This is a genomic window from Salinimonas profundi (assembly GCF_014750655.1).
GTDB classification, from domain to species: Bacteria; Pseudomonadota; Gammaproteobacteria; order Enterobacterales; family Alteromonadaceae; genus Alteromonas; species Alteromonas profundi_A.
Window position 1 is genome coordinate 173,015 of sequence record NZ_JABBXD010000006.1, and the last position, 57,671, is coordinate 230,685.

Genomic DNA, 57,671 nt, shown 5'->3' on the forward strand with positions numbered 1-57,671 from the left:
TTCTGCGAATCTCCCGAACTGGTTCGTGTCGGTGAAGGTTCGTTTTTCAACCATAACTGTGCATTGCTGGGTTATCAGAACATTGTCATTGGTAAAGGGGCCTTTATCGGCCCCAATGTCATTATCAGTAGCGGCCCGGTGGCAGGCTATACGTCATCGCCTGGCCCCGTTGTGATTGAGGACAGCGCGTGGATTGGCGCTAATTCGCTGCTGCTCCCCCACACCCATGTCGGCAATGCTGCAATTATCGGCGCTAACAGCGTCGTTAACCAGCATGTTGCCGCTGCCAGTCGCTTTTACAACGCACCGGTTTTCAGGCCAGACGATTCAAGCCATTCCTGAGGCATCAGTGATATCAGGGCCTGCGCCCCAAATACAGAAGGATGGTTGCTATCAAAATAAAGGGCTTTGCCCCCTTTCACCGCATAGCAGTTTGCCTCATCGCACCAGGTATCTGCCGGACGAATCATTTTTACATTGTCCGGATACGCTGTGCTTTTAAGATGTTCGAGGATCACGGCGTTTCGCTTTTCGTAGTACGCTCTCGTTGTCCCGATAATTTGCTCGGTATTGTCTTTAAACAGATAGCCTGAGGCCACCAGCAGCGGTACGGTACGAGCAATCTCCGGGACCGGATAGACAATAATCACCTGAGACTTCTGGCTGGCCAGTTCACGGATGGCTGCATCGAATGAACGCAGAATTCGCGCGGTGCGCTCAGGGTCGTCATCTTGCGGCACGGCCGGATAATCGGGCACATGATCGCCAAACAATGCCCAGGAATAGCGGTGATTGATAAGCACACTATCGATTCTCTTATCACTGATAATGTCTGCTACCGCCTCTTTGTACCAGCGGGTGCACCGGCTGGTGCCATTTTCCTGTAACAGCGACGGGGCACATCCTGAAAAGGTGTAGTGCTTTATGCCCTGATCCTGCCGTGCCAGCCTGTCTGCAAGTGCGTAAGCGAGTTCTACACTGTGACTGTCACCGAATACCGCCCATGTCACATTGTTATTTTCGTATTCACAGGCATTATCCGGATCGTCATAGTCATCGATATGGCACTTTTCACGATAAGGGCTCGGACTCATCGATGAGAGCAACGATTGCATCTGTGGCGTGAAACGCTCCGTCAGACCCTGGTTTGTCATTATAGTAAGCCCCGTAACCAGAGCCAGCGCGCCGATCCACACAGGCTTTGCGCGCCACAGACCTGGAAGTGACTCAATGCGTTGCCAGCGGATATTTTCAATAAAACGGTAACTTAAAAAGCCAAATAGTACAGAGAGCGTGACACCGGCCACCCACCAGTATTCGATATCGTAGCGATAACCAAATACCACCAATGGCCAGTGCCACAGATAAATGGAGTACGACCAGCGACCCAAAGGCTGAAACAGCCAGTTGTTGGTCAGCCAGCTATTTTGAACGCTCGCCATGATGACCATTGCAGTCCCAAGTACAGGAATGATAGCCAGCGTTCCGGGCCAGGGGTGTGTTGCATCAACAATTGCATACGCCAGCCCGATAAGCAAAATGCCAATCCAGGCGACAACACGTGCCTGACTTTCACGTAGCGACACCGGGTAAAGAAACACCAGCCCGCCGGCCAACAGCTCCCAGGAACGGGTGGCCAGCAGATAATATGAAGCACTTGGCCATAATGCAGAGGTCTCAATACTGAACAACAGGAAAGCCAATGTGAGTGCTAATACCGCGTGGCGTAGCTTATTGACGCCCAGCAGAGGTTTAAGCGCTAACAATATGAGCGGGTAAAGCAGATAGAACTGCCACTCTACCGCCAGTGACCAGGTGTGGAGCAACCATTTTTCATGGGAGGCGGCATCGAAATAGCCCGCTTCCTGCCAGTAAACAAAGTTTGAAATGAAGGCGACGCTACTGGCTGCGTGCTTGCCTAACGCTGCGTATTCAGCCGGAAAAAGAATGAACCATCCGGCCAGCAGAACAGCCAGGCATAATGCGGCCAGTGCAGGCACGATGCGGTTTGCTCGGGCAATATAGAATTTAACCAGATTAAAAGAAGATTTCTCAAAACCGCGAAAGATAATGCTGGTCATCAGAAAGCCGGAGATGACGAAAAAGACATCGACCCCGGCAAAGCCGCCCGGTAGCCAGGTGGGATCAAAGTGAAAAATAACAACGGCAATAACCGCGATAGCCCGCAGGCCGTTAATGTCGTATCGAAAATTCAAAAATTGACTACCAGACAGCGTGCCGCAACGGCATACCCGTCTGCGGTAAAAAATGGATAGAACAGATACTCTGGCAAGCACGGGCAGGTTCATCCTGCCCGTGCTTGATGAGCCTGGTCAGCTTACGGCAGTATCAGCCGGCAGCAGCACGTTTCTACCTACCCGCGTACCCAAAAGCGCCTGGGCAATACTGAAAAAGACGCAAACCCATAATGCCAGTTGCCACTCACCCAACGCATCATAAATGGCACCAAGCAATAAAGGGCCGGTTGCAGCAATGCAATAGCCCAGCGTTTGCGCGGCACTGGATAAAGATGCGGCCTGGTCGCCGTTGCGTGCCCGTAAGCCTAAAAATGACAGCGCCAGAATAAAGTTCGCTCCGATTCCAAAACCCAGCAGCGCCGCCCACAGGTATGCCAGCGACGGCAGCACCATAATGCCGGCGAATCCAGCCAGGTTTACCGCGGTCATACTGGCGCTTAATCCGCGCTGATCAGAAAGTCTTGCCATTGCCGGCACAATTATCAGACCGGGCAGTGCCCCGGCAAACTGGAAAACACCATGAATCGATCCGGCCTGTGCATCACTAAAGCCAGCTTCACCGACCACAGCGGGCAACCAGCTGACCACCGAATAATATAAAAACGAATTGCAGGCAAAAAAGCCACACACCTGCCAGGTAAGTAGTGATCTGAAGATAGACCGCCCCGGCGCTTTTGTACTGCCTGAATCTGGCTTGCGAGCTCCCTTGAGCTGAGTAAGCCACAAAATGCCTGAGATGACCGGCATGATTATCATGGCTACCAGCGCTATTTGCCAGTTCCCCCATGACGCATTGGCAATGGGGATGACAAGCGCCGACCACAGCGCAGCCATGATTCCCATTGCCAGTACATAGGCGGAAGTCAGCAGTGCAATATGATTTGGAAACCGGGACTTCACCACACCAGGAAGCAGCACATTTCCGGCAGCGATGCCCGCACCGATAACAATCGTTCCGGCAAACAGCCAGAACAAACCTCCCACCGAGCGCACTGCTATCCCCACACCGATGAGCACCAGTGCAGCCAGCAACATCCTTTCCATGCCGTAGCGTCTGGACAAGCGTGGAATAAGCGGCGACACCACCATAAAGACAATCAGGGGGAAGGTGATCATCAGGCCAGCGGTACTGGCATTAATGGACAAGCTGTTTTGCAGGTCTGTCAGCAGTGGTGCCACACCGGTAAATGGCGCGCGCAGATTTGCGGCCACCATCATAATGGCGAAAAACAAAAACAACGGAAAGCCGGTAGCGGCGGCTGATGATGACGGTTTAGTGTGCATTATGTCCCGGGCAGTGAAATTCTCAGGCGCAGTATTCTACGGATATGTTCGCAGAATGCAGCTTTTAATCGTTTACCTGCGCCTCTTGTCAGTGCAGTCGGAGACTTTATCGTTTCAAGCTCACCACTTCAGGCAAAAAAAAAGCTCCGAACATTGTCGGAGCTTTTGACTTAGCGAAATAACAACATGCCTGTTACGGGCAGGTTGGTACATCCTGCATAGAAGGTTCGATGCGAATGTCAGATACCTTCAGCGTTACCGGTGCTGATGCACTAAAGCCAAGCACGGAGAACACTTCATCGAAAGCTACACCGGCGTCTTTCAAACACTGCGTGGGAATGGCAACGTCCTGCCACTGCGTTGTCTGCTGTGCAAAATCCTGCAACGCAACGCTTCCTTCACAGTCTTCACCACACATCATACTTATCTGAACATCAGCGTCGGCTTGTGAAAGCTGAACAGCCATTTGAATAGCGGCACTGTCAGATAAATAGTCACGCAAATCTTCCGGGAACTGAGCGGCAAAGCGAACTGTCGCCTTATCTTTGAAGGTTAGTTCCAGTGTGTCTTCCTGCACATTGCGATCGGTGGTGCGAACATCCGCGCCTTTCACTGACATCGTGTTGCTGGTCATAACATGCTGACCATCGGCATCGAGTACCTCAAGGTGCCACGGTTTTTGAATGTCGCGCACAAAGATATCGTGCGCAAGCACCAGGTCTTCATCTGCACCCGCTTCCTCGGAAAGTGGCGCCGTGATGGGGTCGTCTTCACCGTAACGCAGACCGTAGCCATAGGCGAACTGGGCTTTTTGACCATCGTCTTTGTTTACGATTTGCGTAGGTTTCGCCGGCCATGAAAATGACAGCTTACCCTGCATGGGATAGTCAACATCACCGTTTTTATCGGTGAATAATACATCGGCCACGCCCTGCCCTTCTGAGCCAGGCAACCAGGCCACAACAAATGCATCACTGGCGTTAATTTCAGGATTGGTCCACAGCGGCCGGCCAGTAATAAATACTGAAATCACCGGAATACCCTGTGATTTTAACTTACGCAGAAGTGCCAGGTCGGTTTTATCACCACGCTGGTATTCCAGATTCGACAAATCACCATTTCCTTCGGCATACGGGTTTTCACCAAAGACCACGATAGCGGCGTCTGGCTTTTCTTCAAAGCTTCCATCTTCTGAAAGTGTTGCTGTACCACCGGCTGCAGAAACCGCTTGCTCGATGCCAGAGTAAATAGACGTTGCACCCGGGAAGTCGCTGTTTTTGTTGCCTGTTCCCTGCCAGGTAATGGTCCACCCACCTGATTGCTTACCGATGTTATCGGCGGCATCACCGGCCACAAGCACGTTCATGTCAGGCGATAGCGGTAACAGATTGTCCTGGTTTTTCAGCATCACCAGTGACTTTCTGACCGCTTCACGTGCGACAGCACGGTGTTCATCAGACCCCACGACATCTGCTTTTGCTGACAATGCTCTGTTGGCTGGCGATGGCAGGTCAAACAGCCCTACCCGCATTTTAACGCGAAGTACACGACGCACGGCATCATCAAGCCGCTCCTGAGAAATCTCGCCGCTTTTAACCTGCGCGACGGTATTTTCAAATAACGGCTTCCACGCATCGGTGGGCACCATATACACATCCAGGCCGGCATTAATTGCCTGAGGACAACTTTCATTTGTACAGCCTTCGATCTGGCCATGACCATTCCAGTCACCCACTACAAAGCCGTCAAAGCCCATTTTTTCTTTCAAGACATTGGTCAGCAGGTACTTGCTACCGTGAATTTTCTTTCCATGCCAGCTATTAAACGACGCCATAACAGACTGCGCGCCGGCATTCAGGCCATGAACATAGCCCTGAGCGTGAATGCGATAAAGGGTTTCTTCATCCGCCAGGTTATTGCCCTGATCATCACCGCCGTCCGTACCACCGTCGCCAACGAAATGTTTAACAGTGGAAACCACATGCTCCTCATCGATATTGCCGTCGCTGAGATCGCCCTGCAGCCCACTGACAATGGCACGTGCATACTGCCCGACAATTTCCGGATCTTCAGAATATGACTCATAGGTGCGTCCCCACCGGTCATCACGCGCGGTTGCAACTGTCGGTGCGAAAATCCAGTCAATGCCTGTCGCACGCACTTCTTTTGCTGTGGCTGTGGCAATTTCTTTCATCAGCTGCGGCTCGTGCATTGCGCCCAGACCAATGTTGTGCGGGAACAATGTAGCACCAATTACATTGTTGTGACCGTGAACCGCATCGGTTCCCCACATGGTCGGAATTGTGCTGCCATCCAGTGAATCGTCAACCGACGCTTCATACATTTTGTCAGCAAGCGATATCCAGTCTTCGAGTGTGGCCTGCTTGTTTCCATCAGGAAACGACCCACCGCCGTTCAGGTAAGAACCGAAACCGTATTTACGCATATCTTCCACGGTGACATCGCGAATTTCAGGCTGCATAATCTGCGCAACCTTCTGCTCCAGCGTCATGTCGGCCAGAAGGGCATCTACCTTGGCCTCAACCTCGTCACTGTTTTCCACCTCAAAGGTGATCTCAGGCCAGTAATCCGGCACTTTTGCATCAGCTGATGGCGGCATTGTCGATGCCGCAGCCGTTGCCGCCGTATCGGTTGTGGTATCAGCCTCTTTCTGCTGGCAGCCGCTTATTAGTAATGCCGCTGCAATCAGACTCAGCGACTGTTTAAAGACTGGTTTCATGAATGTGACTCCTTGCTGGTTGCCGGTATTGAACCAATCACGCCATAAAACGCGATATACAGGTAACAAAGCACCGGAAGTAGGAACGATATCTGCAGGCCGAAGGTATCGGCTAATGCACCTTGTACCAACGGCACTATCGCACCGCCTACGATCGCCAGACACAGCATACCCGATCCCTGGGCAGCCTGGCTGCCTAGCCCCTTAAGGGCCAGACTGAAAATTGTGGGGAACATGATTGAGTTACACAGACCTACTGCCAGAATGGTCCACATTGCGACCGAGCCATCGCTTACTACCGAAATGATAATAAGTGCACATGATAGCAAACTATTGAATGCTAACAGTTTGCCCGGATCGATTTTCTGCATAATAACCGCGCCGATGAACCGACCTACCATGGCACCGCCCCAGTAATAGGCGATGTAGGATGAGGCTTCTGCCTCACTCATGCCCATGACATTTTCAAGTCCCAGGTAATTGACCAAAAAGCTGCCAATAGCAACTTCGGCGCCCACATAAGTAAACAGACCCACAACACCCAACGCCAGATGGCGATGTTTCAGCACGGAGCTGTCAGCAGAGGTAGCAAGTTCAACATCATCATGCTGCGGTGTAGGCAACGAAATCTTAACCATTATAGCGGCCATGATTGCCAGCACAGCGGCTAACGCCAGATAGGGAAGCACTACCGAATCTGCCTGCACCTGCGTTTCCATCGCATCATGGGATGAAAACAGCAGCATTCCGCCGATAATCGGCGCGACAGTGGTACCTAATGAGTTAAAGCCTTGTGTCATGGTTAACCGGCTGGACGCGGTATCAGGATCACCCATTACAGTAACCAGTGGGTTAGCGGCAACCTGCAAAATAGTTACGCCAGAGGCAAGAACAAATAAGGACGCCAGGAACATCCAGTACTGCGTCAAGAAAGCTGATGGAATAAACATGACACAGCCGATTGCGGCCGTAATCAGGCCTACACCAATTCCCTTCTGATAGCCAACCCGGCTGACCAGTTTACCGGCGGGAATAGACACCAGAAAATAGGCACCAAAAAAACAGAACTGTACCAGCATTGCCTTGGTATAACTGAGCGCAAACAGCGCCTTAAGGTGCGGAATAAGAATATCGTTCATGGCGGTAATGAAACCCCACATGAAGAATAAAGATGTTAGTGCCCACAATGCGAATTGTGAAGTCGAGGGCCTATCAGATGCTATTGCCTGTGACTGGTGACTCATACAACGAACCTTATAATTAGGTAAAAAGTGCTGTAGTGGCAAAAGCTTAGGTTAATACCCTAAGTTAATACCGTTGCTTCACTTGTTAATGGTTTGTTGGGCAGTATAGAGTTACGCACACAAAATGCAAGCGCTTACATTTAGGTTTGAGGTACTACTGATAGGTTAATTGCAGTAAAGCCTGCACGATAATTAACGATTATTTAATCTCTGCAAAGCGCAAAATATGCGCGTTTTACTACACTTAGAAAGATGTTTGGAGATTTGGACTGTTCAAATGTTCAACTATATGCGCTGGCTTTTTACACAAATTTTAACATTTTCGATTGGTAATTTTTTGATTAACAACTTAAAAACACTTGCATTACAAGTTCGTTATTCGTACATTACGCTGAAAGCGCTTACAAAGCGTAAGATGTATTTTTGTAAGCGCTTTCTTTTACCCATGTCCGCTGAAGGTGGCTTTTGTGATAAATGCGTTTGACGTTCATTTTGTAACAGGGACCAAAGGGAAAACCGGCGTATCAGATTACTGTTATCTGTAAGCGCTTACAAGAAAGCGGACGTTGTTAATCAGGCTGGGGAAACACATGAAAACTACTACATTTAATAAAACACGTATTGCGACATGTTTGTCGCTTGCGATGGGTGCGATGTTATCGCATCAGGCTATGGCTCAGGAAGCGCAGGCCGATGAGCAGGAAATTGAAGCAGGTAACTTCGAAGTTATCGAAGTAAGCGGTATCCGTGAAAGTTTGACCAAAGCAATGCTGACAAAGAAAGCAGCATCAGGTGTGGTAGACGCTATCTCAGCTGAAGATATTGGTAAATTCCCGGACACCAACCTTGCAGAATCTCTACAACGTATCACCGGTGTTGCAATCGACAGAAGCAACGGTGAAGGTAGCCGTATCACGGTTCGTGGTTTCGGCCCGGACTACAACCTGGTAACGCTGAACGGCCGTCAAATGCCGGCTGCAAATATCGAAGCGACCAGTGCATCATCTTCTCGTTCTTTTGACTTTGCCAATCTGGCATCAGAAGGCGTATCGGCTGTTGAAGTATTTAAAACCAGCCTGGCGTCACAGCCTACCGGTGGTATCGGTTCTACCGTTAACCTGGTTACGGCAAAGCCACTAAGCAACCCGGGCCTTAAGGCCAGCGTGGGTGCCAAGGGTGTTATTGATAACTCAACGGAAACCGGCAGCACAATTACACCGGAAGTGTCAGGTATCTATAGCCAGACATTTGCGGACGATACATTCGGTATTCAGTTAATTGGTTCTTATCAGGATCGTGATGCAGGCGCAGCAGTAGCTGAAACCGGCAACGGCTGGTACACCATTCGTGGTGACGGCGGTGACTGGGGTTCACTACCACGTGACGGTAGTTTCACTAACCTGCCTGGACCGAACGATCTGTACTCAGTACCTCGTAACCTGGCGTACAACTTCGACGAGATTCGTCGTACCCGTACTAACGGTCAGCTGACTTTACAATATCGTCCTATCGACGATTTGACAGCAACACTTGATTACACGTATTCAGAGCTTGAAACCCGCACCATGCGTCAGCAGCTGTCTACCTGGTTCAACGGCGTTCCAGCATTCGGTGAGTATACGCCTGGCACCAACACTGAAGGTTCAGTAATGGGTCCGGTAATCTATGCGGATGCAACATGCTGTGATATCGGTTTAGGTACCAGCGATTACACTGCGGTTAACGAAAACAACTCAATCGGTCTGAACGTAGAGTGGATGGCGACAGATAACCTGACGCTGGAAGTGGATTATCACGTATCTGACGCTGAAGCCGGTCCTAAGAACAATCTGGGCAGCAACAACGTTGTTTCAGCGGTTCAGTTCGACCGTGTACTGACTGAAGTAGACTATTCACAGGATTTCCCTGTGATGGATATTACCTATGCAGACGGCGTGAATGGTTTAAGTGCTGATCGCATGCTGACATCTGGTACGTCTATCCGTAACAGCTACATGAAGTCTGAAATCGACCAGCTTCAGTTCCGCGGTAATTACTACCTGGACGAAGGTATCATCACCAGCATCGATTTTGGATTATCTGCCATCGAAGTGAAAAACCGTTCAGCTTACTCTGTCGCACAGCGTGATACGTGGGGTGGTTATGGTACACCGGAAGATTATCCGGATGATATCTTCATGCAGGAAAACCTGCCAGGTCGTTTTGACGATGTACTGGGCAGCAACGGTGCGGATCTTGAGCCGTTCTACTATGGCTCTAATCTGGGCGACCTTATCAGCGCAATCTCTTCAATCGCTGTTGAAACAGGCGACAACCTTGGTCCGTGTGGCACAACACTGTGTATGGATCCTAATTACCAGGTTGACCGTCGTACGACAGAAGAGCAATGGGCTGCCTATCTGCAGGCGAACATGCAGTTTGATATCGGTAATATGCCAGCATGGTTATCTATCGGTGCGCGCTATGAAGATACAACCGTAGATTCTAGTGCACAGGTTCCTGAGATTGCGTACCTGCGCTGGGATGGCGCCAACGAATTTGGTCTGGTCCCAGGTGACTACCAGTTCACATCACTGGACGGTGGCTACGATCACTTCCTGCCTTCTGTTGACTTCAAAGTTGAAGTACTGGAAGACTGGTTTGTACGTGCCTCTTACAGCAAGACCATCACGCGTCCTGGTTATGCTGATATCCAGGGTGGTCTGACGGTTAACCAGCTGGCACGTTTCAATGGCGGTACCGGCGGTGCGGGTAACCCGAATCTGTTACCATTTGAATCAACTAACTTCGATATCTCTACCGAGTTCTATTACGGTGAAGGTAGCTACGTATCTGTTGCTTACTTTGATAAAGAAGTAGATAACTTTATCGGTACTGACACTTACACCGACACCTTGTTCGATATCGCAACGCCAATCGGTGGTCCGCGTTACGACGAAGCTGTTGCTGCAGTGGGTGACGATCTTGGTGCAATCCGTGACTATTTCATCAGCCAGGGTTATACCAATGAAGCCGGTGAGATTGTAGGTCTGGACGGCGAAGATCCGTTACTGCCGATTACGGTTACTCAGCCGGTTAACTCTGATGCCAGCCGTTCGGTTGACGGTATGGAGTTTGCGGTACAGCACATCTTCGGTGATACTGGTTTCGGCGCTATCGTTAACTACACCATGGTTGACGGTGATGTAGAATATGATAACTACAGCACTGAAACACAGTTTGTACTGTTAGGTCTGAGCGACACTGCCAACGCAGTATTGTTCTACGAAATGGATGCATGGGAAGTGCGTGCAGCGTGGAACTGGCGTGACAAGTTCCTGGCAGCAACCGTTGATGGTAACGGTGGTCAGAACCCAACGTATGTTGAAGCCTACGACCAGTTAGATGTTAACGTTCGCTATGCGGTTAACGAAAATCTGGAAGTGTTTGTTGAAGGTATCAACGTTACTGGTGAGTACCAGCGTTCTCACCAACGTCATCCGAACATGCTGGTTAACATCGCTGACGTAGAACCACGTTACAATATTGGTGTACGTTACGCGTTCTAATTAGCAGAACGTCTCTTAATGTGGCATCGCCGGTTACGGCGGTGCCCTTTAAGTAACGCTCAGTAAGTTACCAGGTACGGGTGATTTACTCAGCGTTATTTTTGTTTATGAATCTGGTGATTACGATTCGTCGTCGTGTCAGGAGTTTACCGTGTATCAGTCTGACTCAGTTAATTCCATCATCGTGCTTGGCGGTGGTACAGCAGGCTGGCTGACAGCCGCCGTTATTGCTGCTGAACACGATATTGCAAAACGTCAGGACCTGACGGTGACAGTGGTTGAGTCACCGCAAGTCAAAACCCTGGGCGTGGGAGAAGGTACCTGGCCCACTATGCGCGATACTCTGCGCAGAATTGGTATCAGTGAAACTGAGTTTCTTATTCGCTGTGATGCATCGTTTAAACAGGGCACCTGCTTTAAACAGTGGACAGGCACCGGCGGCGATGACACCTATTACCATCCTTTCGATTTACCCACAGGTTTCTTTGAGACTGATCTCGCGCTTTGGTGGGCTGCCGAAAAACCCGATGCTGACTTTGCCGATATATTTTCTGCCCAGCCCGCTTTGTGCGCTGCCGGCAAGGCGCCCAGACAGCTGCAAACACCTGCTTATGCGGCGGTGGCTAATTATGGTTATCACCTGGATGCCAACAAATTTGCTGACATGCTTCGCGAACATTGCGTAGACGTGTTGGGTGTTAAGCACATCAGTGCGCACGTCCAGGATATTCAGTGCGATAAAGACAATTACCTGACGGCACTGCGCACTGAAGCCGGAGACATCCGGGGCGACTTGTTTGTCGATTGCAGCGGCTTTGCCGCACGACTGATTGGTCAGCACTATGGTAGCGCTTTTAACAGCGTCTCAGATGTACTTAAAAATGACACGGCAATGGCGGTGCAGGCGCCGTATGCAGACGCTGAGTGCGACATTGCCTCTGCCACGATATCTACCGCACACAAAAATGGCTGGATCTGGGATATCGCCCTGCCCCACCGAAAAGGCGTAGGCTGTGTTTACAGCAGCGAATTTTGCAGCGACGATGAAGCGACAGAAACACTGCTTCGCTACCTAAAAAATGACTCTGTCACCGCACCGGTGAATGCCGACGCCATCAGAAAAATATCCTTTACGCCGGGTTACCGCGAAACGCCGTGGATTAAGAACTGCGTAGCCGTTGGAACATCTGCCGGCTTTTTTGAGCCTTTAGAAGCCTCTGCGCTGGTAATGACGGAATTAGCGGCCTTACATATCGCGCGTCAGTTACCGCGCAGTAAACCTGAGCTGGCACCGATCAGCCGTCAGTTTAATCGTAGTTTTGCCACTAAATGGCAACGTATTATCGACTTTCTGAAGCTCCACTATGTATTAAGCGCCCGTACTGACAGTGACTACTGGCAGGCAATGGCTAATACAGACAGTGCCTCTGATCAGCTTCAGGATTGGCTGCACATGTGGCAACACCGCCCGATTAATCAGCATGACTTTTTATACCAGGATGAGGTTTTCCCTCAGGCCAGCTATTTATATATTCTGAACGGGATGGGCTTTGCTCAGTCCGCCCCTTACCATCATAATAACGATACCAACCGGTTCATTCAGCAAAACGAAAAACGAAAGCAACAATTACTTGCGGGTTTGCCCTCAAACCGTAATTATCTGAATGCCCTCAATCAGTACCGGCAACAAAGCGCCGGGTAAACAGGAGTGCCCATGGCAAATCATGTTCTGCTTAATAATGTTGAGCACAAAAATTTGAAAATTCGTCAGGTACACGGCGAAAAGTATAATGAAAATCAAATGTGTGTACCTGTCTTTCCTGCTGAAATGCGCCTGGCACAAGCGCACTACCCGCTGATGTTCGCCAAAGATAAAGAAGGCAATTATCAGATGGTGGCATTGCTGGGCTTTGAACAGGGTGAAAACCTGTTTTTAGACGGTGATCAATGGCTGGCCAGCTATAAACCTTTGGTTATCGAGAAAGGCCCGTTTCTGATTGGCCGAAATGACCAGCAGCCTGATCAGCTCAGTATCCACATTGATATGGATGATGACAGAGTTAACGAACAGGACGGTGAAGCCATATTCTTACCTCACGGCGGCACCACTGAATACACAGATAACATCAGCAATGTGCTAAGCGCCCTTCACGAAGGTCAGCAAGCACATCAGGCATTTATTGAAAAGTGTGACGCTTTGTCGCTGATCGAACCGTTTGTATTGGATATCGATATGGACAATGCCGGCACGCAACGTCTGGCAGGCTTTTTTACTATTAATGAAGACACCTTTGCCAGCCTGACCAATGAGCAAATTATTGAGCTGCGCAATGCCGACTGCCTTGAATCAGTCTATATGATGCTGGCTTCACTCTCGCAGCTTTCTTCACTTATCCGCAAGAAAAAAGCCGCCTGATATGCAACCGGTAGCCACGGCCCCCTGCCCCGACGATAACCAGTTACTGGCGCATCTGCGCAGTTTGCGCGAGCCGCAGGTCATGCGGGGCCTGGTTTCCCACTGGCCAGTAGTAAAGGCCGCTAAGACCTCCAATGAGGCGTTGGTGGATTATCTGTCCCGGTTCGACAACAACACTGTGGTGGACAGCTTACACCTTGAGGCCAGACATGACGGCCGGATGTTTTATAACGAGAACATGGACGGCTTTAATTTTTCGCGCAAGCGCCAGCCGTTTATGTCAGCACTACATGCGTTACTCGAGCGTCAGCATTCAGCTGAAGCGGACTCGCTGTACGTTGGCTCAACCAGCGTCGCGCATTGTCTGCCGGGTTTTTTGACTGAAAACCCTATTGCGCTGGAAGAGGCCGACCCGTTAGCGACGTTGTGGATAGGTAACAAGAGTCGTATTGCTGCGCATTATGATGCACCAGATAATCTGATTTGTGTCACTGCAGGTAAGCGCAAAGTCACCTTATTTCCGCCTGAACAAGTGGAAAATTTATACGTGGGCCCGCTGCATATTACACCAGCGGGTCAAGCAGTAAGCCTGGTAGATTTTCACGCACCGGATTTTGAGAAATTTCCCCGCTTTCGTGAGGCACTGGCGCAGGCGCAGACAGTTGAACTGGAACCGGGCGATGCCCTCTTCATTCCATCGATGTGGTGGCATCATATAGAAGGGCAACAAAGCCTGAACATGCTGGTGAATTTCTGGTGGCGCGACGCGCCGGCGCATCTGGGAAGAAGTGAGAATGCGCTTTATCATGCATTATTAGCGCTAAAAGCCCTGCCGGATAAAGAACGTCAGGCATGGCAAGCGATGTTTAATTTTTATGTGTTTGGTCAGGATCAGGACCGGTTCGACCATATTCCCGATGCGCTTAAAGGCCCATTGGGCGAGCAAAGTGAGCAAACCCAGCGGCAATTTCGCGCCTGGCTGGCAAATCACTTAAAGCAGTAAAAGGTGAGTAAAATGAATCAGGCCCAGAAAAAAACACGGGTAGTCATCGCCGGCGGTGGTACCGCTGGCTGGATGGCAGCGGCAGCGCTGACCCGGGTGCTGAAAAATAAAGTTGATGTCACTCTCGTTGAAAGCTCTGAAATCGGCACGGTGGGTGTCGGCGAAGCTACCATTCCGACACTGGTGTTCTTTCATAAACTGCTCAAACTCAGCGAGCAGGAATTTATGTCTGAAACCAACGCGACCTATAAGCTGGGCATCAACTTTGAAAACTGGAAAGATCTTGATCACAGCTACCTGCACGCCTTTGGTGTTACCGGAAAGGACTGTTGGGCTGCGGGATTTCAGCATTTCTGGCTGCGCGGCCTCAAAGAGGGGCTGAGCGGCGACTTCGGCGATTATTGCCTGGAACGGCAAGCGGCAGAAGCTAACAAATTTGCCCATCTACCTAATAATGGCCTGAATTACGCTTACCACATTGATGCCACCAGCTATGCAAAGTTTTTGCGCAAGCTGTCTGAAAAAGAAGGGCTGACCCGCATTGATGCGAAGATTGATAACGTCAATCTGCGTCAGCAGGATGGTTTCATCGAAAGTCTGGATTTAGATAATGGCCAGCGTGTAGAGGGTGACTTTTTCATCGACTGCACCGGCTTTAAAGGCCTGTTAATTGAAAAAGCCATGCACACCGGTTATGAGGACTGGTCACACTGGCTACCCTGCGATAGCGCAGTCGCAGTTCAAACCGAATCCACCAGCGCGCCGTTACCTTATACCCGCTGTATCGCCCATGAGGCCGGCTGGCAATGGCGCATCCCGCTGCAACATCGCGTGGGTAACGGTATGGTGTATTGCAGTCAGTATCAGTCTGATGATGAGACCATCGAGAAACTCCTGGCCAATGTCGATGGGAAACCCCTTAACGATCCGCGCGTCATTCACTTCAGAACCGGGCGCAGACGTAAACAGTGGAATCGCAATTGCCTGGCGCTGGGGCTGGCCAGCGGATTCCTGGAGCCGCTTGAGTCCACCAGTATCCACCTGATTCAGCAGGGCATTGTGCGTTTTCTGCGGATGTTTCCTGAAGCCGGTGTCGTACAGGAAGATATCAACGAGTTTAATCGTCAGGCAGATTTTGACATCGAACATATCCGCGACTTCATCATTTTGCATTATCATGTGACAAATCGTACCGACACACCTTTCTGGCGTCATTGCCGCCAAATGGATGTGCCGGACTCATTGCGTCACAGAATCGATTTGTTTGTAAAAACCGGCCGCATATTCAGGGAAGGCAGCGAATTGTTTGATGATTCCTGGCAGCAGGTAATGATTGGTCAGGGCCTGATGCCAGAAAGTTACCATCCGATTGTGGATACAATGAGTCGCGATGAGCTTGAGGCGTTGTTAACGCAAATTACATTGCAAATCCGCCGGACGGTCGAAAAGCTTCCCCCTCACGAGGAATATCTCAAGCGTTTCTGCCAGTAGCAGCACGCAGAATGTTTTGTCAGAGAGCAACATGAAATTATCTGTGCCTGCGGGCTCTATCTTCGCTTCCCCCGACTTTACTGTCGGGGTAGCTACGTCGTCATTTCAGATTGAGGGTGCGGCAGACGCGCGTGAGGCCTCCATCTGGGACACCTTTTGTCGGCGACCCGGCGCCATTGCAGATAAGAGCGATGGCTTACTGGCATGCGATCACGTTAACCGCTGGCGTGAAGATTTGGCGCTTGTGGCGTCACTGAATGTCGATGCTTACCGCTTTTCAGTGTCCTGGCCCCGCGTTATGCGCGCTGATGGCAGCGTTAATCAGTCTGGCCTAGCCTTCTACACCCAGCTACTCGATTTCTTAAATGCACATAATATTAAGGCGTATGTCACCCTTTACCACTGGGATTTGCCGCAATATCTGGAAGATCGGGGTGGCTGGCTGAACCGTGACACCGCTCACGAGTTCGCCCGTTACGCCGAAGTCGTTGCTACCGCCTTTGGTAATAAGGTGTTTTCTTACGCAACACTTAACGAGCCATTTTGCAGCGCCTACCTGGGTTATGAAACCGGGGTTCACGCGCCGGGTAAAGCGAGCAGGGCCTATTCAAAGAAAGCCGTGCACCATCTGTTGCTCGCCCATGGGTTGGCGATGCCAATATTGCGAAAGTGCGCACCAGAAGCACAATCCGGGATTGTACTGAACTTTACACCTTATTATCCGGCGTCCGATGATCCTCAGGATAAAACAGCGGCAGACCTGGCTCACGCGCATCATAACGACTGGTATATACGCCCGATACTGACCGGGGAATATCCTGCCTTACTGGATGCACTGCCTGAGGAAGAAAAGCCGCAAATCATTCCCGGCGATATGCAAATTATTGCCGCGAAGAATGACTATCTTGGCGTGAATTACTATACCCGCGCCAAAGTCAGCGCTGGTGACGACAGAGGCTTTGAAATTCTTGAACCCGCTTCTGAGGTTCAGACCACCGCCATGGGCTGGGAAGTCTATCCGCAGGGCCTGACTGACCTGTTGTTACAGCTTCATCGCGATTTCACGCTGCCGCCGGTATTAATCACTGAGAACGGAATGGCTTGTGATGACACCCTGATTGATGGCAAAGTAGAAGATGTAAAGCGCATCGAATATTTGCAAAGCCACATGGACGCCGTCGATAAAGCCGCCCGCCAAGGCGTACTTATTACCGGTTACTTTGTGTGGAGTCTGTTAGACAATTTTGAGTGGGCACTGGGCTATACCAAGCGGTTTGGTATTGTTTATGTTGATTACCCCACGCAGCAGCGCACATTGAAGCAAAGCGCGAAGGCACTCAGGTCGATGCTCGCAACACGATGTTCTCAGGCAGAACTGCAGGATTAATAACGGCGGTATGACATTAATGGTAAGTGCTCGCGAAAAAATCGCATATGGACTGGGAGACACTGCCAGCAACTTCATTTTCCAGTCTGTGATGCTGTTTTTAACGTTCTACTATACCGATGTCGTAGGTATTCCCGCCGCCGCTGTGGGCACCATGTTTCTGGTCATCCGCGTACTAGACGCCATTACCGACCCACTCATGGGCTCGCTGGCTGATGCGACCCGAACCCGCTGGGGTGCTTACCGCCCCTACCTGATGTGGCTGGCATTGCCTTTTGCTCTGGCCAGCGTGCTGGCTTTCACTTCTCCGGTTGGCTTAAACGACAGCGGTAAGCTTGTTTACGCGTATGCGACCTATGCGTTTTTGATGCTGACCTATACCGCTATCAACATACCCTATTCCGCCCTGGGCGGGGTGATGAGCGCTCAAGCCAGCGAGCGTGTTTCCATTCAGGCCTATCGCTTTGTCTTTGCTATGGTTGGCGGGCTTATTGTCACTGCTTTCATGTTGCCACTGGTTGATTTGCTCGGTCAGGGAGACACCGCACGCGGCTACCAGTTAACCATGTTATTAATGGGCACCGTAGGCATGCTGCTGTTTCTGCTATGCTTTGCCGGCACCCGTGAGCGGGTAAAACCAGCAGAGCCCAATATGCCCGCACTGACCAAACAAATCGGACTGTTATGGCAAAATGATCAGTGCCGGATTTTATGTATTGTTGCTATGTTGGTGCTTACCGGTGTGGCGTTGCGTAATACCATGGCGATTTACTATGTTAAATACGCACTCGGATTGCCTGAACTGGTTACACCATTCATTACAGCGGGCATGCTGGGTAGCATTGTAGGCTGTGCCCTGGCCATCAAATGTAGTCAGAAAGTCGGTAAGGTCAGGTTATATATCTGGCTGCAAATTGCCAGTGCATTGATTTGTCTGTCTAACTTCTTCATTCCGTTAGATGCACCTGATGCTGCCATTACCTTGCAGTTTATCTGGGGGCTGGTGTTTCAGATGTCTACCCCATTGTTGTGGGCAAAAATTGCAGATGTGGTTGATTATGGTGAATTTAAAACCGGCGTCAGAATGACCGGCGTTACCTATTCAACGGTCGTCTTTTTTATTAAAGTAGGCCTGGCGACAGGCGGGGCGCTCGCTGGCTGGTTGCTGGCGCTCTATAATTATCAGCCGGGAATAGCTAATTCGCAGGTAGCGCAGGGGATTATCATCTCGTTTTGCTTGGGACCTGCGCTTGCCTCTTTGGCCGTGGCTTATCTGATGCGAGGTTATGCGTTAGATAATCAAAGACTGGATGAAATTCAGCAAAAACTGGCATCCGGCGTACAATCCCCCTACCCCGAACGCCCGGTATCTCACAGCCATGACTAATTCGCTGGACAGGACAATATGGTTACAATTAAACAGGTAAGTGAAAAAGCAGGTGTGTCATCTGCAACTGTATCCAGAGTGATTAATAACACTGACACCGTGAAGGAAAAAACCCGTCAGTTAGTACTTAACGCCATGGAAGAACTGGGCTACCGGCACAACGTTATTGCGGCCTCGCTGGCATCCAATAAGACTAACACGATTGGCTATGTTGTTCCCGAACTTCACGGCTCTTTTTTTGGTGCGATGGTCGCTGGCTCTGAGCATATATTGCGTAAAGCCAATAAACATATGTTTGTGGTAGCCGGACACAGTGACGACAAGCTGGAACAAAATGAAATTGATGCATTGCTGAGCCGTCGCTGTGATGCACTGATATTGCATGTTGAAGCCGTCAGCGATGACTATCTGATCCAACTCGCCAAACAGAAAGTGCCTATGATCATTGTGAATCGCTACATCGAGGAGATAGGCGAGCAATGTGTCAGTTTAGATAATGAGACGGGCGGCTATCTGGCAACTAAACATCTGATAGATCAGGGTCACACCGACATCGCCTATGCCGCCGGAGCACTGTTCAAGGCGGATGGGATAAACCGTTTGAATGGCCATAAGCGCGCGTTGAAAGAAGCCGGTCTACCGGTAGACGACACGCTGATTGTGGAAGGTAACTTCCAGGCGCAGTCTGGCGAAGCCTGTGTGAACGAATTGCATAAACGAAATGCGCATTACACGGCGATCGCCTGCGGAAACGATGAAATGGCAACCGGTGCTATCAATGCCCTGAGAAATCTGGGTAAAAATGTGCCCGAGGATGTGTCGGTAATTGGATTTGATAATATCGATTATGCCAGTTACCTGACGCCTAAACTGACTACGATTGATTATCCGGTCAGGGAAATTGGTGAGATGGCGGCGCGCTGGATCCTTAATCAGGCGTATGGTGATGCACGTCAATCTCTCACTCACATTCTTTCCCCTGAACTGATCGTCAGAGGAACCACCCGGGCTCATGCCTGAGCCGGGTGCCCAACCGGCTATCTCTTTATTTTTTAATTTATTTCAATCAAAACAAATAGCGCTGTTCTGCGTTTACCTGCGTAACAAAGTGTGAATAATCAATTGACCTTATCACCTTCGATAAGTCTCTGATAAAAAACAAGCGTCGCTATTATGCTGTTGCGACCAAGAATAATAATTCACGCTTTGTTTCGGGGCTTTTATGCAAAACAGCAAACCGCAGGGAAAACTCAACCCACCCGTCTTTTACACCGCCATTTCGCTGATTGGTGTATTGGTGCTCGTGACCAGCCTGATGCCAAATCAAGCTGAAAACTGGTTTAAAAGCTTACAATCACAGATAGTACAGAACGCCAGCTGGTTCTACGTGCTCACTGTTGCGCTGATTCTCATCTCTGTTATCTATCTGGGTTTATCCCGCTTCGGCGATATCAAACTAGGCCCGGATCACTCTACCCCGGACTATGGGTATATCACCTGGTTTGCCATGCTGTTCTCTGCCGGTATGGGAATCGGTCTGATGTTCTTTGGCGTGGCTGAGCCGGTCATGCACTTTATGAGCCCGCCGGTGGGCGATGGTGAAACCGTTGACGCTGCCCGGCAGGCAATGAAACTGACATTTTTCCATTGGGGCTTACACGCATGGGCAATCTATGCTGTGGTGGCGCTGATTCTGGCTTTTTTCAGTTACCGACACGGCCTGCCGCTTACGCTGCGCTCGGCATTGTATCCGCTTATCGGCGATAAAATATATGGGCCTATCGGTCATGCTGTGGACATTTTTGCTGTTATAGGGACCGTTTTCGGCGTGGCCACATCACTGGGCTACGGCGTGTTGCAGGTAAACTCAGGGCTAAATTATCTGTTTGATGTGCCAGTAGGTACGGCCACCCAAATCGTTCTTATCATTGGCGTAACACTGCTGGCGATCATCTCGGTCACTACTGGTCTTGATAAAGGCATCCGGCGCTTGTCAGAGCTGAATATGGGTCTTGCCGTCATTTTGCTTCTGGTCATTCTGATCCTCGGTCCAACTGTATACCTGTTACAAACCTTCGTGCAAAACACCGGCGGATATGCCGCCGACTTAGTCAGAAATACGTTCAACCTTTTTGCCTATGAAAAAACAGACTGGCTGGGTGGCTGGACAATTCTGTACTGGGGATGGTGGATGTCGTGGGCGCCCTTTGTCGGTCTGTTTATCGCCCGTGTCTCAAGAGGCCGCACTATCCGCGAATTTGCCATGGGTGTCCTGTTCATCCCAAGTGGGTTTACATTGCTGTGGATGACGGTGTTTGGTAACTCAGTTATCGACCTGATTATGAATCAGGGGGTAGCCAGTCTGGCAGATGCTGTCGCCGAAGATGAAGCGATATCCTTATTTGCCTTTTTGGAAAACTTCCCGTTTTCAGGTGTGTTGTCGCTTATTGGCACCCTGATGGTTATTGTCTTTTTCGTCACCTCATCAGATTCAGGTTCGATGGTGGTTGATATGCTGTGCTCAAATGGCAGTGACAATACCCCGATTTGGCAACGGATCTTCTGGGCTAGCGCAGAAGGCGTTGTAGCAACGGTACTGCTCTTGGCCGGGGGGCTGGCAGCCCTGCAAACCATGACGATAGCCAGCGCATTGCCCTTTGCGGTAGTTTTGCTTGTGGCCACTTACGGTCTTATTAAGGCACTTCGGGTCGATGTGGTGAAGCGGGAAAGCCTGCAAATGAATTTGCGTCCCTCCACGGTGGGTAATCCGGATGAGTCATCCTGGGAAAAGCGTCTGGCCAGTATTCTTGACCATCCCGATAAGAAAAATGTTAACGACTACATTAATACCGTTGTAAAGGAAGCCATGGAGCAGGTTAAGAAGCAGCTGGCTAAACACGATGTTATGGCTGATGTGGAAGAAGTTAAGTCAGGACGGTTTATTCTTTCTGTTGCCATGGAAGAGGCCTATGACTTTCATTATGAAGTACGCCGGTACGCCTATGACAGGCCCGCTTTCGGTCAGGATGACGATGATGATGACGCTGAAGATGTGTATTACCGGGCCGAGGTGCATCTTAAAGAAGGCGGACAGGATTACGACATCATGGGCTGGCCCAAAGAAGCAGTGATCCATGACATCGTTGAGCACTATCAAAAACATATGCACTTTTTGCATTCCATCAGATGACAGGTGTGAAAAGGTATGTGCAGTAGAGTCATCGCTTTTGTACTCGTGACCAGAGCATATGCTTTGCGTCATTACTCTAAAAACGTTATAAGGACGACACAATGAAAAAGTTATGTTCACTGGCCCTGGTTGGTGCTGCTATTACGCTGGGCGGCTGCGGAGTAAGTTCAGATCCTCAGTGTACAACGCAGGCTAAAGATACCTGGATGGATGAAAATGAGTTCCAGAACCAGCTGAAAAATGAAGGCTACACCATTGATAAGTTCGAAGTCACGGACGGTCAGTGTTACGAAATCTATGGCAAAGATGCCAATGGTAAGAATGTAGAAATCTACTTCAACCCGGTTAATGGTGAGGTAGTCAAAGAGGAAAATGACTAGTGCCTGAGCAAAGAGTTTATGTCTGGAGCCTGTTAGTTCGTGTTATTCACTGGGCGCTGGTTATTCTCTTTGCATTTAATTACTTCATACTTTCACCGGGCGGCGAGATTCATGAGTGGGTTGGCTATACCGCTGTTTCCTGTGTGCTCGTCCGGTGTTGGTATGGGTTGACCAGTCGTGGCTTCGCTCGATTTTCACGACGCGCTTTTAGCAAAACTGCCTTTCAGTCCCACTTTTCTCACTTAAAGCAACGCAGTATTCCCGCCCGCACCGGTCATAACCCATTTGGCTGGATGATGGTTTATGCGGTACTTGCTGCATTTATCACGCTGGCCACCACCGGTTTTTTGCTGGAGGAAACGGATTATTTCTTCGGCAGCAGCGAGTTGGAACTGGTGCACTCTGTGACAGCCGATACGTTGTTTGTGCTGGCTTGTATTCATATTGCTGCGGTGATTTTAACCAGCATTGTCGGGCGTCGGAATCTTATTCGGGCGATGATCACCGGCTATCGCAGAATCAAAAATGGATAACAGCCGCTTACTACACATCCGGATACATTTTCCCTTAGCACTTCAAACGCATACCGGTTAGTATAAAAAACACACTTCACTTTGAGCTCTACTCATGAACAAGATGGTTAATATACTTATGCTGGCTTTTGTGAGTGTCAGTATGTCTGTATTGGCGCATGGCGACGCGCATAAGCATGATGACCCCGAACAGGGACAAACCCTGCAGACCCTCGAAAACCTGCGCACTGATGGTCCAACCATGATGAGTTCTGGGTTACCGTCTAAAAAGCAATTTGAGTTGTTAAAAGATAAAGGCGTGCATACCGTTATCGATTTGATTCCTGGTGACAGAAACGAGGAAAAAGACATCGTCACCGAACTGGGTATGACGTATCACAATATTCCGGTGGATTGGGAGAATCCGACCGTCCAAAATTTTGCTGAATATGTTGAATTAATGGATGCAGCTCAGCAGAAAAATGAAGGTATTGTATTGACCCATTGCCGGAAAAACTGGCGTGGCGCTGTATTTACTTATCTGTATCAGGTTACACAATTAGATGTTCCTGAAGCGCAGGCAGAAGCTGCGCTGGTAGATACCTGGCAACCTAATAAGACGTGGCAAAAATTTATCAAGCGGACCAGAGCAGAATTTTAGCTTTCATCTACCAGGCAGGTTGAAGCAAACCGCTGCGCTGTAACACAGCTACAGCGGTCTGTCTGACGTTACTCCATCAACCACATTCTGGCTGAACGTCCCGGCACATAAAAGTTGTGCCACTGGCTGGAAATATATTGCACATCTGAAGACAGCGTGTCGCGATAATTACGATACCACCATAAGCCTTCTGCGCTGGTATCGACCCACACATCCTGTCCGGCATCACACTTGTTGATGCCCACGACACCGACATGTTCGCGCTTGAAAAGTAAAAAGCAGTCACTGTAATTGATCACTTCCATACTGCGGCCCTGGGTCTGATTATGGAAGGTAATCATATTTTCTATATCGGTACGGTTATATAGTCCTTCCCAGCGCCCATCACCGCTTTCATTATGATCTGAGTACATCAGCGGTACCCCGCCGTCGCGTCCCAGGACGTACGCATTAGCCAGCTTTTCATCAGTGGGGTCCAGTAACTGATAGCGAAAGCCGTCATTTAACGGGATATCGTGTGTCACACTAAACGTGATGGCTTGATCGCCGGGTAACGCCTGCCCATAAGCGCCCGGGTCAACCAGCGCGTTCATTGAACCGCCGTAGCCAAATGCACTACGGATTTGCGCAAACAGCGGGAAGTCATAGGCGTCATGACCTGTCTGGCTAATATACGGTGCCAGAAAGTTATCATAATCACCATTGCCGGCACCGCCAGTAGTAATAATTTCACCAAAGACATGAGTGCCTTGCTTGATATTGTCTGTGAAGACCTGGTTAATATGATAATTCGTCATATGCTTTGCAGCATCGACGCGGAATCCTGTGACCCCAAAGGATTTAAGCGCCTGCAAATACTGCTTTTGCTTTTCGACCACCCAGTTATTTGAGTCTAAGTCAGGCAAACCCGGATCAGGTGGCGCGCCGCACAAGCGGTTATACTGCACATCACCTACATCATTGTAGTTACTGATACATTGCGGCCCATTAGGATCGTAGGTGCCATGAAAATCATTGCCCGAAAACAGCCCGTTACTGACATCGCCGAATAGCGTGATACTGTCGTAGTAAGCATCACTGGCTGCGTACTCATTAAGTACGGCGGTCCCCGGGTAATTTAAGTCACTACGCTGGGCCGCTTCGTTTGCCATATGATTGAAAACGATGTCAGCATACGTCTCAACCCCCCGCGCTTTGAGTGCCTGAACCATCGCTTTAAAGTCATCCGTGTCCCCCAGCGGATTGTCGATAACCCGGTAGTCCTGAGGCTGATATCGCGCCCACCACTGACTGCCAGTAGATTTGTACGCCGGCGAAACTAATACCTTTTTGTAGCCCAGGTCGGCAATTTCCTGCGCCTTGGCAGCCACTTCATCATATTGCCAGTTGAAGGCATGAAGAATAACATCAGCCTGCGCTGCTGATGAAAGCATAGCGCCTGATACTGCCAGGCCAGTTAGTGTTTTTCGAAGAAAACGTAGGGTAGATGACTTGTGCATGAATGACCTCATTATTAAATGAAACATTATGTTTACATTTGAGAGTCATTTTATAAACATTTTGCATACGTATTCATGCAACCCGAATCGAACAAAAAAAAGCCCCGCAAGTGCGGGGCTGCTTTTAATCATACGGCTGTATTTTCGCAGTGCTTACGCACTGAATGTGTTTGCTACTCTGTGAGCAACGTCAGACCATTTAGTTACTCCCCCTCATATCAGGGAATAATTTTCTCTGCCCGCAACCGTTCAAAAAGATTAAAAAAAGCACCACGTGTTTCACGAAATCCATCAAAGCCAAAGTCGCGGGATTTGGTGGTATCGTTGACACACTCTTGTTCCCGCCCTAAATCTGCATCGGTGTGCCACCAGGATGCCAGCCGGGTCACATCTGGCTCAACAAGATCATGTTTTTGAGCAATATCACGCCACGTCGAATCGATATCAGCCATTTGGCTCTCAAGCGGCTCGGGTGTTTCAGGGCACGGGGCCACGTCCAGGCCGAAGTATTCACCAATTTCCTGCCACATTCTGCGCCAGCGAAAAATATCACCGTTAACTGTATTGAATGCCTGATTAGCGGCGCCTGGCATCGTGGCTGCCCATTCTATCTGTTGAGCGAGCAATCCGGCATCGGTCATATCTGTCAGCGCATTCCATTGTGTCTGCGAACCCGGAAACGTAAAAGGTTGTCCTGTCGCCTTACAGATTGAGGCATAAACCGCAATCGTGGTGCCCATGTTCATCAGGTTGCCCCGGGCATAACCAATTACCGTGTGCGGCCGATGGACGTTCCATGAAAAGTTGTGTCGTTCGGCGGCCTCAAAAAGCACATCTTCTAATGCATAGTAAAAATTATCGCCAGGTACGCGCGGTTCAGATTCACGAAACGGCGTTTCAATTCGTCCACTGCCGTAGGTCTCAAACGACCCCAGATACTGCTTGGTGCCTGTCACCAGTGATGCATGCACCAGGTTATCACTGCTTAACGCATCAAACAGATTACGCATCATCGTACTATTTGCTTCTACATTCTGTTTTTCGGTATCGCGGCGAACCCACGTGCAGTAAAACACATGAGAAACAGGCAATCCCTCCAGGGCTTGCCGTGTCGCTTCACTATCCAGCAAATCAGCGCTAACCGAAATCACGCCCTGCTGTTCTGTACCACCTCGTGACAGGCCATAAACCGTCCATCCCTTTGTTACCAGGTAGGTTGCAAGATTACCGCCTGTTAAACCAGTAGCGCCAACGACTAGTGCTGTACCTTTTTGCATGGTCTTTCCCCTTTTGCGTTGAGATAGTCAAAGATGTGGACTGCACATGCATAAAGAGTAGTGACTGTGGTATGTTGCTACAATCGTAATTATTGCAAACGTTTATTGCACTGGATGCAACTTCATGGATTTTAATACGTTAGACCTTAACGCGTTGCGCGTATTTGAGCGAGTTGCCGCAACAGGTAGCTTTACGGCAGCAGCGCGTCATTTTCATCGGGCGGTGTCATCCATTTCGCGCCAGATTGGCAGTCTTGAAGAATCCGTTGGTCAACCGCTTCTTTACCGGCACACACGAGCCGTTGCGCTGACCGAAGCGGGCATGCGCTATTATCAGGAAGTGCGCGAAATTCTGGAAAGACTGGACCTTGCGACTGAAGCCCTGGCATACCCGAATCCTGAACCAGCTGGCCTGTTACGAATAAATGCGCCCACTGCGTTTGGGCAACGTCAGATAGTGCCTCTGCTGAATGAGTTCCAAAGCCGTTATCCGGCCATCAGCGCCGAGTTGTTGTTGAGCGATCAGATAATAGACCCTATGCGTGGAGGGCATGATGTAACATTTCGTGTTGGAGATCTTGCTGACTCTTCGCTGATAGGCCGCCGTCTGGCCCCGATGAATTATGTTGTGGCAGCTTCACCTGGTTATCTGAATAACCACTCACGGCCTGAAAAGCCCGAAGATCTTATATCTCACAACTGCCTGTTGTACCAGGGCGAACTGGGACGCCAGCGCTGGTACTTTCAAAGTCAGGATGAGACAACACCCACGCCTTATGAAGTTACCGGCAACCTTTACAGTAACGACCCGGAAAGTCTGGTCAGGGCTGCGTTGTTAGGACAGGGTATTGTGCTGTTTCCGACATGGCTGATTGCTACAGAGCTTGCGCAGGGAACCCTTGTTCCTATGCTTGAAAAATGGCGGGCAGAAGTGATCGACGGTCAGCGCGACCTTTACGTGCTCACACCTCAGCGAAGTCTGGGCGTGCAAAAGGTCAGTGCTTTTATGACCTTTTTATTCGATGCTGTAACGCCTGTCGCCCCATGGGATAGCTGGCGAGAATAATTTTTAGCTAACGGAAGCCTCATTTCAAAAGCTAATTAAGGGGATAGTCTCAACTTAATTGGAGAATTTTAAAGATAGAGCCCTCTCAGACCTGATTGGGTGCTCTGTACGTAAAGCGGACATTGCATATTCTTTTCAATGAAAACACGGTATATGGTTTTTCAGAGGAAACGGATGTTACTATGAGTTCTCGGTAAATAAGCTGTTAGCTTTCATAGAACTTTGGAGAAGAGAATCATGTCCGAAGAAATACTAGCGTATTTGGATCATAATATTCTAGACTCTATTCGCAAAGGCGATCCTCATAAAGTTAAGCTACTGATCAAAGAGTTAAATCTTACGCCAATATATTCATATGAAAATTTAAAAGAGATTAAAAGATCCGTAGGTTCAGAGGATATATTTCTGAATCTATTAAAAGAGCTTAAAGCAAAGTTATAGAGCCGCTCCTTGAAAACAACCTCCTAACAGGCTCAGCTAAAATTCAAGATGTCAATATCTTTGAAGTTTGGAGATGTTTTATTAAAAATGAAGAACCGATGCCTGAGTATGGATACGGTTTAACTTCAATGTTAGAGAAGTTTTACGGTGGAAAAGTGATGAAAGCTTTTCGGATATTTTTGCAAAGGGAAGTGAGGAGTTTAAAGTTCTCTTAAACGATGCACTAAAGGACATCGAAGATAATGACACTATCACTGATGAAATGAGAGCAGCAATAGAATCTCTACCTGATTTACTAAATGAACAGTATCAGCAGATGAGTAGAGAGTTAGATGGACAGGAGCTACCTCCAGTAAAAGCTTTTGAAGCTGCTACTGGATTAGGTGCATTAGTTTTAAAAAACATTGAACCACCGAATGTTGTTGAAAAGGTATTTGAAAAAGTACAAAAAAGTATGGATGGGCTAGAGTTAGACATTGATATATTCTTTGGTGTAAAACCACAATCCTATGAAACAACAAATAATCGAGAAAAGACTTTGGCTGAAAAAATAAACGGCATTTATCACCAACTAAATTTTTTAGGCTATTACAGAGATACAGGTATGAAAACCTGTAGAGGATTTGTAAGATCTTCTAGCGATATGACTCATGCTGAAGTAGCTTCGTTTTGTCACTTACTTTTATGTCGAGACGAAGGATTAGTAGAAAAAGCAGCGGCTGCATATGAGTATTTAGGTGTAAGGACCAAAATATTGCACTTTCAAGCTACCAAGAAAATTGACTAGGACACGTAACTGTTGCATGCGTTCTACTTCGTTTCACATTGTAGCCAACCATTACTTAGCCTGTTATTTAGGCTTTAGGTTTATCTGAGGAATTTTGTGAAGTTTCAACCCTTTTACGGAAGAAATGAGAAGAATATTTTCACCATTATATTGGTGTTTTGTTTTGGTTTAATAATTGGTCTATTTACCAACCTAGAAAGCGAGAATGCGGTTAAATTAGTTATAACAATTGCTGCAACATTCACTGGTGCGTTTTTAGCTTTCAAGTTTGCTCGTAAAAATGAAGAAGCAAAAGAACACAGGATTGATGTCAGGGCTGCCAATAGTTCAATAGCCCAATTAATAAGATCCTATAATCACTTCAATGGATACAAGAACCAATTTATAGATCCATTTCGAGACTCCCCGTTTAAAGCGTTTGAAATATTACCATCCTTAGGAACAGCGCAAATGGAGTTGCAATTATCCATCGATTCTCTATCCTTTATTTTTCAGAAAAATGCATTACTTCTTCAGCAAGTATTGGAAGTCCAAGACGAAATCAATTCGACAGTTGAACTAATTACAGTAAGAAACGATCTTCATCGAAATGAGGTTCAAAAGAAGATGGACGAGGCTAGTTTTGTCCATGGTCAAACTATCAGCTACTCTCAACTGAATACAACACTTGGTGAAAATTTGTTTTCCACTATGATTGGCTTAACTGAGACAACAATTAGTTCTGTTGATTCACTCTGCGGCTCAATAGAAAAAATCATAGAAAAGTTATCGAGTACCACCAAAGAAATATACCCACGCCATTCGATTGTAAGAATGGAAAAAGCTAACAAACCGCAGTAATCGATCCCAAGATCCTTGTGGCAATAATACGTGGACTCAGTCGCTTCGATCCAAATTTTAGCCCACGTGTTATTTCCCCTGAGCGGGGTTTGAGTGACTATACTTTGTCTTCAGCGGACCTTCATCGGAAGGAAGTCGAGCGACCGCTGTTCGCGCTTAATTGACTGTTAGGTCCCCCGAATTCATATAGTAACTGCAACGCGCCCAAAAATTAAAACGGTGAGCTATCGTTACTTCTCCATTTTCTTTCCGGCAAGAAGGTAAATGAAATGAAGTACAAACAGCTCACCGAGAATGAAAGGTATATGTTGTCTGCGCTTAGAAAGCAAGGGTTGTCAGTTCCTCAGATAGCAAACGCATTGGGCAGACACCGCACAACAATTTGGCGCGAAGTAAAACGGAATTCATGCTGGAGCATTGATGGTGCCTACAGGCCGCCGATAGCACAGCGCCGAATACGTGTGCGCCGGCGTAAAAGTCGCAGTGGCATAAAGTTAACAGAGTCTGACTTTATTCTGGTTCGTGTATTATTGGGCTATGAGTGGAGTCCTGAGCAGATATCTGGCTTTCTCAAACGTCATGGCCACAAGTGTGTTAGTCACGAGAGTATTTATCAATACATCTGGCGGGACAAAGCTGCGGGAGGTGAGCTCTGGCAATGCCTGAGGCAGTCTTTAAAGCGGCGGCGTAAGCGCTATAAAGCTTATGACAGCCGTGGTCGCCTGGCAGATAAGCGCCATATTTCTGAACGTCCAAAACCTGTTGAAGACAGACAAGAGATAGGGCATTGGGAAATTGATACCGTCATCGGTCATGGTACCAAGGACTGCATTGTCACGTTAGTTGAGCGCGCTACAGGGTATTTACTGATAGGCAAACTGCCAGACAGAACCACAGCTTCACTTAACAAAGCTACCATTCGATTGATAAAAAACAGTCCGTTACCAATAAAAACAATTACCGCCGATAACGGTACCGAATTCCATCAATACAAAGAAATTGAGAAGAGAGCAAAGGTGCTGTTTTACTTCGCTACACCGCATCACTCCTGGGAGCGGGGAAGTAACGAAAACGCAAACGGGTTGATTAGGCAGTATCTACCAAAGCGGACATCAATGAAGGAAGTGACACAGCAGCAATGCGAAGCTATCGAGAGGCGGCTGAATAGTCGTCCCCGAAAACGGTTTGGATTTAAAACACCCTGGGAGATGAAGAATGATTATGCTTAATCAATGTTGCACTTGGGAGTTGATACTAAGTCCCGTCTGATCTTCTTAACACAAGTATCAAATCAAACATGAGTCACTACAGATTCAGTGATTCTTCCGGGGATGCTAGTTTACCTTCAAGAATCCGTTCGATTTTTTTCACGAACGTTTTCGATGTGCAGGTCTCTGTAAGTGATAAAAACACGTCACTGGCTTCTTCGTTACCTTTTCCCGCGCGCTTTCGGAAGTCCGCCCACAATGAATAAGAGTCCCGTTTTCCACTTTTCTCTAATTGTGCATCAATAGCCTGATGAATCAGCAAACCACAAGAATAGTACAAGTCGAACCGGCCTTCGCTAGCTGCCTCTACAAGGGAAGTTTCCAGCAACCCTTTGGAACATTGTGAACTGGCGTTTGCTATTTTAGTGGTTACATAATTTCCCTTTTCAGGAAATAGCTCCTGTAGCGCTGAAGCCGCTGACCACTCTGCATGGCCTTCATGTAGCCAGGATTCATGCTGTTCACCATTGAAACCAGCTTTGTTATTCCACTGATAGAGGTGTGCAACTTCATGGGCAAAAAACCAGATAGTATCATTGAGAAAGCTGTCATCTTCGACTTGCTTATCCAGGTTATTCACATTCCAATGCATAAAGATCTGATTGGGTAATGTGCCCCCCTGTGACGAGTGCCCCGCGGTATTTGCGTATGAAGCAAATAGCATTGGCTTTGTGCCCTGAAGCTTTCCGAGTTTTGACTCAAAATAAGTCATCAACTCAGGAATGTCAGCATCTAATGATCGTCTTATGGTTTCTGGCAATCCCGGATCAATCACTGCTATAACATTCGGCGTTTCGATAGGCTGTTGTGAGCCAACATAAATGTTCATCCCTTCATTGGTATCTATCCAGCGCGCCTTTCCTGTTTGGACCTGGCCCTTCATTACTATATGCTCGTTTTCAGGCACCGACATGGAAAACTTCCACCGGTTTACATTATTGCTGCAGGTATCAATACAGGCAAAAAGACGCCCTGTATAAATCAGAACGCCTCCATCAGAATAGGGAGAAAAAGGCGCATAATCTTTGGGAAGATGTTGATAAGTTGGCGTCAGGCGTACGCTCACTTCTGTAAAATCTGTGCTGTCAGTTCTGACGATATACTCGTGGTTATCAACATAAACAATCTCAAACCCTGGGGATTCAGGCTGCCAGCGCTTAGTTCTGGAATCATCAGGATTTCTGATAAAGCTCAAACGGGCTGCCGGCTTCTGCATTTTATACGTTACCGTCCACTCACCCTGGTTTGACTTTTCGATAGCGATATCAACCGCAGATGCGTCACTCGCCCACGCACAATAACTGGTTAACATCAGAAAAATAGCCACAACTAATTTCACAATAAAATCCTTTTTAATCACGCTGAAGAATCAAACCTATTGTTTGCCAGCGGGCCAGTTTCGGTCGTCAGAGTGCTCTTATACTCATAGCGACATCTGCACTCTTGGCTATTACAACGCGCAGCGAATCAGACAAAAAAAGAGCCTGTAAAAACAGGCTCTTATAAAAATATTAACAGTAAACTCTGATAGTCCTTAAAACGGGATATCGTCGTCAAAATCAAAATCAGGTTCAGCCATTGGTGGCTTGGTATTCTGGCCACCCTGATTGCCCTGACCGCCCTGATTAGGACGCTGAGCAGGCTGGTTGCCGTAGCCCTGGTTCTGGTTTTGATTTTGCTGATAGCCGCCTTGCTGTTGCTGATAACCGCCCTGATTCTGGTTACCCTGCTGACGTGGCTGACCACCACCCTGGCCTTCGCCGCGACCGCCCAGCATTTGCATCTGGTCAACGATTATTTCCGTCGTGAAACGGTCTTGGCCTTGCTGGTCCTGCCATTTACGGGTTTGAAGTTTACCTTCAACGTAAATCTGTGAGCCTTTTTTCAGGTATTCGCCAGCAACTTCTGCCAGTCTGCGATACATGGTTAACCGATGCCATTCCGTGCGCTCTTGTACCTGGCCTTGCTGATCTTTCCAGCTTTCGCTGGTGGCCAGACTCAGGTTAGCTACGGCATTACCATTAGGCATGTATCTTACTTCAGGATCATTACCAAGGTTTCCTACCAGGATTACCTTGTTCACGCCTCTACTTGCCATCGATGTCTCCTGTTTATCTTTTACTGTCAGGCTGTTAAGCCTGAACGAATATGGTAATGAATTATGATTCGCTCATAATGCACAAATCAAAGCACATTATTATAACGAAAAACAGAGGCGCTGCGGGAAAATTCTCACGCCAGCCTCGTTAGGGCACTGATTTATTTATAATAATCGCTATTCACTGCCTTTGAACTGTCTCAAGGATCGGATTAAGGCGATGTAGTGCTACACTGCCTTAGTGTCGTTACCACCACGTGGTGTAAACCGCGATAAGAATGGCTACAACAGCTAACGAAGCGTAGTTGAAGCCCTTTGTGGTACCAAATTGTACTTCACTGAGTTCAACAGCATTGGGATGAGCCCCTTTGTTTTGTACCAGCGAAATAACGACTGCAGCGCCAACACATAATAAGAACACGATACCAACACGATCAATAAACGGCAGTTCTGGCAGGAATATCCAGAACAGCAGGCTGAATACAAACGAGCCCAGCGCGGCAGCTAAGCCACCGTTTGCAGTGGTTTTTTTCCAGAACATGCCCAGTACGAACAGGGCACAGATGCCCGGTGTGAAAAAGCCGGTAAACTCCTGAATATACTGGAATGCCTGGTCGAAGTTTCCTAACAACGGTTTTGCCACCAGCATCGCGATAACCAGTGAAAGAAAGCTGACTATCCGACCCACTGTTACATAATGGTGCTGACTTTTATCAGGTCGACGATCTTTATAAATATCCATGGTGAAAATGGTCGATACACTGTTGGTCATTGAAGCCAGCGACGACACAATGGCAGCGACCAGCGCAGCAAAGATTAGCCCTTTGAGGCCCACCGGCATCAGCGTCATCATGGAGGGATAGGCCTGGTCAGCTTTATCCAGTTCTGGCGAAAGAATAATTGCCGCGATACCTGGCAAAACAACTATAAGAGGCATCAACAGCTTTAAAAACGCGGCGAAAACAATGCCCTTCTGCGCTTCGCTCACGCTTTTAGCAGCCAGTGTCCGTTGAATAATGTATTGATTAAAGCCCCAGTAAGACAGATTCATGATCCACATCCCACCGATCAGCACAGAGATTCCCGGCAGACTCTTATAGTGCGGGTTGTCCTCGGACAAAATCATATCGAATTTGCCCGGTAGTCGCTCTGTCAGATCAATAAAGCCCTGCCATGCACCGTTGCCTCCGCTAATCATGTCCAGCGCAGTGAATGACAAGAATAGCCCGCCGATGACCAGTAGTACTACCTGGATAATATCTGTCATGGCCACGGCCTTGAGACCACCATACAACGAGTAAGCAAGGGAGAATAAACCGAGGAAAATCATGCCGTACATCAGCTCAACACCCGCAATGGTATTGATAGCCAGCGCGCCCAGCCATAGTACGGCCGTCAGATTCACAAAAATATAGACAGCCAGCCAAAACACCGCCATGACCATGCGTACACGGTGATCATAACGTTGCTCTAAAAACTGCGGCATTGTGTAGATTTTATGTTTCAGGAAAATCGGCAGGAAGTATTTGCCCACAATGATCAACGTCAGCGCCGCCATCCATTCATAGGAGGCAATTGCCAGACCTATTTCATACCCTGAGCCAGACATTCCAATGATTTGTTCAGCTGAAATATTTGCCGCAATCAGTGAGGCGCCGATGGCCCACCACGGTAAACTGGAGCCTGCCAGGAAGTAGTCGTTGGTGTCTTTTTCATGACCCTTTTTGTCTCTGGATACCCACCAGGCAATACCAATCAGGGCAATAACGTAGATAACAAATACTGCCAGATCCAGTGTTTCGATGTTCATAGCTTTCCCAACACATGTTGTTATTTTATTTTTTTACAGCGTGAGTCATTCAGGCGAATGCCCCACCTTCAGCCGAGCAAACGTAAACAGATTGTTTCAGGCCCGTTTGTGCATGATAGAATTTATTAACCGTATTAGTCACGTCTAATGCACGATTTTTTGGTATCAACGCCACAACGCACCCGCCAAATCCGCCCCCGGTCATGCGTACACCGCCACTATCCCCTATCTGGCCATGGACAAGCTCCACCAGATAATCGATTTCAGGCACGGTAATCTCAAAATCGTCACGCATTGAGGCATGCGACTGCGCCATCAACTCACTGATAACAGCAACATTCTGATTCTGCAGTGCGTTAAACATTGATTCGGTACGCGCGTTTTCGGTAATCACGTGCCGTGCGCGGCGGTAAACGGTATCACTCATATTACGCTTAGCATCGCCTAGCATCGCCAGTGATGCCTGGCGTAATGAGGTAACGTGCATCGCTTCGGCAGCCTGTTCGCATTGTTGTCGTCGAATATTGTATGCACTGTCCACCAGTCCGCGGCGCACGTTAGAATTGATAATCATAATCGCCAGCGACGCAGGGACCGGCGTGTGCGCAATGTTTAGCTGATCACAGTCAAGCAGCATCGCATGGCCCGGTTTCCCCATTGCACTTATCAGTTGATCCATGATGCCGCAGGCACACCCGACAAATGAATTTTCTGCTTCCTGGCCAATCTGCGCAGCCTCAATGCCATCAATGGGTAAGCTAAAAAGCTGCGTCAGCAATCGAATCAGTGCAATTTCAAAAGACGCTGACGAACTCAGACCAGCCCCCTGTGGCACGTCACCGGTCACCATCAGATTTACGCCACGCACATCAGGGTAACGCTCTTGCACCACCTTCAGCACTCCGCGCACATAGTTGGCCCAACTCTGTTTGTGAGTATAGGTGATATCGGAAAGATCGAACTGATTACTTTCTTCATTAATATCCAGAGCGACGACGTCGACCTTGCTGTCCTGACGCGCAGAGCCGGCGATCGTTGTACCGTAATTAATCGCTACCGGTAAAACGAAGCCACCATTGTAGTCCGTGTGTTCTCCAATAAGGTTAACCCTGCCGGGCGCGTGCACAGTAATCGCCGGGTCATGACCAAAAAAGGCCTGAAATTTTGCTTTCAGTGCTTCATTTTTCATAACAGGTGTCCCGATAATGTACTGTTGGCAGTACCTGCAGACGTTGCGCCGCCTGCTCAGGCGTCAAATCTCGCTGTGCTTCAGCCATCATTTCATAGCCGACCATAAACTTTTTCACTGACGCTGAGCGCAACAAAGGTGGAAAAAAATGCGCATGTAATCCCCACTCCGGTTGACTATCACGGTCAAACGGTGCGCTATGCCACCCCATCGAATAAGGAAATGACGTGTTGAACAAATTATCGTAGCAAATCGTGATTTGCCCGATAATGTCGGCCAGTGACTGCTGCGTCGTGCTTTCAAGCTCAGTAAGCGACTGCGCCTCAAACCGTGGCAAAAGCAAAATTTCAAAAGGCCACGCGGCCCAATAAGGCACCACCGCCATCCAGTCGGCATTACTGCGCACCACGCGCTCGCCGTAATCCAGCTCTCGCTGTGCATAATCATTTAACAGGCTACAGCCATGCTGTTTAAAATAATCCGTAAACTGCTTTCGCTTTCGCTTTGCCTGAGTAGGCAGATGCTGCTGAGCCCAGACCTGGCCATGAGGGTGAGGATTTGAACACCCCATTACCGCTCCTTTGTTCTCAAATACCTGTACCCAGTTGTAGCGCTGGCCCAGCAAGGAGGTTTGTTCAATCCACGTGTGTACTACGGCCAGCCTTTGTGAATCCGTTAGCTCGGGTAATGACTTATTGTGATAAGGCGAAAAGCAGATCACCCGACTACAGCCCTGCTCTGTATGCATTTGAAACAGCGGTTCGGCATTTTCGTGAGCTGGCGTATCAGATTTGAGTGCGGCGAAGTCATTATCAAACACAAAAGTGCCCGGGTAATCAGGATTTTTATCGCCACTGGCCCGGGTATTTCCGGGACACAAAAAGCAGGTTTCGTCGTAGGCAGGTAACGTTTGCGGCGCTTGCGCTTGAGACTGTCCCTGCCAGGGGCGTTTAGCGCGGTGAGGTGAGACCAACACCCACTCGTCGGTCAGCGGGTTATACCGGCGGTGAGGATGGTTTGCAGGATCAAAGTCAGCCATAAGCAGCTCAGATAGAGTCAGATAGCTCTGTTATACGTCATTCAGTAAAAATTTAAAGCGCCGATTCTTAAAGATAATTTGCATTTATTGAAGTTGTTCCACCGGTTGAAAGATGATTCTTAGCATTATGACGTCCCTGTGTCCTGTTGGCGTTTTTCTTTTTGCCCGTTACACTGCAGCTAACGTAAACAAAGAGTGAAAGATTGTGCAGGCACCGGATTACGAAAGTTATTCTTTGGCAGAGCTACGTGAAGCCTATGAGCATCTGGATAAGGACGCCCACCCCGAACGTGCGGCGCTGCTTTCTCAATACATCAGAAATCGTGAAGAAGAGGAGCTTGATACCATTAATGATATCGAGCATCACAAGCTGGCGCGCAGGCGAGAGCGGTTTGCCGCATTTCTTATCGATTTGTTGATCGCTATCGTTTCAGGGATTCCTCTGTGGATATATTTTGGCTTTGAGCGCCTACAGCAGCCTGATGTCAGCATGATGGTAACTGCAGTAGTTTACAGCATTTGTGCATTTGTAATCATTCACGGCTACTTTATTGCCACCTACGCACAAACCGTGGGTAAGCATTTTCTGCATATCCGGGTGGAAGATTTAAACGGTCAGCAAGCAACGTTTTCCCGCTATGTTTTCTTGCGCTACCTGCCCATGGCGGTTGCTTATTCAATTCCCTTTATTGGCTCTTTTATCTCGCTCGCCGATCCGCTTCTTATTTTCGGCAAATCGCGCCGGTGCCTGCATGATTATGTAGCAAAAACCCAGGTGGGCTACGCGCCGCGCCAATCAGACGACTGACCGGACATCAGTCGCTTTTTCTGCCGGCTTGGTCGTGCTGCGCTGTTCATCGTCGACGGCAACGCTGATGATGTCATTAAAATAATAACCACAGGAAATAACATGCTAATCCCCTTTCCATTGAAGTCGGCGTTGGCCGGCTTGCTTGTTCTTACCACCGCTGTCACTTGGGCTGACGGACTGGCGGGAGACACCAGACAACAAATCCAGGTAATAAAAGATAAAGCCATTAATGACGATCTGTCTTACGACATTATCGAATCACTGACCACTGAGGTTGGCCCCAGAATGGTCGGCACACCTGCAGAGAAGGCTTCTGTAAAGTGGGCGGTGAATAAAATGAAATCGCTGGGCTTTGATAAGGTCTGGACAGAGGAAAGCGAGGCTACCCTGTGGCAGCGCGGTGAACTTGATGCCCAGATTACTGCGCCCTACCCGCAACATGTTAAAGCACTCGCGCTGGGTAACAGTGTTGGTACCAATGGTGAGACACTTTCCGCTGAGGTGGTGGCGTTTGATAACCTGGATGCCCTGAAAGACGCTCCTGCTGGTTCACTCGAAAATAAAATTGCGTTTGTTACCTATCAGATGGAGCGTCATCGCGATGGCCACGGGTACGGTAAAGCAGTCGGCGCCCGCGTATCCGGTGCGTCAGAAGCGGCCAAAAAAGGTGCGGTTGGATTTATCATGCGCTCTGTGGGTACCGATACCAATCGCTTTGCCCATACTGGCGTCCAAATGTATCAGGACGACGTCAAAAAAATCCCCGCGCTTGCCCTGTCAAATCCAGATGCAGACCTGTTGGAATCCATGCTGACCCGCGATGAGCCGGTAACATTTTCCATTAAGATGGATAATGGAAAAACCAAAAGTAAAACGACGACCATTGCCAATGTCATTGGTGAGGTCACCGGGTCAAAACATCCAGAGCAGGTAGTCACCCTTGGCGCGCATTTGGATAGCTGGGATGTGGGCACCGGTGCTGTCGATGATGGTATAGGTGTTGGTATCACCCTTGCCGCCGGTCACTATCTGAGTCAATTGGAAGCGCGCCCTGAACGTACATTGCGCGTCATTTTGTTCGCAGCTGAGGAAATCGGTTTGCACGGTGCTAAAGATTATGTCGAAAAGCACAAGAATGAGATGGATAACCATGTTATCGGCGCTGAGTGGGACTTCGGCAATGGTAAAATTTATGAGCTTGCACCCGGCGTATCAGAGCAATCGCTGGAGGATATGCGCGCATTTGCGCAGCTGCTTGCGCCACTTGGCGTGACCATGGCGGACACCAATAACGCAAAGGGCCAGTCGGATATGAGCGCCCTGGGCAATGCAGGGCAGCCTGCGGTTAACTTTAACCCTGACGGCAGTGATTATTTTGACTTTCACCACACTGAAAACGACACGCTGGATAAGGTTGATAAGGCCGCGCTGAAAACCAACACGGCGATTTACAGTATGTTTGCACTGTTTGCCACCGACAGCGGCGTCAATTTCAGAAACTAACCTTAGTAGCCGGGGAACTGGTCGAACGATCTGATAAATTCCAGGTATTTTGGAATAACACGCCGATGCTCCATGGTTTCGGCGTGTTCCGCCCCCGGCACTATGATGATTTCCTTATTCATGCTGGGTGATATGTCATACAGCTCACGCCCGAACTTGACCGGGGTTAGCTCATCATTTCGTCCGGTCAAAATCATCAGCGGCCCCTGATAATTGCGAATGTAGTCGGCATTATCCACCAGCGCCAAATCCGCAGACACTTCCAGATAGGTAAAATATTTAGTCCAGGCCGGAATCATATTTTGCGCAACATCGGTAACCCGGTTAATCGGACCGTCCAGCACCAGACCATCAACATCACGAACAGAAGCCACATAGCTGGCTACAATGCTTCCCATTGAAATACCATGCACAACGGTGGGCAGGTGTGAGGGGAAAACACTTCTGCCATAATCGTAAACCTGCAGCGCATCGGCCTTCAGGTTCGCCATTCGCATGCTGGTCGCTTTCTGACTGGCGCCGACGCCCTGATAATCCACCCACAAAATATTGGCAGGGATTTGACCAAACCTATGCATCAAACCCGAAGAGTTTGAAATACTCATGCCGTTACCGGCAAAAAAGACGATATTGACCACTGGATTGGGATAGGAAACCGCAACACCTTTTAGTGTCAGTCCCTGAGCATTGGTAAGCTCTACCGTAGTGATTGAGACCTCAGCCTCGTCTTCATTGACCCGCTGGTGTAACTGCGTGGTGTCCAGGGGCATTACCTTTGAGTCCTGATGTACAAATGAGCCTGAACTGACATCAATGGCGCACCCGCCCAACAAAACACAAACGCACAGAATCCAGAAACGAAAAGACAGTATGTTCATATGCTGATTAAACCACTAAAAACTACTTCGATTTACTTGTTCGAATCACTGGCCGCGTGCAGGGGCTGCGTAATCGTTCCGTTTTCAACCAGATAGCAATCCATGCCGGCACGATGCGCCGCTTCCAGTCCGATCCGCGTGTCTTCAAACACCACGCATTTTTCGGGCGAAACCTTCATGATTTCAGCCGCCGTCAAAAATGTTTCAGGATGAGGCTTGCCATGTGTGACATCTGTAGCAGTGACCAGAGCCGTAATTTTGTCGAGTATACTATGATAATGAAGTAAAGCTTCTGCATCTTCGCGCTCGGCGCCGGTACCGATGCTGACAGGCATTGTCGGATAGTAATGATTAAAAACTGCCAGAGTATCCTCAATCAGGGTCGGAGTATGATCTAATTGCTTCCAAGTCGACTCTTTGTAAGCTGAAACTTTTTCAACATCATGCGTCTTTGCAAACGCATCATTTAGCATCTCCACCGTTTTGCGGGTCGGAATGCCGCCAAGCTTATGCATGTATTCCCTGTCGAAGGGATAACCGAACGCATCACAGGTTTTCTCCCAGGCAATCAGGTGTGACCCCATGGAATCTACCAGCGTGCCATCCATATCAAAAATAATCCCCTGATACGCGCTTAAATCTATCATAGTTATCCTGTTTTTAAGGAGGAGTACGAACGATGTCCAGCTGTTGCTATGCTGCAGGACCGGGATAACGGCGCAGTATCTGGTTGGCCGCCTCACGGTCAAACTGGCCGGTTACTTTCAGATAAATCATACCATCAGGCACCGAAAACGTTGTTTCCTGTACACCCGCTAATTTACTGAAGGCGTCACGCAAAGCAGAGATGTCCTCGCTGGTGCCCTGCCATTTAAACGCAACACGTTTGATGCGGTTCACTTCGTCCAGGCCGCGCAGAATGAGCAGCCAGCATGATGCCGCGACAGCACCGACAAAATAGGCCGTCTCAGCGGTCCAGTGATCAGCGACGATACCCGCCAGAACACCACCTAAAAACGCACCGAAAAACTGAAAGCTGGCATAAATGCCCATGGCGGTGCCCTTTTCACCGGCCGGCGCAATACTGGATACCAGCGCCGGAAAGCTTGCTTCCAGATAATTGAAACCGGTAAAGAAAAGAATAACAGCCCCCACAACGACCCAGCGGTGATGATCCTGTGCACCCAGCATGGCAAAGGCGACGGTCATAAACAGCGCTGCGACCAGTACGACTTTGCGAGGCGTCTGGCCTTTGCCAATTCCCATCAGAATAATCAGACCGATAACAGAAGCGACCAATACCGGCAAATAAAGCATCCAGTGACTGTCCAGCGTCAGGTCGAAATGTACGAGGGTGACAGGCAACTGTACAAACAGCAGCGTGATCATCATATGCAGTAATAACACGCTAACATTAAGCCGCCAGAGCTGAGAGGAGAATACCAGGCGGCGAAGCTGACCGCGTTGAGGCAGTACATCACCACTGCTTTGCATCGCCACAGTAGGTACTGCCCATTGAATCAGTGGCATGCAGCAAATAGCGAGCACCCCGGTCAGTGCAAAAATCCCGCACAGCCCCCAGCTATTGGCAATCAAAGGGCCAGCAAGCACAGCAAGATAAAAAGAGAACCCAATGGCTATACCAATAACAGCCATAACCTTGGCGCGCTGGGTTTCGCGGCTGACATCGGTGGCCAATGCCATAATGGCCCCGGCTATGGCGCCAGCGCCCTGTAAAATGCGTCCGGCGATCATCCAGGCCAGTGAGTCAGCAGAAGCGGCAATAAAGCTGCCAGCAGCAAAAACGCTCAGGCCGAACAGAATAACGGGTTTGCGTCCCCAGCGATCAGATAACATACCCATTGGTATTTGCAGCGCAGCCTGCGTCAGACCGTAGCCACCTACGGCCAGGCCTACCAATACCGGCGAGTAATCAGGATAATCCATAGCAGCAACGGCCAGCACTGGCATTACCATGAATAAACCCATCATGCGCAGCACATAAACCAGTGCCAGTGACACTGCTGCGCGTACCTCTAACGCGTTCAAAACCTTACATTATCCTGTCATTACACTTCGCTGCGCAGTGTACCATAAAAAGCTTTTACGCCCATGACACCTTTTTCATCAAATGATCTGCCCCCTTACGCTGGCGTAACTAAACAATATTTTTAACACCCAGTGTGGCATACTGGAATTTTTGGCTAATTATGGGTTTCAATGGATAAAATCGAAATACAGGGTGCTCGCACTCACAATCTGAAGAATATCGATTTAACAATTCCCAGAGATAAGCTGGTTGTCATTACAGGCTTATCCGGATCCGGAAAATCATCCCTGGCATTTGATACGTTGTATGCAGAAGGTCAGCGCCGTTACGTTGAGTCGTTGTCGGCGTACGCGCGCCAGTTTCTGTCTATGATGGAAAAGCCAGATGTAGACCACATTGAGGGGTTATCGCCGGCCATTTCCATTGAACAAAAGTCCACATCACATAACCCGCGGTCAACGGTGGGCACTATCACCGAGATATACGATTACCTGCGCTTATTATTCGCACGGGTTGGCACGCCGCGGTGCCCGACCCACGATGAGCCGCTGGACGCCCAAACCATCAGTCAGATGGTGGATAAAGTGCTCGAGATGCCTGAAGGCAGTAAGCTGATGCTACTGGCGCCGGTAGTCTCAGACCGCAAGGGTGAGCACGTAAAATTACTGCAGAATCTTGCCGCGCAGGGTTATATCCGGGCCAGAATTGATGGTGAGGTGTGCGACTTATCGGATCCGCCCGAACTTGATTTGCATAAGAAGCACACTATTGAAGTGGTGGTCGATCGCTTTAAAGTTCGCGATGACCTGCAGCTGCGTCTGTCAGAATCTTTTGAGACAGCTCTGGAATTATCCGGCGGCACAGCCCGTGTTGTGGATATGGACAATCCAGATGCTGAACCCACGGTTTTTTCTGCTAACTTTGCCTGTCCCCACTGCGGCTACAGCCTGAGTGAACTTGAGCCACGTCTGTTTTCTTTTAACAATCCGGCGGGCGCCTGTCCGACCTGTGATGGATTAGGCACTCGTCAGTTTTTCGATCCCTCACGCATTATCAACAACGATGAGCTGAGCCTGTCAGGCGGGGTCATTCGTGGCTGGGATAAACGGAGTTATTATTACTTTCAGATGTTGCAGGCGGTCGCTGACCACTACGGCTTTGACCTGACCAAACCCTTTGCTGAGCTCACCAAAGAAGACCGCGACGTGGTGCTGTATGGCTCGAAAGGCAAATCGCTGAAGTTTAAATATATCAACGACCGCGGCGATATCATGGAGCGTAAACATCCCTTTGAGGGTGTCATACCGAACATGGAGCGTCGCTACCGGGAGACCGAGTCTAATGCAGTGCGTGAAGAACTGGCTAAATACTTAAGTCAGCAGCCTTGCACCAGCTGTGGCGGCTCGCGGTTACGCGAAGAAGCACGTAATGTGTTTATTCAGCAGACCAATCTGCCTGACATCGCTGAAATGTCCATTGCCAATGCCTTCGACTTTTTTGAAACGTTGGATCTAGCCGGCCAGAAAGCGCAGATTGCCGATAAGATTCTTAAAGAAATCCAGGACCGCCTGGGTTTTCTGGTTAACGTCGGCCTCAACTATCTTAACCTGTCACGCAGTGCTGATACGTTATCAGGCGGTGAAGCGCAGCGTATTCGTCTGGCCAGCCAGATTGGTGCCGGATTAGTGGGGGTTATGTATGTACTTGATGAGCCCTCAATTGGTCTGCATCAGCGCGACAATGAGCGATTGCTGGCGACGCTTACCCGATTGCGTGACCTGGGCAACACCGTGCTGGTGGTTGAGCACGACGAAGATGCCATTCGCGAAGCCGATTATGTGATTGATATTGGCCCGGGAGCCGGGGTTCATGGCGGGGAAATTATTGCCGCAGGGACCGTCGATGACATCATCAACAGTGAGGACTCACTTACCGGAAAATACTTGTCTGGTCGGGAAGAAATTGAAATTCCGCCTGAACGCAACAAGCCGGACAAGAAAAAATTGCTGACCCTGGAAGGCGCCTCTGGCAACAACCTGCAATCGGTCACGCTGAATATTCCGGTGGGTTTGATGACCTGTGTAACAGGCGTTTCGGGTTCTGGTAAATCGACGCTGATTAACGATACGTTCTATCGTATTGCACAGCGAGAACTCAACAATGCAACAGCCAATGAACCTGCACCGCATAAAAGCATGAGCGGGCTTGAGCACCTGGACAAGGTGGTCGATATAGACCAAAGCCCGATTGGGCGAACACCGCGCTCTAACCCGGCGACCTATGCCGGTATATTCACGCCGATACGGGAATTATTTGCCGGTACGCAGGAAGCGCGTTCGCGTGGCTACAAACCTGGTCGTTTTAGTTTTAATGTTAAAGGCGGGCGCTGTGAGGCATGTCAGGGTGATGGCATGATCAAAGTCGAAATGCACTTTTTGCCTGATATTTACGTGTCCTGTGATGTGTGTAAAGGCAAACGCTATAACCGCGAAACACTGGAAGTGCAGTACAAGGGTAAAAATATCAACGAAGTACTGGATATGACGGTGGAAGAGGCCCGCGAATTTTTCGACCCGATTCCAGCCATTGCCCGCAAGTTGCAGACCCTCAAAGACGTAGGCTTGGCGTACATTCGCTTAGGTCAGGCAGCCACCACCTTGTCAGGCGGTGAAGCACAGCGGGTGAAGTTAGCCAGAGAGTTGTCCAAGCGCGATACCGGCCAGACTCTGTATATTCTGGATGAGCCCACAACTGGTCTGCATTTTCACGACATTAAACAGCTGCTGGCGGTTCTGCATCGTTTGCGTGACCATGGTAATACGGTGGTGGTGATCGAGCATAATCTGGATGTGATCAAAACCGCTGACTGGATTGTGGATCTGGGCCCCGAAGGCGGCTCTGGCGGCGGTCAGATTATTGCTGAAGGTACACCTGAACACGTTGCCGTTCAGGAGGTCTCTCATACCGGCCGTTTTTTAAAGCCAATGCTGGATAAGCAGCGGGCGTAGTTTTGACTGGTGCTTTCACCATGCTAAGGTGGAAGCACTGTATATAAAGGGTTAATCGACCATCTATGAGTGAAGCACATCCCTTAGAACAAACATTCGATGTCAGGTTTTGTGAAACTGACGCGTTAGGTCATGTCGGCAATACGGTACTGGTGCAGTGGTTTGAAGCTGCCAGAGATCCCGTTTTTGCGTATTTTGTGCCTACGCTGGATATTAAGAAGTGGCCACTGATACTGGCCAGTTACCATGTCGATTTTCATCATCAGCTTTTTTACGGTAAGCCGGTCACCATAAAAACGTACATTAAACGCATCGGGCGCAGCTCGTTTGTGACCCACCAGGAAGTATGGCAAAACGACCAAAAGTGCGCGACCGGCACCACTACCCTGGTCAACTTTGATTATCAGAATCAGTGCTCTGCACCGATTTCTGAAGCGGTAAAAGATAAGCTGATGGTTCATCTTCTGGAGTCTGACGATGAATAATGAGAACAATTTTATTGAAGTTATCGATGATGTGCTGGATCCACATTTGTGTGCACAAATCATTGATAAGTTTGATAGCAGCCCGAATTTATCCCCCGGCCGCACCGGTGGCGGGGTTGATTTGGATAAAAAGCGCAGTATGGATGTCTCCTTCAGTGAACGCGAAGAGTTTGCGCCCCTGTTTAAGCCTGTTATGGAAAAGACCGGTCAGGCACTGCTTAACTATATAGAGAAATATTTTTTCGCGCTGGTCGGGCCTATTGGATTGACAGTGCGACACCCTAAAACCGGCGAACCGGTTAAGCTTACACATGAAAACTTTGAGGAAGTGGGCAAGCCTAATCTGGCTAACCTGCTTAACTACCTGTTCCGTATCGGCGAGGTAAATGCCCAGCGTTATACGGCTGGCGAAGGCGGCTATCCGTACTGGCACTCAGAAGTTTACCCGCAACTTCCTCATAACGATGCGTTGCATCGGGTGCTGTTATTTATGTTTTACCTAAATGATGTGGAAGAAGGCGGCGAAACTGACTTTTACTACCAGAATACATCTGTGTCACCCAAGGCCGGTCGAATGGTTATTGCTCCTGCTTACTTTACCCATACTCACCGTGGTCAAATGCCAAAAAGTAACGATAAATATATACTGACGTCCTGGCTATTATTCAGCCGTGCCGAACACATTTACACGCCACAGGGTAACCAGTAGCGGTCGCGTTACTGCCCTGCCTTCAGGCTGCGGCAAGCCGCTGTGCTTTTAAGGTTTTAAGTGCAGCGATCTTGCCCAGCTTATAGCCTCTTGTCAGCTTTTTCTTATCCATCGTCAATCGTTTGACCTGAAAATCAGCCGGTGGTGCCACCAGCGTTAACGCTAAGTCGGCAGGAGGGTTTTTGAGAAACGCCAGCGTCTCATTGTAAATACCGGGGCGGGATAACAGTGTTTGCATTAACTGCGGCTGATGTCCGTAAAGACGTTCAAACAACCAGGGAGACTTGATTGTAGGCTTTGAGAAGCCCAAAGGCTGCGACAGTACGACCGTTATCTCTCTGGCACCCATCTCATAAGCTTTTTTCACTGGAATTGCATCGGCTACCCCGCCATCAACATAACGATGCTCGCCAATTTTAGGCTGGTCACGGTAGGCCATGGGAATGGAGCAGGACGCCACCATTAAGTCATCAATGTTATCGGGTTGTGCCCGAAGATAATCACACTGCCCCGTATCAACATTAGTGACGCCGACGTACAGTGGGATTGCGGTGTTTATTTCAGGCAACCGGCTGTCCAGTTGCTGTCTGCACTGATGCCATAACCAGTGCACGTCGGTCATATGGCCACCACGAATAAAGCGAAGCGGACTGAAAAATTCTCTGCGCGTTGCATATTCAGTGATGATAGTGCGGCTTAAACCGGGTATTTGCGATACGTAGGTGGCCAGATTGGTTGCCCCAGCGGAGACGCCAATCGCAAAATCGAACTGATGTTTGCGATGCATAAAGACATCCAGTACACCGGCAGCAAATACACCTCGCATTGCGCCGCCTTCTACCACTATTGCTTTATTCATGATGTTTCCCCCTGTCGGGCGTGTAACATCTACACTACGCCGTTTCCATTTGGCTGTCGTTACAGAAAAATAGATGCTATTAATCGGTTATTTATTAAGATATACCTCCTATATTCAAAATTCTGACCAAGGTTTCATCCTACTGAGTATCTATTGAAATTCACGATACACACTCCGACTGCGTCAAATACAAAAAGCGCGATAATGTTTTTCGCCAAAGCATTACAGAGGAAGTGAGTGGGGGACGAAAGGAGCAAACCTATGTTGATTTGGATATTCTGCGCGGTAAGCGGGTTGATGAATGGCTACGTGGTCGCGCGAACCACAGGCATGATTAAACGCATCGGCATGTTTGTCTGCCTGACCGCAACAGCGGTCATTACAGCGAGTTTACTGATGCGTTTTTTGCATCAGCCGGCACCAGAAGAGGTTAGTGCCAGTGCGTCTCATGGCGCCCCGATGGCAGCGGTCGCATACATGCTATTTACTCTTGTCGTATGCATATTTGCCACGGGCGCCTTCATATTTACCTGTCAGGCAAGAAAATAGCGTTTCTGTCTGATTAACTCAGGTCTGTTTAGAAAGGTGCGACCGACTGGCCGGTCAGGCGATAGCCGACAGAGGCTATGTCTCCCTTCCACCCTTTGGTGGAAAGCGTACCGGTCACCCAGATAGCGTCGTACAGGTCATCGATGGCCACACCTTCTTCAAATTTCACATATACAATCTGGTTAGAAGGTGGTGGCGGCACGTGAATACAGGCACCGAAATACGGAACCAGTAAGAATTCTGTTGTTAGTTCGGCAGTGCCTTCCAACGGCACAACAAAACCGGGAATTTTTACCTGCATGCCATCATACTTTTCCACCACCGGCGCATCGGGCTGCAGTTGTGTCATTTGCCCTTCATGCTCTACTGCCGGCGCGTCCAGCTCATTAAAGCCTTCCGGTACCAAATCTTCCCAATAGACTTCCTGCGGCTCTGCGCTTAACGCATTAGCAGATATTCCAGCCATAGCGAAAAGCAAAAAAAGGCCAACTAATTTTCTCATCATATTCAATCCTGTTCGGACACTTGGTGTTATTGTACTTATTCTGATAGCAATACTCAGGCTAATTTGTTCACTGCGAAAGTCAACACGCATTAAAAAAGGGCCTGACGGCCCTTTTTTAATGACAAAACAACTTATTTGTTTTGCTCAAAACGTTTGATGCTGCTGGTGATCTCATCTTTTGCCGCCTGAGCGTCTGCCCAGCCATCAATTTTCACCCATTTACCAGGCTCAAGATCTTTATAGTGTGTAAAGAAGTGCTCAATCTGCTGCTTCGTCAGCTCAGGCACGTCTGTAATTTCTTTCACATCGCGATAGATGGTAGACAGCTTATCAACCGGAACCGCCAGAATCTTTGCATCTTTGCCTGACTCGTCAGTCATGTTCAGTACACCCACCGGGCGACATTTAATTACTGAACCGCTATGGATTGGGAATGGCGTCATGACCAGCACATCTACCGGGTCACCATCTTCTGACAATGAATCGTTAACATAGCCATAGTTAACCGGATAATGCATGCAGGTTGCCATGAAACGGTCAACAAACATCGCACCGGTGTCTTTATCGACTTCATATTTTACCGGATCAGCGTGCGCCGGGATTTCAATGATAACGTTAACTTCATCAGGTGCATTACTACCTGCAGTAACATCGTTCAGACTCATGAATGGTTCCTTAAGTTATGCTAAAAACGTTTTTCCACGTGAAGCCGAAAAAGACCTCTCAGACTTCAGGCGTGGCCAATAAGTAAAGTATACGGTGCGCGCTGCAAAATAAAAACTGGTGATACCCACTTGTTCGCTGTCAGCGCGCTCAACTGATTATTTATCAGTCTGATAATAAGTCAGACAGGTTTCCACTTCTTCTTTTGACCCCAAAATAGTGGGTACCCGCTGGTGAATTTCTTTGGGCATCACTTCCATAATCCGGCCATGCCCTGTGTTCGCAAGACCACCCGCTTGCTCCATTAAAAATGCCATTGGGTTGGCTTCGTACAGTAAACGCAGCTTACCCGGCTTTGATGGGTTACGTTTATCAAACGGGTACATGAATATTCCACCACGACACAGCACACGGTGAATATCGCCGACCATCGCGGCCACCCAGCGCATGTTGTAATCTTTACCGCGCGGACCTTCAGTTCCGGCCAGCAAATCGCCGATATAATTTTTCACCGGCTCTTCCCAGTGTCTTTCGTTAGACGTATTAATAGCAAATTCTTTGGTTTGCTCAGGGACTTTTACATTCGGGTGGGTCAGCAGGAAGCCACCATGGGTTTTATCCAGTGTATAAATGTGAGTTCCCCGCCCCGTGGTCATCGCCAGCATAGTGGAAGGGCCATAAAGCACATACCCTGCGGCAACCATCTGTGTACCCGGCTGCAGAAAAGCGGAAGGATCGTCAGCTTCCATCCATTGTGGTGCATGGGTAATGGAGAAGATGGTACCAATCAGGCTGTTGATTTCAGTATTGGATGAGCCATCAAGGGGGTCGAAACTGACCAGATAGTTGCCTTCCGGATTACATGGCACAACCGTATCTTCTTCTTCTGAAGAGATGGCCTTCACGTAGCCGGAGTCGCGCAAGGTATCCTTAAGAATCTGATTGGAGATCACATCCAGTTTTTTCTGTGTCTCACCCTGAACATTTTCACTTAACGTTGAACCTAGCACGCCTGCCAATGCGCCCTGACTGACCCGGAAGGAAATTTCCTTACATCCGGCCAGTAGTGTTCTGATCAACAGAATCAGTTCAAGTGGCGCGCCGTCGTGCTGCAGCTGTGAGTTTAATCGTTTCATGTGTGCTTAAGCCTTGTGTCTTTTGTAGGGTTTATAAATATGATCAGTGTGGATAAACATATCCCTGATTAACCAGCCGTCTTTTATTGTTATATGCAAATGATTCACCAACATAATCCAATGGTATGATTTGCATCGATTCTTTTTTAACCGGCGTCGATGATTGTACCTGCGAAACGGGCGACAGGGAAATGAGTTATTCGATCCGCTCTCGCCATCTGGTAGAGTAACCACATCATAAGTAAGGCAGTTTTAACTATGCATGTTCACATTCTGGGCATTTGTGGCAGCTTCATGGGAGGCATCGCCGCGATTGCAAAATCGCTGGGACATACCGTCACCGGCTCGGATACCAATGTATATCCGCCCATGAGTACGCAGTTGGAAGCGCTGGGTATCACCTTAACGGAAGGCTATGATACTGCGCAGTTTGAGCCACAGCCGGATATCGTGATCATCGGCAACGCGATGTCCCGCGGGAATCCAGCCGTTGAATATGTCCTTGACCGCAATCTTCCCTACACCAGCGGCCCACAGTGGTTACTGGAGAATTTGCTCAATGACCGATGGGTAATTGCGCTGTCTGGCACCCATGGAAAAACGACGACCAGCAGCATGGTAGCCTGGATTTTAGAATTTGCCGGACTTAACCCCGGTTTTCTGATTGGCGGCGTGCCGGAAAACTTCGGGGTGTCGGCACGAACCGGCGACAGCCCGTTTTTTGTTATTGAAGCTGACGAATACGACAGCGCCTTTTTCGATAAGCGTTCTAAGTTTGTTCACTATCGTCCTAAAACTTTGGTTATCAACAACCTGGAATTCGACCATGCTGATATTTTTGCTGACCTGGCGGCAATTCAGACGCAGTTTCATCATTTAGTGCGGATGGTGCCGCAAAGTGGGCTGATTGTATCACCCACTGATAACCCCGCCATTGCTCAAACACTGGATCGGGGCTGCTGGAGTCAGCAGCAGTTTTTAGGTAAAGAGTGGCAGGCCAATCTGATAAACCCTGACGGCAGTGTTTTTGAGGTCATCAAGGACGGGTTTAAAGTTGGTGAGGTGCACTGGTCATTATTAGGCCAGCATAATGTTGATAACGGAATGATGGCATTGGCTGCGGCTCACCATGCTGGTGTGCAAATAGGCGATGCTATCGTCGGCTTGTCGCAATTTAAAAATGTGAAGCGACGCATGGAGCTTAAAGGAACGATAAATGACATTACGCTCTATGATGATTTCGCCCATCACCCCACAGCTATCGCAACCACATTGGACGGCCTGCGCAATAAGGTGGGACAGCAGCGAATTATTGCGGTACTCGAGCCGCGCTCTAATACGATGAAAATGGGTATTCATAAAAACACCCTCACCCAATCCTGGCAACAGGCCGATGAAGTGTTACTGTATGAACCACCAGCAATGAACTGGTCGCTGAAAGACGCGGCTGTCAACAGCCAAACTCCTGCATCTGTTTTTGCTTCTACGCAGGCAATCATTGATAAAATAGTGGCAACAGCACGACCTGGTGATCATATCCTCGTAATGAGTAACGGTGGTTTTGAGGGTATTCATTTACGTTTGCTCGACGCCCTTAAGCAAACTCAGGCTCAGGAGACCGTATGACCGATAAGCGTATCACCCTGGCGATCACCGGCGCCTCAGGCGCCCCCTACGCGCTGCGCCTGCTGGAGTGTTTGGTCAATGCCGATTTTGACGTGTTTGTACTGATATCGTCTGCGGCCAAAGTGGTATTCGCCACCGAAGAAGATATTAAAATTCCCTCACGCCCTGATGCAGCGACTGAATTTTTCACCCAGCGCTTCGGCGCCCGGGATGGCCAAATCACGGTGTGCGGTAAAGAAGAGTGGTTCTCCCCCGTTGCATCGGGTTCAGCCGCGCCACGCCGTATGGTGATCTGCCCGTGTTCAACAGGAACACTCTCGGCCATTGCCTGCGGCGCCAGCGATAATCTGATTGAGCGCGCCGCGGATGTAGTGATGAAAGAGCGCGGACAACTGGTTATAGTGCCCCGGGAAATGCCGCTATCCTCTATCCATTTGGAAAATATGTTAAAACTGTCACAAATGGGTGTCACAATTATGCCTGCCGCGCCGGGTTTTTATCATCAGCCAACTTCTATTGCTGATCTGATTGACTTTGTAGTGGCGCGAATTCTGGACCACCTGGGGCTGGATCAGTCGCTGATTGCTCGCTGGGGATATCAGCCTTCTACGACAAAGGAATAAATGATACATGACCGTGTCTTTTCGAAAAAAAGCAGTTCTGACGCTGGGTATTGCCAGCAGTATATTGGTAAGTTTGCCCGCGCTTGGCTGGGGCCAGACCGGGCACCGCGTAACCGGCGCCATTGCACAACATTATCTGAGCCCCCATGCTGCGGCCGCGGTTGAGGCGCTGCTGCCCAACGAAACGCTGGCTGAAGCCTCTACCTATGCAGACGAGATGCGCTCAAACCCTAAACCCTTCTGGCAGAAAGTTTCTCCACCTTTTCATTATGTTACCGTGCCTGAAAAGAAGACCTATGCCGAGGTCGAGGCACCCGAACAGGGCGATGCATTCACCGCACTGGAACGGTTTACCAATACACTGAAAAATGCAGATGCCAGCCGGGAAGAAAAACAACTGGCGTTGCGCTTCATCGTACATATTATCGGTGACCTGCATCAGCCCTTACATGCCGGTAATGGCACAGATCGCGGTGGCAACGATGTGAAGGTGCGATTCTTCTGGGAAGATTCCAACCTTCACCGGGTATGGGACTCGCAGATGCTGGATCAGCGACAGCTGTCGTTTACTGAATGGACACGCTGGTTAAACGCAAAGATTACGCCTGAACAACTGGCACAGTGGGATACCACCGACCCGCTTGAATGGATTGCAGAAAGTACAGAAATTCGTGATACCGTTTACCCGGAAGATGCCAACGATATGTCATATGATTACTTGTATGATCACCTGCCTACTGCAAAAGTGCGTCTGCAGCAGGCCGGCGTAAGAATGGCAGCGTATCTGAATGAAGTGTTCGCGCCAGCGAAAAAAGACTAATCGATATCCAGCGGCTCCGGCGACAGGATGACGCCGGTGCTGTCTGCATAAAGGTGATCTTCGGGTAAAAAGGTAACCCCACCGAAGTTCACCGGAATATCGGCATCACCAATACTTTCGTTTTCGGCATTGACCGGAATAGCCGCAATGGCCAGAATCCCCAGATCAAAGTCATTCAGCGTATCAACATCACGCACACTGCCGTAGCAGACAATACCTTCCCAGTCGTTGTCAATGGCAAGCTGCGCAGAACTGGCGTCAATCAGTGCACGTCGTGTAGAGCCACCGCCATCAATCAGCAGTACTTTCCCGCTGCCGGGCTGGGCCAGTACCCGGTCAATAATTCCTCTGTCTTCAAAGCATTTGACTGTCGTAATTTCACCACCGAACGAATATCGTCCGCCATAACTGATAAACATTGGATCGACCACATCGACGCTGTCAGCAAATAAATCACATAGTTCAGAGGTGTTATAGTCCATCACGAAGCCTTTTAATTGATGACCGAAGTCAGTTGCGCAAAGTCACAGGCCATAGAAGCGGCCGGGTCTTTTACTACGTTTGCTTAGCATAGCATCATTTCAGATAAACAGAACGTCGCTTTATGTATAAAATTCAGCTCTTTTTACTCATTTATACCCACTTGTTTTCCCCTACGCTAACCGTGTCATAAAGGTTTCTTTTTTCTGTAACCGGACAGTCACAGACCATTTTTAGGCTATTTAATCAATAACGAGCAGTCGGATACTGGCTATGCGATTAAAAAGTCTGGGTAAATACGACACGGAATTGTTTTATCGGCTGAACCGTCTCACTGCAGAGCGACAGTGTCGTCATGTGTTATGGATGTCACGAACCGGTGATGGCTATCTGTATCTGATTATTGGTATTTTACTGTGGGCTTTTGAGCGTGAACACGGGGAGCTATTTTTGTACACAGCATTGATGGCTTATGCGTTAGAGCTACCGGTCTATCTGGTATTGAAAAATATGGTCAAGCGCCCGCGCCCCTGTGACCTGCTGTCGAATATGTTCGTGCATATCACCCCATCGGATAAGTTCAGCCTGCCTTCCGGTCATACCGCAGCAGCCTGGTTGATGGCCTGTATTGTCGGTTATTTTTATCCCGACTTTGCAGTGCTGGCGTACAGCTGGGCATTACTTATCGGCATGTCGAGAATTTTGCTGGGCGTACATTATCCGTCAGATGTCCTTGCAGGAATGGCGCTGGGCCTGACTATCGCCTCATTAAGTATATGGTTACTGGGATAATATGAAGTTACTTTACGGCGTTCAGGGCACCGGAAATGGTCACATCGCACGGGCACGGATTATGGCCGCGGCACTTAAGCAGCATCCGGATATCGAGGTCGATTTTGTATTTTCGGGTCGGCCCCCCGGGAAGTACTTCGACATGGAGGTGTTTGGTAATTATCGTACCTATGAAGGCCTGACCTTTGTTACCCGGCACGGTAAGGTCGATAAACTTGCTACCTTGCGCCAGAATCATCTGCGACGTTTTGCCTGTGATGTCAGGCATTTTGATACCAGTGACTACGATTTACTGGTTAACGATTTTGAGCCGGTGACGGCCTGGGCCGCCCGCCGTCAGAAGTTGCCTTCGATTTCTATCTCGCATCAGGCAGCCTTTGCTTATCCGGTGCCACGTTCGGGTGACAGTATCCTGGACCGGTTACTTCTGCGCTTTTTTGCGCCTACCGATGTGCGTCTTGGCGTGCACTGGTTCCACTTCAATCAGCCTATCGTACCGCCTTTTATCAGTGAAAAGCCAAGCGCTAGCGCGTTACCTTCCCATGTCCTGGTCTATCTGCCATTTGAAGATATCAATGATATTCAGCAAATGCTGGAGCCGCTTAGTGATGAGCAGTTTGTCTGTTATCACCCTGAAGTCAGCGCGCCGCTGACCTGCGGCCATATTCGCTGGTATCCCCCTTCAAAAGCTGGCTTTCAGAACGCGTTGACCAGATGCAGCGGAGTCATCGCAAACGGCGGCTTCGAGCTTTCCAGCGAAGCCTTACAGCTGGGCAAAAAGCTACTGATAAAACCTCTTCACGGCCAGTTTGAGCAGCTGTCAAATGTGCTGACATTAAGTCGCCTTGAGTTGTGCCAGACGTTATTTCAGCTGGATACCGATACAGTCGAGAAATGGCTTGAGGCGCCTGACGCAGAAGCCATCACGTTTCCTGATGACCCCACCATTCTCATCAACTGGCTCAAAGCAGGTAACCTGAACGACACCCAATCACTGTGTGATGCACTGTGGAAGCAGGTAAAATACGGCGATAAGACACGCCAGAAGCTTTTGTCTCTTGCATTTTAAATGCGCAATGCGATGATAACGGCACATTGAGTTACTCCCAGTGGGATCATCGTGCAAAAAACATCACGTATCATCAGTTTATTTGCCCTGACCATATTATTGGTAGCGGCATGTGGATATCGCGGTGCGCTCTATCTTCCGGACGAAGAACAATCCAATCAGCGTACTGATCCCCCTGCGCAACCTGATACGCAGGAGGATACCCCCTAATGGATTATTTTGAATATCGCGACGGCCGACTTTGCGCCGAGGACGTGCCGGTAGCCGACATTGTTGCTGCTCACGGTACACCTGCGTACATCTATTCCAGAAAAACACTGGAACGTCACTGGCATGCCTTTGACGATGCCATCGGTGAGCACCCTCATCTGATTTGCTATGCGGTAAAAGCCAACTCTAACCTGGGTGTACTCAGCGTACTGGCAAAACTGGGCTCTGGCTTTGATATTGTCTCTGGCGGCGAACTTGCCCGGGTTATCGAGGCGGGCGGCGATGCCAGTAAGGTGGTGTTTTCCGGCGTAGGTAAAACCCCGGACGAAATCGCCTATGCGCTTGACCAGGGCATCATGTGTTTTAATGTGGAATCTGAGCCGGAGCTGCACCGCATCAATGAAGTTGCCGCGCAAAAAGGTTGTCAGGCCCCGGTGTCATTGCGCATCAATCCGGATGTTGATGCAAAAACCCACCCCTATATTTCCACCGGGCTTAAAGCAAACAAATTTGGTATAGCCAGAGAGCTGGCTGTAGCGACTTATGAACTGGCGGCATCGTTGCCTAATCTGAATGTCATCGGCATGGATTGTCACATTGGCTCGCAGTTAACTGACTTAGCGCCTTTTGTTGATGCCCTGGACAGGCTTCTGGTGTTGATTGATGAGCTAGCCGATAAAGGCATCGATATTAAACACCTGGACCTGGGCGGTGGGCTGGGTGTGCCATACGACAGCGAAACCCCGCCCCATCCCCGCGAATACGCCGCAGCGCTGGCTGAGCGAATGACGGGCAGAGAATCATTGAAACTGATCCTCGAGCCGGGTCGCGCTATTGCCGCGAATGCAGGTATTCTGGTCACCAAAGTTGAATTTATAAAAGAAGGCGAAGAAAAGCACTTTGCTATTGTTGATGCGGCCATGAATGACTTGTTGCGCCCCTCTCTTTATTCTGCGTGGCAGAATATTATTCGTGTAGAGCAAGCTACGCAGGCACCGCGACGTTTGTATGATGTGGTTGGGCCGGTATGTGAAACCGGCGACTTTCTGGGTCGCGACCGGGAGCTTGCGGTACAGGCGAATGACCTGTTAGCCGTTCGCAGCGCAGGTGCATACGGCTTTACGATGGCCTCAAACTATAATAGCCGCTGCCGTCCACCGGAGTTACTGGTTGACGAAGCGCAGGTATTTGTTGTCAGAGAGCGAGAAAAACGCAAAGATCTCTGGAAAGGCGAGTATAAAGTTCCGTAAACTAGGACTATGATACTAAGGCAGATTAGCAGTTAATGCATATTCAGTTTTCCAAAATGCACGGTCTGGGCAATGACTTTATGGTCGTTGACAATGTCACCCAGAATGTCTTTTTTTCTCCGGATAAAATCCGGTCGCTGGCTGATCGGCATTTTGGAATTGGATTTGACCAATTATTAATGGTCGAGCCACCCTACGATCCTGACCAGGACTTTCACTACCGCATTTTCAATGCTGATGGTTCCGAAGTCTCGCAGTGCGGGAATGGCGCACGGTGTTTTGCACGGTATGTGAAGCAAAAGGGGCTGATCAATCGCAATAAAATTCTGGTGAGCACCAAATCCGGGAATATGGTGCTTTATCTGGAAAAAGATGGTCAGGTTACGGTGAATATGGGTAAGCCCGAGTTTGAGCCGGCACGTATTCCCATGAAAGCCAATAAACAGGAAAATGTATATCTGACCCGCGAGGGCGATCACACATTATTCTACGGTGCGGTATCTATGGGTAATCCACACTGCGTATTATCCGTTGATGATATCAACACCGCCGATGTGGCGGCCATCGGACCATTGCTGGAGCGCCATGAACGTTTCCCTGAAGGCGTCAATGTCGGGTTTATGGAAGTTGTGAACACCGACTATATCCGTCTGCGTGTGCATGAGCGTGGCGCGGGCGAGACGATGGCTTGTGGAAGCGGCGCATGCGCCGCGGTTGCCGTTGGCCAGATGCAGGGTAAACTGGGGAAAGATGTAAGGGTCGATTTGCCTGGTGGAAGTTTACGAATACGCTGGCAGGGACCGGGTTCAGTGCTAAAAATGACCGGGCCG

General features: G+C 49.1%; 51 protein-coding genes (2 of these 51 running past the window's edge). 32 read left to right on the forward strand and 19 right to left on the reverse strand.

Annotated elements, in window-relative coordinates:
- Positions 1-342 carry the 3' portion of a DapH/DapD/GlmU-related protein gene (locus HHX48_RS11960; protein WP_191025390.1) on the forward strand. 210 nt of this gene lie to the left of the window's left edge, so the window shows 342 of its 552 coding nt (coding positions 211-552); the start codon falls outside the window, past its left edge; the stop codon is at positions 340-342.
- On the opposite strand, the gene HHX48_RS11965 is transcribed toward HHX48_RS11960, so the two are convergent.
- From HHX48_RS11965 to HHX48_RS11980, 4 genes are all read right to left on the reverse strand, one after another.
- Positions 297-2,216 carry an acyltransferase family protein gene (locus HHX48_RS11965; RefSeq protein ID WP_191025392.1) on the reverse strand — a complete coding sequence of 640 codons (1,920 nt, stop codon included), beginning with the start codon at positions 2,214-2,216 and terminating at the stop codon, positions 297-299. The two genes, HHX48_RS11960 and HHX48_RS11965, sit on opposite strands and share 46 nt — an antisense overlap.
- Positions 2,217-2,333: 117 nt before the next feature.
- Positions 2,334-3,542: an MFS transporter gene (locus HHX48_RS11970; RefSeq protein ID WP_191025394.1), complete on the reverse strand. Its 1,209-nt coding sequence runs from the start codon at positions 3,540-3,542 to the stop codon at positions 2,334-2,336.
- Positions 3,543-3,735: 193 nt separating this feature from the next.
- Positions 3,736-6,282: a glycoside hydrolase family 3 protein gene (locus HHX48_RS11975; RefSeq protein WP_191025396.1), complete on the reverse strand. Its 2,547-nt coding sequence runs from the start codon at positions 6,280-6,282 to the stop codon at positions 3,736-3,738.
- Positions 6,279-7,526 carry a sugar MFS transporter gene (locus HHX48_RS11980; RefSeq protein ID WP_191025398.1) on the reverse strand — a complete coding sequence of 416 codons (1,248 nt, stop codon included), beginning with the start codon at positions 7,524-7,526 and terminating at the stop codon, positions 6,279-6,281. Before HHX48_RS11980 ends, HHX48_RS11975 begins: the two co-directional genes overlap by 4 nt.
- 590 nt (positions 7,527-8,116) lie before the next feature.
- Between HHX48_RS11980 and HHX48_RS11985 the strand changes: the two genes are divergently transcribed.
- The 12 genes from HHX48_RS11985 (at position 8,117) to HHX48_RS12040 (ending at position 23,501) form a co-directional block, all read left to right on the forward strand.
- Positions 8,117-11,074 carry a TonB-dependent receptor gene (locus HHX48_RS11985; protein ID WP_191025400.1) on the forward strand — a complete coding sequence of 986 codons (2,958 nt, stop codon included), beginning with the start codon at positions 8,117-8,119 and terminating at the stop codon, positions 11,072-11,074.
- Between the two features lie 151 nt (positions 11,075-11,225).
- Positions 11,226-12,776: a tryptophan halogenase family protein gene (locus HHX48_RS11990; RefSeq protein WP_191025402.1), complete on the forward strand. Its 1,551-nt coding sequence runs from the start codon at positions 11,226-11,228 to the stop codon at positions 12,774-12,776.
- Positions 12,777-12,788: 12 nt separating this feature from the next.
- Positions 12,789-13,490, forward strand: a complete 702-nt coding sequence (locus HHX48_RS11995) for a SapC family protein (RefSeq protein WP_191025404.1) — start codon at positions 12,789-12,791, stop codon at positions 13,488-13,490.
- A 1-nt stretch (position 13,491) separates the two neighbouring features.
- Positions 13,492-14,493, forward strand: a complete 1,002-nt coding sequence (locus HHX48_RS12000; RefSeq protein ID WP_191025406.1) for a cupin-like domain-containing protein — start codon at positions 13,492-13,494, stop codon at positions 14,491-14,493.
- 12 nt (positions 14,494-14,505) lie between these two features.
- Positions 14,506-15,984 (forward strand): tryptophan halogenase family protein, encoded by a 1,479-nt coding sequence (locus HHX48_RS12005; RefSeq protein ID WP_191025408.1) that lies wholly within the window; start codon positions 14,506-14,508, stop codon positions 15,982-15,984.
- 31 nt (positions 15,985-16,015) lie between these two features.
- Positions 16,016-17,371, forward strand: coding sequence for a GH1 family beta-glucosidase (locus HHX48_RS12010; RefSeq protein WP_191025410.1), 1,356 nt, complete (start codon positions 16,016-16,018; stop codon positions 17,369-17,371).
- A 19-nt stretch (positions 17,372-17,390) separates the two neighbouring features.
- A complete protein-coding gene (locus HHX48_RS12015; RefSeq protein ID WP_191025544.1) occupies positions 17,391-18,758 on the forward strand; it encodes a glycoside-pentoside-hexuronide (GPH):cation symporter in 1,368 nt (455 codons plus the stop codon).
- Between the two features lie 18 nt (positions 18,759-18,776).
- Positions 18,777-19,778, forward strand: a complete 1,002-nt coding sequence (locus tag HHX48_RS12020; protein WP_191025412.1) for a LacI family DNA-binding transcriptional regulator — start codon at positions 18,777-18,779, stop codon at positions 19,776-19,778.
- Between the two features lie 202 nt (positions 19,779-19,980).
- Positions 19,981-21,948, forward strand: a complete 1,968-nt coding sequence (locus HHX48_RS12025) for a BCCT family transporter (protein ID WP_191025414.1) — start codon at positions 19,981-19,983, stop codon at positions 21,946-21,948.
- A 101-nt stretch (positions 21,949-22,049) separates the two neighbouring features.
- Entirely contained in the window at positions 22,050-22,328 is a 279-nt protein-coding gene (locus HHX48_RS12030; RefSeq protein ID WP_191025416.1) for a PepSY domain-containing protein, read from the forward strand.
- A complete protein-coding gene (locus HHX48_RS12035; protein ID WP_191025418.1) occupies positions 22,328-22,861 on the forward strand; it encodes a cytochrome b/b6 domain-containing protein in 534 nt (177 codons plus the stop codon). Before HHX48_RS12030 ends, HHX48_RS12035 begins: the two co-directional genes overlap by 1 nt.
- A gap of 103 nt (positions 22,862-22,964) precedes the next feature.
- Entirely contained in the window at positions 22,965-23,501 is a 537-nt protein-coding gene (locus HHX48_RS12040; protein ID WP_191025420.1) for a protein tyrosine phosphatase family protein, read from the forward strand.
- Positions 23,502-23,569: 68 nt separating this feature from the next.
- Here HHX48_RS12040 and HHX48_RS12045 read toward each other — a convergent pair whose 3' ends face one another.
- Together HHX48_RS12045 and HHX48_RS12050 are read right to left on the reverse strand one after the other, a co-directional pair.
- Positions 23,570-24,934, reverse strand: a complete 1,365-nt coding sequence (locus HHX48_RS12045) for an alpha-amylase family protein (protein ID WP_397541085.1) — start codon at positions 24,932-24,934, stop codon at positions 23,570-23,572.
- A gap of 284 nt (positions 24,935-25,218) precedes the next feature.
- Positions 25,219-26,277 carry an SDR family oxidoreductase gene (locus HHX48_RS12050; RefSeq protein ID WP_191025424.1) on the reverse strand — a complete coding sequence of 353 codons (1,059 nt, stop codon included), beginning with the start codon at positions 26,275-26,277 and terminating at the stop codon, positions 25,219-25,221.
- 124 nt (positions 26,278-26,401) lie between these two features.
- Between HHX48_RS12050 and HHX48_RS12055 the strand changes: the two genes are divergently transcribed.
- The 5 genes from HHX48_RS12055 to HHX48_RS12070 all read left to right on the forward strand — a co-directional run bounded on the left by HHX48_RS12055 (position 26,402) and on the right by HHX48_RS12070 (position 30,640).
- Positions 26,402-27,343 (forward strand): LysR family transcriptional regulator, encoded by a 942-nt coding sequence (locus HHX48_RS12055; protein ID WP_191025426.1) that lies wholly within the window; start codon positions 26,402-26,404, stop codon positions 27,341-27,343.
- Between the two features lie 237 nt (positions 27,344-27,580).
- Positions 27,581-27,784, forward strand: a complete 204-nt coding sequence (locus tag HHX48_RS18755; RefSeq protein WP_223858323.1) for a DUF3723 domain-containing protein — start codon at positions 27,581-27,583, stop codon at positions 27,782-27,784.
- A 316-nt stretch (positions 27,785-28,100) separates the two neighbouring features.
- Complete coding sequence (locus tag HHX48_RS18760; protein ID WP_223858325.1) at positions 28,101-28,571, forward strand: hypothetical protein; 471 nt, start codon at positions 28,101-28,103, stop codon at positions 28,569-28,571.
- Between the two features lie 96 nt (positions 28,572-28,667).
- A complete protein-coding gene (locus HHX48_RS12065; RefSeq protein ID WP_191025428.1) occupies positions 28,668-29,411 on the forward strand; it encodes a YrzE family protein in 744 nt (247 codons plus the stop codon).
- A 269-nt stretch (positions 29,412-29,680) separates the two neighbouring features.
- Entirely contained in the window at positions 29,681-30,640 is a 960-nt protein-coding gene (locus HHX48_RS12070; RefSeq protein WP_191025430.1) for an IS30 family transposase, read from the forward strand.
- A 76-nt stretch (positions 30,641-30,716) separates the two neighbouring features.
- Here the strand turns inward: HHX48_RS12070 and HHX48_RS12075 are convergent, their stop codons facing one another.
- The 5 genes from HHX48_RS12075 to HHX48_RS12095 all read right to left on the reverse strand — a co-directional run bounded on the left by HHX48_RS12075 (position 30,717) and on the right by HHX48_RS12095 (position 36,815).
- On the reverse strand, positions 30,717-32,018 hold the full coding sequence (locus HHX48_RS12075) for a M1 aminopeptidase family protein (protein WP_191025432.1): 1,302 nt from the start codon (positions 32,016-32,018) through the stop codon (positions 30,717-30,719).
- 195 nt (positions 32,019-32,213) lie between these two features.
- Complete coding sequence (locus HHX48_RS12080) at positions 32,214-32,777, reverse strand: single-stranded DNA-binding protein (RefSeq protein WP_191025434.1); 564 nt, start codon at positions 32,775-32,777, stop codon at positions 32,214-32,216.
- 247 nt (positions 32,778-33,024) lie between these two features.
- A complete protein-coding gene (locus tag HHX48_RS12085) occupies positions 33,025-34,587 on the reverse strand; it encodes a sodium/sugar symporter (protein WP_191025436.1) in 1,563 nt (520 codons plus the stop codon).
- A gap of 49 nt (positions 34,588-34,636) precedes the next feature.
- The gene (gene galK, locus HHX48_RS12090) at positions 34,637-35,776 is read right to left on the reverse strand and encodes a galactokinase (RefSeq protein WP_191025438.1); all 1,140 of its coding nucleotides are present in this window, start codon (positions 35,774-35,776) and stop codon (positions 34,637-34,639) included.
- Complete coding sequence (locus HHX48_RS12095; RefSeq protein WP_191025440.1) at positions 35,766-36,815, reverse strand: UDP-glucose--hexose-1-phosphate uridylyltransferase; 1,050 nt, start codon at positions 36,813-36,815, stop codon at positions 35,766-35,768. The genes galK and HHX48_RS12095 overlap by 11 nt, the downstream gene beginning before the upstream one ends.
- Positions 36,816-37,020: 205 nt before the next feature.
- Between HHX48_RS12095 and HHX48_RS12100 the strand changes: the two genes are divergently transcribed.
- Together HHX48_RS12100 and HHX48_RS12105 are read left to right on the forward strand one after the other, a co-directional pair.
- Entirely contained in the window at positions 37,021-37,623 is a 603-nt protein-coding gene (locus HHX48_RS12100) for an RDD family protein (RefSeq protein ID WP_191025441.1), read from the forward strand.
- Between the two features lie 102 nt (positions 37,624-37,725).
- Positions 37,726-39,129, forward strand: a complete 1,404-nt coding sequence (locus tag HHX48_RS12105; RefSeq protein WP_191025442.1) for a M20/M25/M40 family metallo-hydrolase — start codon at positions 37,726-37,728, stop codon at positions 39,127-39,129.
- Positions 39,130-39,131: 2 nt separating this feature from the next.
- Here HHX48_RS12105 and HHX48_RS12110 read toward each other — a convergent pair whose 3' ends face one another.
- The 3 genes from HHX48_RS12110 to HHX48_RS12120 are packed head-to-tail and all read right to left on the reverse strand — an operon-like array spanning position 39,132 to position 42,056.
- Positions 39,132-40,007: an alpha/beta hydrolase gene (locus HHX48_RS12110; protein ID WP_191025443.1), complete on the reverse strand. Its 876-nt coding sequence runs from the start codon at positions 40,005-40,007 to the stop codon at positions 39,132-39,134.
- Positions 40,008-40,039: 32 nt separating this feature from the next.
- A complete protein-coding gene (locus HHX48_RS12115) occupies positions 40,040-40,654 on the reverse strand; it encodes a beta-phosphoglucomutase family hydrolase (protein WP_191025444.1) in 615 nt (204 codons plus the stop codon).
- 46 nt (positions 40,655-40,700) lie between these two features.
- A complete protein-coding gene (locus HHX48_RS12120; RefSeq protein ID WP_191025445.1) occupies positions 40,701-42,056 on the reverse strand; it encodes an MFS transporter in 1,356 nt (451 codons plus the stop codon).
- Positions 42,057-42,227: 171 nt separating this feature from the next.
- Between HHX48_RS12120 and uvrA the strand changes: the two genes are divergently transcribed.
- The 3 genes from uvrA (at position 42,228) to HHX48_RS12135 (ending at position 46,259) form a co-directional block, all read left to right on the forward strand.
- Positions 42,228-45,065 (forward strand): excinuclease ABC subunit UvrA, encoded by a 2,838-nt coding sequence (gene uvrA, locus HHX48_RS12125; protein ID WP_191025446.1) that lies wholly within the window; start codon positions 42,228-42,230, stop codon positions 45,063-45,065.
- Between the two features lie 65 nt (positions 45,066-45,130).
- Positions 45,131-45,550 carry an acyl-CoA thioesterase gene (locus HHX48_RS12130; protein ID WP_191025447.1) on the forward strand — a complete coding sequence of 140 codons (420 nt, stop codon included), beginning with the start codon at positions 45,131-45,133 and terminating at the stop codon, positions 45,548-45,550.
- Positions 45,543-46,259: a 2OG-Fe(II) oxygenase gene (locus HHX48_RS12135; protein WP_191025449.1), complete on the forward strand. Its 717-nt coding sequence runs from the start codon at positions 45,543-45,545 to the stop codon at positions 46,257-46,259. Before HHX48_RS12130 ends, HHX48_RS12135 begins: the two co-directional genes overlap by 8 nt.
- A gap of 22 nt (positions 46,260-46,281) precedes the next feature.
- Here HHX48_RS12135 and HHX48_RS12140 read toward each other — a convergent pair whose 3' ends face one another.
- Complete coding sequence (locus HHX48_RS12140; protein WP_191025451.1) at positions 46,282-47,118, reverse strand: patatin-like phospholipase family protein; 837 nt, start codon at positions 47,116-47,118, stop codon at positions 46,282-46,284.
- A 261-nt stretch (positions 47,119-47,379) separates the two neighbouring features.
- Between HHX48_RS12140 and HHX48_RS12145 the strand changes: the two genes are divergently transcribed.
- Positions 47,380-47,667, forward strand: a complete 288-nt coding sequence (locus HHX48_RS12145; RefSeq protein WP_191025452.1) for a hypothetical protein — start codon at positions 47,380-47,382, stop codon at positions 47,665-47,667.
- 28 nt (positions 47,668-47,695) lie between these two features.
- Here the strand turns inward: HHX48_RS12145 and HHX48_RS12150 are convergent, their stop codons facing one another.
- The 3 genes from HHX48_RS12150 to HHX48_RS12160 form a co-directional block, all read right to left on the reverse strand.
- A complete protein-coding gene (locus tag HHX48_RS12150; protein ID WP_397541086.1) occupies positions 47,696-48,133 on the reverse strand; it encodes a DUF3299 domain-containing protein in 438 nt (145 codons plus the stop codon).
- 170 nt (positions 48,134-48,303) lie between these two features.
- Positions 48,304-48,837: an inorganic diphosphatase gene (ppa, locus tag HHX48_RS12155; protein ID WP_191025456.1), complete on the reverse strand. Its 534-nt coding sequence runs from the start codon at positions 48,835-48,837 to the stop codon at positions 48,304-48,306.
- A gap of 156 nt (positions 48,838-48,993) precedes the next feature.
- Positions 48,994-49,971, reverse strand: coding sequence for a class 1 fructose-bisphosphatase (locus HHX48_RS12160; protein WP_191025458.1), 978 nt, complete (start codon positions 49,969-49,971; stop codon positions 48,994-48,996).
- A gap of 258 nt (positions 49,972-50,229) precedes the next feature.
- Between HHX48_RS12160 and mpl the strand changes: the two genes are divergently transcribed.
- Genes mpl through HHX48_RS12175 form a run of 3 tightly spaced genes read left to right on the forward strand, consistent with a single transcriptional unit; the run spans position 50,230 to position 53,040 of the window.
- Positions 50,230-51,597, forward strand: a complete 1,368-nt coding sequence (gene mpl, locus HHX48_RS12165; RefSeq protein WP_191025460.1) for a UDP-N-acetylmuramate:L-alanyl-gamma-D-glutamyl-meso-diaminopimelate ligase — start codon at positions 50,230-50,232, stop codon at positions 51,595-51,597.
- Positions 51,594-52,220 carry a flavin prenyltransferase UbiX gene (locus tag HHX48_RS12170; protein ID WP_191025462.1) on the forward strand — a complete coding sequence of 209 codons (627 nt, stop codon included), beginning with the start codon at positions 51,594-51,596 and terminating at the stop codon, positions 52,218-52,220. The genes mpl and HHX48_RS12170 overlap by 4 nt, the downstream gene beginning before the upstream one ends.
- A 7-nt stretch (positions 52,221-52,227) precedes the next feature.
- Complete coding sequence (locus HHX48_RS12175) at positions 52,228-53,040, forward strand: S1/P1 nuclease (RefSeq protein ID WP_191025465.1); 813 nt, start codon at positions 52,228-52,230, stop codon at positions 53,038-53,040.
- Here the strand turns inward: HHX48_RS12175 and rraA are convergent.
- Positions 53,037-53,522 carry a ribonuclease E activity regulator RraA gene (gene rraA, locus HHX48_RS12180; RefSeq protein WP_191025467.1) on the reverse strand — a complete coding sequence of 162 codons (486 nt, stop codon included), beginning with the start codon at positions 53,520-53,522 and terminating at the stop codon, positions 53,037-53,039. The genes HHX48_RS12175 and rraA overlap by 4 nt on opposite strands.
- A 271-nt stretch (positions 53,523-53,793) precedes the next feature.
- On the opposite strand from rraA, the gene HHX48_RS12185 reads away from it, so the two are divergent.
- The 5 genes in view from HHX48_RS12185 to dapF are tightly spaced (at most 51 nt apart) and all read left to right on the forward strand, a layout consistent with a single transcriptional unit that may run on beyond the window.
- Positions 53,794-54,312 (forward strand): phosphatase PAP2 family protein, encoded by a 519-nt coding sequence (locus HHX48_RS12185; RefSeq protein ID WP_191025469.1) that lies wholly within the window; start codon positions 53,794-53,796, stop codon positions 54,310-54,312.
- Between the two features lies 1 nt (position 54,313).
- The gene (locus tag HHX48_RS12190; protein ID WP_191025470.1) at positions 54,314-55,381 is read left to right on the forward strand and encodes an MJ1255/VC2487 family glycosyltransferase; all 1,068 of its coding nucleotides are present in this window, start codon (positions 54,314-54,316) and stop codon (positions 55,379-55,381) included.
- A 51-nt stretch (positions 55,382-55,432) separates the two neighbouring features.
- Complete coding sequence (gene lptM, locus HHX48_RS12195; protein WP_191025472.1) at positions 55,433-55,591, forward strand: LPS translocon maturation chaperone LptM; 159 nt, start codon at positions 55,433-55,435, stop codon at positions 55,589-55,591.
- Positions 55,591-56,841 (forward strand): diaminopimelate decarboxylase, encoded by a 1,251-nt coding sequence (lysA, locus tag HHX48_RS12200; RefSeq protein ID WP_191025474.1) that lies wholly within the window; start codon positions 55,591-55,593, stop codon positions 56,839-56,841. The genes lptM and lysA overlap by 1 nt, the downstream gene beginning before the upstream one ends.
- A gap of 35 nt (positions 56,842-56,876) precedes the next feature.
- A protein-coding gene (gene dapF / locus HHX48_RS12205; RefSeq protein WP_191025476.1) for a diaminopimelate epimerase crosses the window boundary here: on the forward strand, positions 56,877-57,671 show its 5' portion. The gene runs 36 nt beyond the window's last position; 795 of the gene's 831 nt are visible here — the first part of the coding sequence; the start codon lies at positions 56,877-56,879; its stop codon lies off the right edge, out of view.

What these genes read in the sequence shown, in the direction of transcription:
- HHX48_RS12010 (WP_191025410.1), top strand. Translation starts at nt 16,016, where the DNA reads ATGAAATTATCTGTGCCTGCGGGCTCTATCTTCGCTTCCCCCGACTTT.
- HHX48_RS18760 (WP_223858325.1), top strand. Translation starts at nt 28,101, where the DNA reads ATGAGTAGAGAGTTAGATGGACAGGAGCTACCTCCAGTAAAAGCTTTT.
- HHX48_RS12135 (WP_191025449.1), top strand. Translation starts at nt 45,543, where the DNA reads ATGAATAATGAGAACAATTTTATTGAAGTTATCGATGATGTGCTGGAT.
- HHX48_RS11975 (WP_191025396.1), bottom strand. Translation starts at nt 6,282, where the DNA reads ATGAAACCAGTCTTTAAACAGTCGCTGAGTCTGATTGCAGCGGCATTA.
- HHX48_RS12000 (WP_191025406.1), top strand. Translation starts at nt 13,492, where the DNA reads ATGCAACCGGTAGCCACGGCCCCCTGCCCCGACGATAACCAGTTACTG.
- HHX48_RS12025 (WP_191025414.1), top strand. Translation starts at nt 19,981, where the DNA reads ATGCAAAACAGCAAACCGCAGGGAAAACTCAACCCACCCGTCTTTTAC.
- HHX48_RS12115 (WP_191025444.1), bottom strand. Translation starts at nt 40,654, where the DNA reads ATGATAGATTTAAGCGCGTATCAGGGGATTATTTTTGATATGGATGGC.
- HHX48_RS12080 (WP_191025434.1), bottom strand. Translation starts at nt 32,777, where the DNA reads ATGGCAAGTAGAGGCGTGAACAAGGTAATCCTGGTAGGAAACCTTGGT.
- HHX48_RS12105 (WP_191025442.1), top strand. Translation starts at nt 37,726, where the DNA reads ATGCTAATCCCCTTTCCATTGAAGTCGGCGTTGGCCGGCTTGCTTGTT.
- HHX48_RS11995 (WP_191025404.1), top strand. Translation starts at nt 12,789, where the DNA reads ATGGCAAATCATGTTCTGCTTAATAATGTTGAGCACAAAAATTTGAAA.
- HHX48_RS12045 (WP_397541085.1), bottom strand. Translation starts at nt 24,934, where the DNA reads ATGCTTTCATCAGCAGCGCAGGCTGATGTTATTCTTCATGCCTTCAAC.
- HHX48_RS12130 (WP_191025447.1), top strand. Translation starts at nt 45,131, where the DNA reads ATGAGTGAAGCACATCCCTTAGAACAAACATTCGATGTCAGGTTTTGT.
- uvrA (WP_191025446.1), top strand. Translation starts at nt 42,228, where the DNA reads ATGGATAAAATCGAAATACAGGGTGCTCGCACTCACAATCTGAAGAAT.
- HHX48_RS12050 (WP_191025424.1), bottom strand. Translation starts at nt 26,277, where the DNA reads ATGCAAAAAGGTACAGCACTAGTCGTTGGCGCTACTGGTTTAACAGGC.
- HHX48_RS12140 (WP_191025451.1), bottom strand. Translation starts at nt 47,118, where the DNA reads ATGAATAAAGCAATAGTGGTAGAAGGCGGCGCAATGCGAGGTGTATTT.
- HHX48_RS12160 (WP_191025458.1), bottom strand. Translation starts at nt 49,971, where the DNA reads ATGAAACGATTAAACTCACAGCTGCAGCACGACGGCGCGCCACTTGAA.
- HHX48_RS12190 (WP_191025470.1), top strand. Translation starts at nt 54,314, where the DNA reads ATGAAGTTACTTTACGGCGTTCAGGGCACCGGAAATGGTCACATCGCA.
- HHX48_RS12020 (WP_191025412.1), top strand. Translation starts at nt 18,777, where the DNA reads ATGGTTACAATTAAACAGGTAAGTGAAAAAGCAGGTGTGTCATCTGCA.
- HHX48_RS12110 (WP_191025443.1), bottom strand. Translation starts at nt 40,007, where the DNA reads ATGAACATACTGTCTTTTCGTTTCTGGATTCTGTGCGTTTGTGTTTTG.
- ppa (WP_191025456.1), bottom strand. Translation starts at nt 48,837, where the DNA reads ATGAGTCTGAACGATGTTACTGCAGGTAGTAATGCACCTGATGAAGTT.
- HHX48_RS11970 (WP_191025394.1), bottom strand. Translation starts at nt 3,542, where the DNA reads ATGCACACTAAACCGTCATCATCAGCCGCCGCTACCGGCTTTCCGTTG.
- HHX48_RS12095 (WP_191025440.1), bottom strand. Translation starts at nt 36,815, where the DNA reads ATGGCTGACTTTGATCCTGCAAACCATCCTCACCGCCGGTATAACCCG.
- mpl (WP_191025460.1), top strand. Translation starts at nt 50,230, where the DNA reads ATGCATGTTCACATTCTGGGCATTTGTGGCAGCTTCATGGGAGGCATC.
- HHX48_RS12175 (WP_191025465.1), top strand. Translation starts at nt 52,228, where the DNA reads ATGACCGTGTCTTTTCGAAAAAAAGCAGTTCTGACGCTGGGTATTGCC.
- HHX48_RS12085 (WP_191025436.1), bottom strand. Translation starts at nt 34,587, where the DNA reads ATGAACATCGAAACACTGGATCTGGCAGTATTTGTTATCTACGTTATT.
- HHX48_RS12030 (WP_191025416.1), top strand. Translation starts at nt 22,050, where the DNA reads ATGAAAAAGTTATGTTCACTGGCCCTGGTTGGTGCTGCTATTACGCTG.
- HHX48_RS12005 (WP_191025408.1), top strand. Translation starts at nt 14,506, where the DNA reads ATGAATCAGGCCCAGAAAAAAACACGGGTAGTCATCGCCGGCGGTGGT.
- HHX48_RS12185 (WP_191025469.1), top strand. Translation starts at nt 53,794, where the DNA reads ATGCGATTAAAAAGTCTGGGTAAATACGACACGGAATTGTTTTATCGG.
- HHX48_RS12040 (WP_191025420.1), top strand. Translation starts at nt 22,965, where the DNA reads ATGGTTAATATACTTATGCTGGCTTTTGTGAGTGTCAGTATGTCTGTA.
- rraA (WP_191025467.1), bottom strand. Translation starts at nt 53,522, where the DNA reads ATGGACTATAACACCTCTGAACTATGTGATTTATTTGCTGACAGCGTC.
- HHX48_RS12015 (WP_191025544.1), top strand. Translation starts at nt 17,391, where the DNA reads ATGGTAAGTGCTCGCGAAAAAATCGCATATGGACTGGGAGACACTGCC.
- HHX48_RS18755 (WP_223858323.1), top strand. Translation starts at nt 27,581, where the DNA reads ATGTCCGAAGAAATACTAGCGTATTTGGATCATAATATTCTAGACTCT.
- HHX48_RS12170 (WP_191025462.1), top strand. Translation starts at nt 51,594, where the DNA reads ATGACCGATAAGCGTATCACCCTGGCGATCACCGGCGCCTCAGGCGCC.
- HHX48_RS12145 (WP_191025452.1), top strand. Translation starts at nt 47,380, where the DNA reads ATGTTGATTTGGATATTCTGCGCGGTAAGCGGGTTGATGAATGGCTAC.
- HHX48_RS11980 (WP_191025398.1), bottom strand. Translation starts at nt 7,526, where the DNA reads ATGAGTCACCAGTCACAGGCAATAGCATCTGATAGGCCCTCGACTTCA.
- HHX48_RS11985 (WP_191025400.1), top strand. Translation starts at nt 8,117, where the DNA reads ATGAAAACTACTACATTTAATAAAACACGTATTGCGACATGTTTGTCG.
- HHX48_RS12150 (WP_397541086.1), bottom strand. Translation starts at nt 48,133, where the DNA reads ATGGCTGGAATATCTGCTAATGCGTTAAGCGCAGAGCCGCAGGAAGTC.
- galK (WP_191025438.1), bottom strand. Translation starts at nt 35,776, where the DNA reads ATGAAAAATGAAGCACTGAAAGCAAAATTTCAGGCCTTTTTTGGTCAT.
- lysA (WP_191025474.1), top strand. Translation starts at nt 55,591, where the DNA reads ATGGATTATTTTGAATATCGCGACGGCCGACTTTGCGCCGAGGACGTG.
- HHX48_RS12070 (WP_191025430.1), top strand. Translation starts at nt 29,681, where the DNA reads ATGAAGTACAAACAGCTCACCGAGAATGAAAGGTATATGTTGTCTGCG.
- HHX48_RS12055 (WP_191025426.1), top strand. Translation starts at nt 26,402, where the DNA reads ATGGATTTTAATACGTTAGACCTTAACGCGTTGCGCGTATTTGAGCGA.